General features: G+C 57.2%; 53 protein-coding genes, 1 pseudogene and 1 riboswitch (1 of these 55 only partly in view). Of the genes and pseudogenes, 23 read left to right on the top strand and 31 right to left on the bottom strand.

The window, feature by feature from the left end; translation table 11 throughout:
* Nucleotides 1-937 carry the 3' portion of a molybdenum ABC transporter ATP-binding protein ModC gene (gene modC, locus ACZAHD_RS01910; RefSeq protein WP_462455289.1) on the top strand. Its footprint begins 122 nt before the window's first position, so only the last 937 of its 1,059 coding nucleotides appear in the window; its start codon lies beyond the left edge, outside the window; its stop codon occupies nt 935-937.
* On the opposite strand, the gene ACZAHD_RS01905 is transcribed toward modC, so the two are convergent.
* Nucleotides 938-1,756: a pyridoxal phosphatase gene (locus ACZAHD_RS01905; RefSeq protein WP_462455288.1), complete on the bottom strand. Its 819-nt coding sequence runs from the start codon at nt 1,754-1,756 to the stop codon at nt 938-940.
* A gap of 173 nt (nt 1,757-1,929) precedes the next feature.
* On the opposite strand from ACZAHD_RS01905, the gene pgl reads away from it, so the two are divergent.
* Nucleotides 1,930-2,925, top strand: a complete 996-nt coding sequence (gene pgl / locus ACZAHD_RS01900) for a 6-phosphogluconolactonase (RefSeq protein WP_462455287.1) — start codon at nt 1,930-1,932, stop codon at nt 2,923-2,925.
* 119 nt (nt 2,926-3,044) lie between these two features.
* Here pgl and ACZAHD_RS01895 read toward each other — a convergent pair whose 3' ends face one another.
* The 8 genes from ACZAHD_RS01895 to ACZAHD_RS01860 form a co-directional block, all read right to left on the bottom strand.
* Complete coding sequence (locus ACZAHD_RS01895; RefSeq protein ID WP_462455286.1) at nt 3,045-3,674, bottom strand: NrsF family protein; 630 nt, start codon at nt 3,672-3,674, stop codon at nt 3,045-3,047.
* Nucleotides 3,667-4,218, bottom strand: coding sequence for a sigma-70 family RNA polymerase sigma factor (locus ACZAHD_RS01890; protein WP_462455285.1), 552 nt, complete (start codon nt 4,216-4,218; stop codon nt 3,667-3,669). Before ACZAHD_RS01890 ends, ACZAHD_RS01895 begins: the two co-directional genes overlap by 8 nt.
* 17 nt (nt 4,219-4,235) lie before the next feature.
* Nucleotides 4,236-5,474 carry a protein-disulfide reductase DsbD family protein gene (locus tag ACZAHD_RS01885; RefSeq protein WP_462455284.1) on the bottom strand — a complete coding sequence of 413 codons (1,239 nt, stop codon included), beginning with the start codon at nt 5,472-5,474 and terminating at the stop codon, nt 4,236-4,238.
* Between the two features lie 15 nt (nt 5,475-5,489).
* Nucleotides 5,490-6,062 (bottom strand): peroxiredoxin, encoded by a 573-nt coding sequence (locus ACZAHD_RS01880; RefSeq protein ID WP_462455283.1) that lies wholly within the window; start codon nt 6,060-6,062, stop codon nt 5,490-5,492.
* A gap of 169 nt (nt 6,063-6,231) precedes the next feature.
* The gene (locus tag ACZAHD_RS01875) at nt 6,232-7,035 is read right to left on the bottom strand and encodes an anti-sigma factor family protein (RefSeq protein ID WP_462455282.1); all 804 of its coding nucleotides are present in this window, start codon (nt 7,033-7,035) and stop codon (nt 6,232-6,234) included.
* Nucleotides 7,032-7,598 (bottom strand): RNA polymerase sigma factor, encoded by a 567-nt coding sequence (locus ACZAHD_RS01870; protein ID WP_462455303.1) that lies wholly within the window; start codon nt 7,596-7,598, stop codon nt 7,032-7,034. Before ACZAHD_RS01870 ends, ACZAHD_RS01875 begins: the two co-directional genes overlap by 4 nt.
* Nucleotides 7,570-8,121: a tetratricopeptide repeat protein gene (locus ACZAHD_RS01865; protein WP_462455281.1), complete on the bottom strand. Its 552-nt coding sequence runs from the start codon at nt 8,119-8,121 to the stop codon at nt 7,570-7,572. Before ACZAHD_RS01865 ends, ACZAHD_RS01870 begins: the two co-directional genes overlap by 29 nt.
* Before the next feature lie 283 nt (nt 8,122-8,404).
* Nucleotides 8,405-9,688: a putative acyl-CoA thioester hydrolase gene (locus ACZAHD_RS01860; RefSeq protein WP_462455280.1), complete on the bottom strand. Its 1,284-nt coding sequence runs from the start codon at nt 9,686-9,688 to the stop codon at nt 8,405-8,407.
* A gap of 327 nt (nt 9,689-10,015) precedes the next feature.
* On the opposite strand from ACZAHD_RS01860, the gene hutI reads away from it, so the two are divergent.
* The 5 genes and pseudogenes from hutI to ACZAHD_RS01835 all read left to right on the top strand — a co-directional run bounded on the left by hutI (nt 10,016) and on the right by ACZAHD_RS01835 (nt 16,996).
* Nucleotides 10,016-11,275 carry an imidazolonepropionase gene (hutI, locus tag ACZAHD_RS01855; RefSeq protein ID WP_462455279.1) on the top strand — a complete coding sequence of 420 codons (1,260 nt, stop codon included), beginning with the start codon at nt 10,016-10,018 and terminating at the stop codon, nt 11,273-11,275.
* A 141-nt stretch (nt 11,276-11,416) separates the two neighbouring features.
* A pseudogene (locus ACZAHD_RS01850) lies at nt 11,417-12,140 on the top strand (histidine utilization repressor).
* 142 nt (nt 12,141-12,282) lie between these two features.
* The gene (hutU, locus tag ACZAHD_RS01845) at nt 12,283-13,968 is read left to right on the top strand and encodes a urocanate hydratase (RefSeq protein ID WP_462455278.1); all 1,686 of its coding nucleotides are present in this window, start codon (nt 12,283-12,285) and stop codon (nt 13,966-13,968) included.
* Nucleotide 13,969: 1 nt separating this feature from the next.
* The gene (gene hutH / locus ACZAHD_RS01840) at nt 13,970-15,490 is read left to right on the top strand and encodes a histidine ammonia-lyase (protein ID WP_462455277.1); all 1,521 of its coding nucleotides are present in this window, start codon (nt 13,970-13,972) and stop codon (nt 15,488-15,490) included.
* Between the two features lie 99 nt (nt 15,491-15,589).
* Nucleotides 15,590-16,996 (top strand): amino acid permease, encoded by a 1,407-nt coding sequence (locus ACZAHD_RS01835; RefSeq protein ID WP_462455276.1) that lies wholly within the window; start codon nt 15,590-15,592, stop codon nt 16,994-16,996.
* Nucleotides 16,997-17,180: 184 nt separating this feature from the next.
* On the opposite strand, the gene ACZAHD_RS01830 is transcribed toward ACZAHD_RS01835, so the two are convergent.
* Complete coding sequence (locus ACZAHD_RS01830) at nt 17,181-17,657, bottom strand: kinase inhibitor (RefSeq protein ID WP_462455275.1); 477 nt, start codon at nt 17,655-17,657, stop codon at nt 17,181-17,183.
* Between the two features lie 75 nt (nt 17,658-17,732).
* Nucleotides 17,733-19,022, bottom strand: a complete 1,290-nt coding sequence (gene bioA / locus ACZAHD_RS01825; RefSeq protein ID WP_462455274.1) for an adenosylmethionine--8-amino-7-oxononanoate transaminase — start codon at nt 19,020-19,022, stop codon at nt 17,733-17,735.
* Between the two features lie 85 nt (nt 19,023-19,107).
* Between bioA and bioB the strand changes: the two genes are divergently transcribed.
* From bioB to bioD, 4 genes are read left to right on the top strand one after another with little or no spacing between them, the layout of a single operon-like run.
* On the top strand, nt 19,108-20,148 hold the full coding sequence (gene bioB / locus ACZAHD_RS01820; RefSeq protein ID WP_462455273.1) for a biotin synthase BioB: 1,041 nt from the start codon (nt 19,108-19,110) through the stop codon (nt 20,146-20,148).
* On the top strand, nt 20,145-21,302 hold the full coding sequence (gene bioF, locus ACZAHD_RS01815) for an 8-amino-7-oxononanoate synthase (protein WP_462455272.1): 1,158 nt from the start codon (nt 20,145-20,147) through the stop codon (nt 21,300-21,302). The genes bioB and bioF overlap by 4 nt, the downstream gene beginning before the upstream one ends.
* Nucleotides 21,286-22,041 (top strand): malonyl-ACP O-methyltransferase BioC, encoded by a 756-nt coding sequence (gene bioC / locus ACZAHD_RS01810; protein WP_462455271.1) that lies wholly within the window; start codon nt 21,286-21,288, stop codon nt 22,039-22,041. Before bioF ends, bioC begins: the two co-directional genes overlap by 17 nt.
* Nucleotides 22,034-22,756 (top strand): dethiobiotin synthase, encoded by a 723-nt coding sequence (gene bioD / locus ACZAHD_RS01805; RefSeq protein ID WP_462455270.1) that lies wholly within the window; start codon nt 22,034-22,036, stop codon nt 22,754-22,756. Before bioC ends, bioD begins: the two co-directional genes overlap by 8 nt.
* Here the strand turns inward: bioD and ACZAHD_RS01800 are convergent.
* A complete protein-coding gene (locus ACZAHD_RS01800) occupies nt 22,698-23,420 on the bottom strand; it encodes an ABC transporter ATP-binding protein (protein WP_462455269.1) in 723 nt (240 codons plus the stop codon). The two genes, bioD and ACZAHD_RS01800, sit on opposite strands and share 59 nt — an antisense overlap.
* 735 nt (nt 23,421-24,155) lie before the next feature.
* Between ACZAHD_RS01800 and uvrB the strand changes: the two genes are divergently transcribed.
* Nucleotides 24,156-26,177: an excinuclease ABC subunit UvrB gene (gene uvrB, locus ACZAHD_RS01795; RefSeq protein WP_462455268.1), complete on the top strand. Its 2,022-nt coding sequence runs from the start codon at nt 24,156-24,158 to the stop codon at nt 26,175-26,177.
* A 228-nt stretch (nt 26,178-26,405) separates the two neighbouring features.
* Here the strand turns inward: uvrB and pmrB are convergent, their stop codons facing one another.
* The 4 genes from pmrB to yvcK all read right to left on the bottom strand — a co-directional run bounded on the left by pmrB (nt 26,406) and on the right by yvcK (nt 30,840).
* A complete protein-coding gene (pmrB, locus tag ACZAHD_RS01790; RefSeq protein ID WP_462455267.1) occupies nt 26,406-27,497 on the bottom strand; it encodes a two-component system sensor histidine kinase PmrB in 1,092 nt (363 codons plus the stop codon).
* Between the two features lie 4 nt (nt 27,498-27,501).
* Nucleotides 27,502-28,173, bottom strand: coding sequence for a two-component system response regulator PmrA (gene pmrA, locus ACZAHD_RS01785; protein WP_462455266.1), 672 nt, complete (start codon nt 28,171-28,173; stop codon nt 27,502-27,504).
* A complete protein-coding gene (gene eptA, locus ACZAHD_RS01780; protein ID WP_462455265.1) occupies nt 28,170-29,816 on the bottom strand; it encodes a phosphoethanolamine transferase EptA in 1,647 nt (548 codons plus the stop codon). The genes pmrA and eptA overlap by 4 nt, the downstream gene beginning before the upstream one ends.
* 118 nt (nt 29,817-29,934) lie before the next feature.
* Entirely contained in the window at nt 29,935-30,840 is a 906-nt protein-coding gene (gene yvcK, locus ACZAHD_RS01775; RefSeq protein WP_462455264.1) for a uridine diphosphate-N-acetylglucosamine-binding protein YvcK, read from the bottom strand.
* Between the two features lie 208 nt (nt 30,841-31,048).
* A riboswitch (molybdenum cofactor riboswitch) is annotated at nt 31,049-31,187 on the top strand.
* On the opposite strand from yvcK, the gene moaA reads away from it, so the two are divergent.
* From moaA to ACZAHD_RS01745, 6 genes are all read left to right on the top strand, one after another.
* The gene (gene moaA / locus ACZAHD_RS01770) at nt 31,175-32,164 is read left to right on the top strand and encodes a GTP 3',8-cyclase MoaA (RefSeq protein WP_462455263.1); all 990 of its coding nucleotides are present in this window, start codon (nt 31,175-31,177) and stop codon (nt 32,162-32,164) included. (Overlaps the previous riboswitch by 13 nt.)
* A gap of 22 nt (nt 32,165-32,186) precedes the next feature.
* Nucleotides 32,187-32,699, top strand: coding sequence for a molybdenum cofactor biosynthesis protein B (moaB, locus tag ACZAHD_RS01765; protein WP_462455262.1), 513 nt, complete (start codon nt 32,187-32,189; stop codon nt 32,697-32,699).
* Between the two features lie 3 nt (nt 32,700-32,702).
* Nucleotides 32,703-33,191 (top strand): cyclic pyranopterin monophosphate synthase MoaC, encoded by a 489-nt coding sequence (moaC, locus tag ACZAHD_RS01760; protein WP_462455261.1) that lies wholly within the window; start codon nt 32,703-32,705, stop codon nt 33,189-33,191.
* The gene (moaD, locus tag ACZAHD_RS01755; RefSeq protein WP_462455260.1) at nt 33,184-33,432 is read left to right on the top strand and encodes a molybdopterin synthase sulfur carrier subunit; all 249 of its coding nucleotides are present in this window, start codon (nt 33,184-33,186) and stop codon (nt 33,430-33,432) included. The genes moaC and moaD overlap by 8 nt, the downstream gene beginning before the upstream one ends.
* A complete protein-coding gene (gene moaE / locus ACZAHD_RS01750; RefSeq protein ID WP_462455259.1) occupies nt 33,433-33,885 on the top strand; it encodes a molybdopterin synthase catalytic subunit MoaE in 453 nt (150 codons plus the stop codon).
* Between the two features lie 44 nt (nt 33,886-33,929).
* A complete protein-coding gene (locus ACZAHD_RS01745) occupies nt 33,930-34,634 on the top strand; it encodes a Bax inhibitor-1/YccA family protein (RefSeq protein WP_462455258.1) in 705 nt (234 codons plus the stop codon).
* Nucleotides 34,635-34,695: 61 nt separating this feature from the next.
* Here ACZAHD_RS01745 and ACZAHD_RS01740 read toward each other — a convergent pair whose 3' ends face one another.
* From ACZAHD_RS01740 to ACZAHD_RS01730, 3 genes are read right to left on the bottom strand one after another with little or no spacing between them, the layout of a single operon-like run.
* On the bottom strand, nt 34,696-35,661 hold the full coding sequence (locus ACZAHD_RS01740; protein ID WP_462455257.1) for a lysylphosphatidylglycerol synthase domain-containing protein: 966 nt from the start codon (nt 35,659-35,661) through the stop codon (nt 34,696-34,698).
* Complete coding sequence (clsB, locus tag ACZAHD_RS01735; RefSeq protein ID WP_462455256.1) at nt 35,661-36,905, bottom strand: cardiolipin synthase ClsB; 1,245 nt, start codon at nt 36,903-36,905, stop codon at nt 35,661-35,663. The genes ACZAHD_RS01740 and clsB overlap by 1 nt, the downstream gene beginning before the upstream one ends.
* The gene (locus ACZAHD_RS01730) at nt 36,902-37,663 is read right to left on the bottom strand and encodes an endonuclease/exonuclease/phosphatase family protein (RefSeq protein ID WP_462455255.1); all 762 of its coding nucleotides are present in this window, start codon (nt 37,661-37,663) and stop codon (nt 36,902-36,904) included. Before ACZAHD_RS01730 ends, clsB begins: the two co-directional genes overlap by 4 nt.
* A 131-nt stretch (nt 37,664-37,794) precedes the next feature.
* On the opposite strand from ACZAHD_RS01730, the gene ACZAHD_RS01725 reads away from it, so the two are divergent.
* On the top strand, nt 37,795-38,229 hold the full coding sequence (locus ACZAHD_RS01725) for a YbhQ family protein (protein WP_462455254.1): 435 nt from the start codon (nt 37,795-37,797) through the stop codon (nt 38,227-38,229).
* A gap of 59 nt (nt 38,230-38,288) precedes the next feature.
* Here the strand turns inward: ACZAHD_RS01725 and ACZAHD_RS01720 are convergent, their stop codons facing one another.
* From ACZAHD_RS01720 to cecR, 5 genes are all read right to left on the bottom strand, one after another.
* A complete protein-coding gene (locus tag ACZAHD_RS01720; protein WP_462455253.1) occupies nt 38,289-39,395 on the bottom strand; it encodes an ABC transporter permease in 1,107 nt (368 codons plus the stop codon).
* Between the two features lie 99 nt (nt 39,396-39,494).
* Nucleotides 39,495-40,628: an ABC transporter permease gene (locus tag ACZAHD_RS01715; RefSeq protein WP_462455252.1), complete on the bottom strand. Its 1,134-nt coding sequence runs from the start codon at nt 40,626-40,628 to the stop codon at nt 39,495-39,497.
* Nucleotides 40,618-42,357, bottom strand: coding sequence for an ATP-binding cassette domain-containing protein (locus ACZAHD_RS01710; protein ID WP_462455251.1), 1,740 nt, complete (start codon nt 42,355-42,357; stop codon nt 40,618-40,620). The genes ACZAHD_RS01715 and ACZAHD_RS01710 overlap by 11 nt, the downstream gene beginning before the upstream one ends.
* Nucleotides 42,350-43,345: a secretion protein HlyD gene (gene hlyD / locus ACZAHD_RS01705; protein WP_462455250.1), complete on the bottom strand. Its 996-nt coding sequence runs from the start codon at nt 43,343-43,345 to the stop codon at nt 42,350-42,352. The genes ACZAHD_RS01710 and hlyD overlap by 8 nt, the downstream gene beginning before the upstream one ends.
* The gene (cecR, locus tag ACZAHD_RS01700) at nt 43,342-44,019 is read right to left on the bottom strand and encodes a transcriptional regulator CecR (RefSeq protein WP_462455249.1); all 678 of its coding nucleotides are present in this window, start codon (nt 44,017-44,019) and stop codon (nt 43,342-43,344) included. Before cecR ends, hlyD begins: the two co-directional genes overlap by 4 nt.
* 279 nt (nt 44,020-44,298) lie before the next feature.
* Between cecR and rhlE the strand changes: the two genes are divergently transcribed.
* The 3 genes from rhlE to ybiB all read left to right on the top strand — a co-directional run bounded on the left by rhlE (nt 44,299) and on the right by ybiB (nt 49,067).
* The gene (rhlE, locus tag ACZAHD_RS01695; RefSeq protein WP_462455248.1) at nt 44,299-45,678 is read left to right on the top strand and encodes an ATP-dependent RNA helicase RhlE; all 1,380 of its coding nucleotides are present in this window, start codon (nt 44,299-44,301) and stop codon (nt 45,676-45,678) included.
* A gap of 233 nt (nt 45,679-45,911) precedes the next feature.
* Complete coding sequence (gene dinG, locus ACZAHD_RS01690; protein WP_462455247.1) at nt 45,912-48,056, top strand: ATP-dependent DNA helicase DinG; 2,145 nt, start codon at nt 45,912-45,914, stop codon at nt 48,054-48,056.
* A gap of 42 nt (nt 48,057-48,098) precedes the next feature.
* Nucleotides 48,099-49,067, top strand: a complete 969-nt coding sequence (gene ybiB, locus ACZAHD_RS01685) for a DNA-binding protein YbiB (RefSeq protein WP_462455246.1) — start codon at nt 48,099-48,101, stop codon at nt 49,065-49,067.
* 117 nt (nt 49,068-49,184) lie between these two features.
* On the opposite strand, the gene ybiJ is transcribed toward ybiB, so the two are convergent.
* From ybiJ to ACZAHD_RS01655, 6 genes are all read right to left on the bottom strand, one after another.
* Entirely contained in the window at nt 49,185-49,445 is a 261-nt protein-coding gene (ybiJ, locus tag ACZAHD_RS01680; RefSeq protein ID WP_462455245.1) for a DUF1471 family protein YbiJ, read from the bottom strand.
* A gap of 285 nt (nt 49,446-49,730) precedes the next feature.
* Nucleotides 49,731-49,997, bottom strand: a complete 267-nt coding sequence (locus ACZAHD_RS01675; protein WP_462455244.1) for a DksA/TraR family C4-type zinc finger protein — start codon at nt 49,995-49,997, stop codon at nt 49,731-49,733.
* 270 nt (nt 49,998-50,267) lie between these two features.
* Nucleotides 50,268-50,945: a PKHD-type hydroxylase YbiX gene (ybiX, locus tag ACZAHD_RS01670; RefSeq protein ID WP_462455243.1), complete on the bottom strand. Its 678-nt coding sequence runs from the start codon at nt 50,943-50,945 to the stop codon at nt 50,268-50,270.
* Nucleotides 50,946-50,990: 45 nt separating this feature from the next.
* Nucleotides 50,991-53,279, bottom strand: a complete 2,289-nt coding sequence (locus tag ACZAHD_RS01665; RefSeq protein WP_462455242.1) for a catecholate siderophore receptor Fiu — start codon at nt 53,277-53,279, stop codon at nt 50,991-50,993.
* Nucleotides 53,280-53,561: 282 nt separating this feature from the next.
* Nucleotides 53,562-53,828 (bottom strand): YdgH/BhsA/McbA-like domain containing protein, encoded by a 267-nt coding sequence (locus tag ACZAHD_RS01660; RefSeq protein WP_462455241.1) that lies wholly within the window; start codon nt 53,826-53,828, stop codon nt 53,562-53,564.
* A 154-nt stretch (nt 53,829-53,982) separates the two neighbouring features.
* Nucleotides 53,983-54,597: a flavin reductase family protein gene (locus ACZAHD_RS01655; RefSeq protein ID WP_462455240.1), complete on the bottom strand. Its 615-nt coding sequence runs from the start codon at nt 54,595-54,597 to the stop codon at nt 53,983-53,985.
* Nucleotides 54,598-54,692: 95 nt separating this feature from the next.
* Between ACZAHD_RS01655 and rlmF the strand changes: the two genes are divergently transcribed.
* Nucleotides 54,693-55,613, top strand: coding sequence for a 23S rRNA (adenine(1618)-N(6))-methyltransferase RlmF (rlmF, locus tag ACZAHD_RS01650; RefSeq protein WP_462455239.1), 921 nt, complete (start codon nt 54,693-54,695; stop codon nt 55,611-55,613).
* A 50-nt stretch (nt 55,614-55,663) separates the two neighbouring features.
* Here rlmF and ybiO read toward each other — a convergent pair.
* The coding region (gene ybiO / locus ACZAHD_RS01645; protein ID WP_462455238.1) for a mechanosensitive channel protein at nt 55,664-56,721 on the bottom strand (1,058 nt) is incomplete at its 5' end.

Here is a 56,721-nt window from a genome sequence, read left to right as displayed (position 1 = left end):
TAACGCCATCAGCGGCCTGACCCGGCCGCAGAAAGGGCGGATTGTGCTCAACGGCAGGGTCTTAAATGATACCGAAAAACGCATTTGCCTGGCCCCGGAAAAGCGGCGGGTGGGCTATGTGTTCCAGGACGCGCGCCTGTTTCCACACTATAAGGTACGCGGTAATCTGAAGTACGGCATGGCGAAAAGTATGGCGGGGCAGTTTGATAAGCTGGTGGCGCTACTCGGTATTGAGCCGCTGCTTGAGCGCCTGCCGGGTGGCCTGTCAGGTGGAGAAAAGCAGCGGGTGGCCATTGGCAGATCGCTTCTCACCGCACCTGAGCTTTTGCTGCTTGATGAACCGCTGGCCTCGCTGGATATTCCTCGTAAACGCGAGCTTCTGCCGTACCTGCAGCGACTGGCGCGTGAAATACATATTCCGATGCTCTACGTCAGCCACTCGCTTGATGAGATTCAACATCTGGCGGATAAAGTGCTGGTGCTGGAGGAGGGGAGCGTAAAAGCCTTTGGCGATCTGGAAGAGGTATGGAGCAGCAGCGTGATGCATCCGTGGCTGCCGCCGGATCAGCAGAGCACAATACTGAATCTGTCCGTTGCCGCCCAGCATCCCCGCTATGCCATGACCGCGCTGGCGCTGGGCATGCAGCAGATCTGGGTGAACTATCTCGACCGGCCAATCGGCGAGGCAACGCGAATTCGCATCCAGGCCTCCGACGTATCGCTGGTGCTCGAACAGCCGCAGCAGACCAGCATTCGCAATATTTTGCCGGCGCAGGTGGTGCAGTGCATTGAAACACACGGACAGATTGAAGTGCAGTTGAACCTCAGCGGCCGCACGCTGTGGGCGCGCATCAGTCCGTGGGCCAGAGATGACCTGGGGATTACGCCAGGCCAATGGCTGTATGCGCAGATTAAAAGCGTATCGATTGCCGCCTGATTACAGCAGGTTGCGGTTGATGAAGTCGGCAATACTGTTGCTTTCGTTTTCGCCAATGACCACGTTAGCGCGCGCTTTGACTTCCTCAACCGCATTGCCCATCGCCACGCCGGTTCCGGCGGCCTCCAGCATGCTGAGGTCATTATAGTTATCGCCAAAAGCCACCACGTCCTGCATGGACAGGCCCTGAGCTTCCACCCACTGTGTCAGGCGCTTGCCTTTACTGTTGCCCGCGCGGGCGATATCGACCTGATCGTGCCACGACCATTCGCACTCGAGCCCCAGCTTCTGTCCCACATCAAGGGCAAACTGCTGCAGCTTAGGAATATCTTCATCGGTAAGGGCGAACTTCCACACCGACTGGACGTCGCGGGCGGCCTGCGCCAGCGAATCGACCTGGGTGAATACCGGACGTTGTTCGACGGGCAGCGACTGTGCCCAGCGGGTGGTACGGATAACGTGCCCGGTCGGGCGTTCATAGAGCATGGCGTCATCAACATACATCAGGCCGTGGATATCGTGAGCAGTGAGCATATCGGTCAGGCTCAACGCTTTATCGATCGGCATCGGGTCGGACTGCAGAACCTTTTTTGCCTGATAATCATACAAATAAGTGCCATTACAACAAATTGCAGGTGTATCCAGAGCCAGTGCCTGATAAAAAGGATGGATAGCGACGTGATGTCGGCCAGTGACGACGATCACCTGGAACCCCGCCGCTCTGGCACGGGCCAGGGCTTCCAGCGACGCGGGCAGAATAGTTTTGTTGGAGGTGAGCAGGGTGCCGTCTAAATCCAGTGCAATCACGCGTGATGTCATGTGTTGTTTCCGGTTAATGATGAAAAAATTGCCTGGCATGATGGTACACCGCTATGCCAGCGGGGCAAATTTTTCAGCATCTACCGTTAAAAGAGTCTATACATTGCATCAGCCCAGTAGCTTGATGAATGAAATGTATACGTTTTCCCTGTGCAGTGAGGAAAGGAGCAGTCATGAAACAAACCGTTTATACCGCCAGCCCGGAAAGTCAGCAGATTCATGTCTGGAGTCTCGATCTTGAGGGTAACCTGAAGCTTGTTCAGGTTGTGGATGCCCCAGGTCAGGTTCAGCCGATGGTGGTGAGCCCGAATAAAGAGTATCTCTATGTTGGCGTACGTCCGGAGTTTCGCGTCCTGGCTTACCGCATTGCGCCCGATAACGGCGCGCTGACGTTCGCCGGCGAAGCGGCGCTGCCGGGCAGCCCGACGCATATTTCAACCGATCATCAGGGCCGTTTTGTCTTCAGCGCTTCCTATAACGCCGGCTGCGTGAGTGTCACTCCGCTGAACAATGGCCTGCCGGGTGAAACGGTCGCCGTTGTGGAAGGGCTGGAAGGCTGTCACTCGGCCAATATTTCTCCCGACAACCACACCCTGTGGGTCCCTGCGCTGAAACAGGATCGTATTTGCCTGTTTACCCTTAGCGAGGATGGATTCCTCGCCGCGCAAGAACCGGCGGAAGTGACCACCGTTGAAGGGGCTGGCCCGCGTCACATGGTGTTCCACCCGAATCAACAATACGGCTACTGCGTGAACGAGCTGAACAGTTCCGTTGATGTCTGGGAGCTAAAAGATCCGCATGGCAAAATCGAGTGCGTCCAGACGCTGGATATGATGCCTGACGATTTTACCGGCGTACGCTGGGCGGCGGATATTCATCTGACGCCGGATGGCCGTCATCTGTACGCCTGTGACCGCACTGCCAGCATCATCACCATTTTCAGCGTATCTGAAGATGGCAGCGTGCTGTCCGTTGAAGGGTATCAGCCGAGTGAGGCGCAGCCGCGCGGTTTCAACCTCGATCACAGCGGTAAATATCTGATAGCAGCGGGACAGAAATCACACCATATTGCGGTCTATGAGATCGCTGGTGAGCAGGGGCTGCTGAAAGAGAAAGGGCGCTATGCTGTTGGCCAGGGCCCAATGTGGGTGGTCGTTAACGCTTACTAAGTTGCTGAGATAAACAAACTTCGCTGCAGCGAAGTTTGTTTATCGGTTAGCGCAGCCTGAAGGGCTGGCAAGCAAAGTGCCATTAACCCGATAACGCTGCGCTGAGCGGCGGCGGATCGTTAATCCAGCGCCACCCAGCGTCTGCCAACCAGCACCGTCAGCGCCACTATGGTGCCTATCGCCGCCAGGTGCATGACAAAATCCATTATGTGTAGATGTACCGGATGACAAAACGCCAACAGGCTGACCGCCATGCTGGCAATCCCCAGCCCTGCCATCGCCAGGTTGCGCACCGGATGCAGCGTTCGGGTGCGGCGCAGGCTGGCAATCATCAGCGCCATCATTGGCGTGCTGACCACCAGCAAAAAGGTAAAGCAGGGCGTGCTGTCGTTCTCCGGCACCCGCAGTACCGGATAGGGAATGCTGCTGATACTCAGCCCCAGCCACATCAGCCCAATGGGCAGCAAGGCTTTCCAGCTAAGAGAACGCCGACCGGCAATACTCATCGTGAAAGCGCTACGAATCGCCAGCGCGCCGAGCACAAAAGCCAGCAGCAACTGCACCACCGCCAGGGGGGCACCAGGCTGCGACCAGTCGGTCGGGCTGCGTTGCACCAGGAAACTAGCAGCAACCGCGCACGGCAACGCCACCGCCAGCCAGGTCAGAACCCGCCTGCCGGTTGACGGCAGTCGTTTCACCGGCCGCATATCGCGCCCCAGCTTGTCAATTAACAGGTCATGATCAGTCATGATGAGCTCCAAAACGGCGCAGATTTTTCAGCGCCCGATGCAGCAGCGATTTCACTGCCGCGACACTCAGATTGTTATGCGCAGCGGCTTCCGTCAGGCTCATTTCGCGCAGATGGACGTGCTCCACAATGGCTCGTTGGCGGGAGGGGAGCTGGCGTAAATAGCCTGCCAGCTCCTCCCGACTATCCCGTTTTGGCGGATCCGGTGACGTTGCCGCTTCCGGCAGCGTCTCTTCGGGGATCTCCCACTGCTGATAACGGCCGCGACGGCGCAGCGCATCAATGGCCCGCGCGGAGATAATCGCCATCAGCCAGGGCAAAAAAGGGTAGGTCGGATCGTAGGTATGACGTACCCGATGCACCGTCAGCAGCACATCCTGAATGACATCTTCGACTAACGCGTCGTCGGTGATTCGCTTACGTATCTGCGAACGAATGACCGGCACCAGCGCTTTTAACAGCCGGGTATAGGCGAGCTGATCGCCCGCCTGCGCCTGCTCCATTAGCGCGGGCCAGCGTTCGCGCGCGCTATCGTTTATTTCCATAATCCGCCTTGTTGCGTTTACGCTTTTTTGCCGGTTGCCTGGTTCAGCGCGTTCACGACAATGCCCGGTGTCAGAACCTGCGGCAGCACTTTCGGCGGTCCGCCATCGGCAGGATAGACCACGTACAGCGGCAGACCGCCCTGACCAAATTGATTCAGCGCATCATCGACGTCCGGATTAAATTTAGTCGAGTCTGCCACCATATACAGCGTCCCGGTTTTTACCAGCGCATCTTTTACGGCCTGGGTTGAAAGCGATGTTTTTTCGTTAACCTGGCAGGTGATACACCAGGAGGCGGTGAAGTTAACAAAAATGGCTTTGCCGTGGCCGCGCTGCGCCTCAACGGCCTGCGGTGTCCATTTTTCCGCAGAGGTTCCGGTGGTTGCGACAGCCTGTGCGCCTGGCAGCGCGGAGTCAGCATCAATCAGTCCGGCCAGCGGGGCAATAACCGCGACGGCGAGCACACCGGTGACGGCGAACAGGCCCTTATGCCCTTTGCCCTGAAAGCGTCGTTGCTGGGCGATTCCGTAGATCCAGGCAGCAAAACTCAGCACCACGGAGACCGCCAGTAGCGTAGCCAGCGCGTTGCTGCCGGCCTGCTGCGCCAGCACCCATACCAGCCAGGCGTAAGCACCGAACATCGGAAAGGCCAGCGCACGTTTAAGAAGATCCATCCAGGCGCCAGGGCGAGGAAGGAGAGAAGCCAGCGCCGGAAACAGCGAGACGAGAGTGAACGGAGCGGAAAAGCCGAGTGCGAGGGCAAAAAACACGGCCAGCGCGGTAGCTGGCGGCTGCACTAGCGCATAGCCAATCGCGCTGGCCATAAACGGTGCTGCACACGGGGTTGCAACGACGATCGCCAGCGCGCCGGTCATCGCCGAGCGTAAAAAGGCGCCGCGGCCAATATCCAGTGCGCCGACGCGCTGCGCCGATAGCCCGACCTCGAATACTCCCAGCAGGTTAAGCGCGGCGGCGAGCATCACCAGCGAAAGCAGGGCAATGACCAGCGGCGATTGCAGCTGGAACCCCCAGCCGACAGCGGCGCCGCCAGCGCGGGCTGCCAGCAGAATACCAGCCAGCAGCAGCATGGTGACCAGCACACCAAGTAAAAAAGCCAGCCCTTCGCGACGGGCGCCCACGGGGTTATCCGTATGGCGAAGAAGTCCGAGCGCTTTCAGCGAGATGACCGGAAAAACGCAGGGCATAAAGTTAAGTATGATGCCGCCAATAAAGGCGGCCAGCATGGCGGTGAGCATCGCTGGCCTCTTTGCTTAGTGGGTTTGCGGGTGGGTGGCGTCGTACTGTTTGACGGCGGCCAGGGTTTTCTCAATATGAGTGTCCGGATTTCGGTCGGTGTGGCTGAGTAGAATCGTCCTGTCTGGCGCAATGACGTACGAAGTCCGGTCGGAGACGGTCTTGCCCTTCATCTCCATCAGCGTTTGATACTGCGCGGCCACTTTCGCCCCCGGATCCGCGGCGACGGCGAACTTATCGCGACACTCCAGTTTAGAAAAATCGCTGACCTGGTCGGTGTTACCGGCAGTGACGCCGATGACGGTGGCGCCCATTTTGTTAAATTCATCGGTGGCTTCGGCAAAATCGTGGGCCTCAATGGTGCAGCCTGCGGTAAATGCCGCCGGGAAGAAATAGAGCACCACTGGCCCCTTTTGCAACGCCTGCTGCAAAGAGAAGGTAATCGGTTTACCGGCTAAGGCACCCTGCAACTCGAAAACGGGGGCCTTCGCGCCGACGGGCAGTGCCGCTCCGACGTTAAAGGCGGTGGCGGACAGGCCAAGCGCGACGGTCAGGGTCAAAGAACGAGCAAGGTTTTTCATCAGTTTCATTATGAGCTCCAGCAATGTCAGGGCGTTCTGGTCAGGTGACTCTGCTATACAGTTCGCCGGAGTGAGAAAGAAAGTTTCGCCGGGTGAAAAATATTTAGCGGTCAGGCGCGATGGCCGGCGGCAATCCTCAACGAGGCGGAATAAAATATCGCCCCGAAGGGTGACGAGCCTAGGACAGTACGCTCTGCAATTCGCGGGCGTTAGCGTGCAATTGTGCATCAGGATTGCGGCCAATCAGCACGAACTGATATCCGTTAGCGTGCCACCAGGCGAGGTTCATGCCGTGCCGCCGTTCAGCGTTTATCCTCGTATCGTTTTGCTGGCGAGCCGGAGAGATGCACAGCGCCATCGGTCCATACGCCGCGTGAATCCAGGCGATCTGCGCAATGGTTGTGCGCTCGTAGCGCAGTATGCGCACCATTTTTAGCTCGGCGCCCGGCAGCGCCAACTGCTGCGGGTTGAGCGCTAAACCAATATCTTCGGCGGTGCGCGTCAGACCGCGCTGTAATATCGCCGGTGAACTGTCCATATCGAGCAGGGTTTCCGCGCTATAGAGCGACATGTAACGGGCTTCAAGGTCGCGAATGTTCTCGCTTTCATCAGTCTCGTTGGCCTCGGGGTGGGCCAGATAGCCTAAGCTGCTGCCGAGCAGTAAAAAAGTGAGCGAGGCGGCAATCATGGCACGGCGGCTAAAAGCCGGAGCGCGTGCAGGGCTGTCCGGTGCGGGCATTGCTGCCAGATGAGCATCAAGCTGGCTCTGCATGCGCGCGACGGGAGCCTGTTCCAGCAGCGGGGCAAACGCCTGCTGATAATTCTGCGGGATGTTCTTCAGTTCGGCGGTGCGTGCGGCCAACTGCCGATCCTCTCTGAAGGCGGCTTCAAAGCGGCGGGCGTCGGGATCGCTCATTTCGCCGTCCAGCCAGGCAATAATGGCCTCATCGCTATAAGGGGGAGTAAAAAAGGATGATTTCACGAGCGTTTCTCCCTCGCTAAAGAGGCGGCGCCTGACGTTTTTGCCAGCGTCGATCGTGCCGCCGCCAGCCGGCTCATCACCGTACCGATGGGGACCGATAGCGTGTCGGCCGCCTCCTGATAGGTAAAACCTTCAACATAAACTAAAAATACCGCGTTGCGCTGGGCTTCCGGCAGGGCGCTGACCTGGCGCATAAGCCGCCGATACTGGCGATGATCTTCATTCATTTCGTGGTCGTCGGCAGCGAGCTGCGGGTCGTTTTCGACGAAGCCTTGCCCGATTCGGACGCGGCGCGCCCGCAGTTCGGAAATCCAGATAGAGTGAAGAATAGTGAACAGCCATCGGTCGATGCGGGTACCCGGCGTAAACTGCGCGCTCCGTTCGAGCGCGCGAACGCAGGTTGACTGAACCAGTTCTTCGGCAATATCGCGATTGTGCGACAGAACCAGCCCGTAGCGCCAAAGACGGGCCAGATGTGCGGTAAGCTGTGAACGAACGTCGCTGGCTGTAATTTTTTTACCCTCGCGATGACTTTCAGGATTCCGGGTGTCCGTTAATTGCAGCCTGCAAATCGCGATACTCCTCGCAGCGTTGACCGCAAATCCCGGAAATCACTTTGAGCTGTTCCTGCGCCAGATCCCGGCGGCCTTTTACCATCCACGCTTCGCCAAGATACTCACGCGCTTTGGCGTAGTCGGGCTTCAGCGCCAGCGCACGCTGGTAATAACCAATCCCTTCATCCGTACGTCCGAGCTTACGGGTGGCATAGCCGCGGTAGTTCCAGGCTTCAGCAGTATTGCCATTTTTCAGCGAATCCAGCAGATTCAGCGCCGCCTGATATTGCCCTTTTTTCGCCAGATGATAGGCATAGTTGGTTTTATCCTGATCGCTAAGATTGCTGGTTTTATCCGGGACGCACTGTTTGCTGACGCTGTCATAAACCTGCCCGCTGGGGCAGTCCGGCGTTTTACTCTGGGTACTGTTATCACCCATGGCGAATGACGGCGATGCATAAAACAAACATAGCAGTGTGGGGACCATTAAGCGGCGCGAAGCCGGCAGAATCGATGAGATAAGGGTGTTCATTTTTCGTCTCCATAAGCCGCGATGCGGGTAACCCGGCGGCATCCCGTCTCAGGGTGAACCGCGCCGGAAGGGGGTTGTGTTCTGACAGTGAGTAAACGCATCAGCGGGGATTTTTATTCGCCGGAAAACGCTGTTTTTTTGCACGCGCAAGAAAAGCCGCCGCGGTAGCGATGAACTGAGGAGCGGGACGGAGAAAAAAGCAGAAGAGAAAGTGGTGAAAGAGAAAGTTGCTAAGAAAAAGAGCGCAAGAAAAAAGGGGAGACACGCTCCCCCTTGCTAAGATTTATTGCTTCGGTTCTGCGACAATCACACTGCCCACGCCGCGGTTATTGTATTCCCACATGCGGTTGAAGCTGCTGTCGTTGAGATTACGCTGCGGCACGCCTTTCGCGTCCACTGCGCCGGTGTTGCCGCTGAACGCGCGATTAGAAATTGCCGCGTCGGCCCACGGCTTCGCCACATTGAAGCCTTCGTTAATGACGCTGTCGCGGATAACAACCTGGCCATTGGTGTTGTTATCGATGTCCAGAGACCGGCCCAACTGAGCGACCCCGTTGCCGGAGGCGGTAAAGCGACTGTTCACTGCCAGGAAGCCGTAGGTGACGCTTTTTAACGTTGCCGGCGCAAAGACGTAGGCTTCTTTCTGCGTGCGCGAATTCACGACGCGGAAATCGGTGTTATCAAACACCACGGCACCGCGGCCGGAAACGATATCAACATCGCCTTCAATGTAACTGTTGCTCACCAGGGTGCGGGTCTGACGATCGTTTTGCAGACGGTTCTGCACGCCGCTGTTGGTGACGAAGAAGGTGTTCTGGCGACCCAGAATGTTGACGTTGTTAATCTGCACCTGGTCACCATCGCTGCGCAATGCAACGGCCTGGTGAGTCCCGGCATCCACGCTGTCGCCCAGGTTGTTGGCGATGGTCAGGTTCTGTAGCTGCAGGCCTGTGTTCTGTGACCAGAATACCGCTGAACACATCACGCCGACGGTGGCGGCGCGTTTGCTCTCGCAACTGTCAAACATATACCACGCCGGTTTACCTGGCATATATTTGCCGGCCGGGTTGACCAGGTGGCGCCAGGTGTTCACGTCCATTTCCGAGTCAATGGCCTGGCTGATTTTCACATCCAGCGGTTTCTCGCCGGTACCGTACAACGTCAGCGCTCCGGGGGCTGCAGGGACATACACAGTACCCGTATATTCGCCCGGCATAATCGCAATAAACTGACGACGACTGGAGTGGCGGGCGATAGCTGCATCAACTGCGGCCTGAATAGTGGTATGGGTCACGCCCTGGGCGCCCGCCGGGCCGACGACGAAGTCAGGCTGAGACGGTATGCTGATGGCCGCCGGGGCCCACGCCGAGGCATTGGGATCCAGGGACTGGAAATAGCTTGCCGGAGTGAAATTCTTCGCTTCATCAGCGGTTAACACAGGGCGAGAGGCGGTGCCCGGCGCAATCTGCGTCGAGGGCTGTTGATCGGCAGGGGTTGAGCTACAGGCGGATAATGTCACGCCAAAAGCCAGTGCCAGCGTCAGGCGAGAAACTGAGAATGTGTTCATGTTGCTCCGGGCAAGAATCAATTAACAAAAGACCTGTCATTCTTCTGGCTGCCTTTCTGTTGGCGTATTTGTTGATTTCCGCCGCAAAGCAACCCGAATGATTTGGGGAGGGCATTATACGAAAAACATGCAAGCGGCGTCATGCCGGCAAGGAATGAATTACGCGTATAACGTCCTTTAAAACCTGCTTTTTATACTAAGTTGAGTGAAACGGGAAGACGCTGTGTGAAAAAGTTAGCGTAAACGGGCCAGAAGGCCGGCGCCTCGTTCGCGTCTGGTCACAAAAAAATAACAATTCCCTCTGCTTTTATTGACATTGCGCGTGGAATGAAAATAAATGTCTATACAACCCATGACAAGCTGACTGGTATGACTGAAGCCACCTCCGATCGCGTTATCTGGCGAAATGCCCGCCTCGCCACTCTGAACCCTCATGATTCGCAACCTTACGGTCTGCGGGATCGTCATGCGCTGCTGGTGTGCAATGGTCGGATTGACGCCATTGTGCCTGAAAACGATGCCCCGGCCGGGCGGAGCATTGACCTTGGCGGCAGGCTGTTGACGCCGGGGCTGATTGATTGCCATACCCACCTGGTCTTCGGCGGCAGCCGGGCGCAGGAGTGGGAACAGCGTCTGAACGGTGTCTCCTACCAGACGATCAGCGCCAATGGCGGTGGCATTAACTCAACGGTGCGCGCCACCCGTGAAAGCAGCGAAACGCAACTGTTAGCGCTGGCCCAGCAGCGACTGGATCGTCTGCTTCGCGAAGGGGTGACCACGCTGGAAATTAAATCCGGCTACGGGCTGGATCTGGCAAACGAACGCAAAATGCTGCGGGTGGCGCGTCGTCTGGCGGAGAACAATGCGGTCGAGCTGTCGCCGACGCTGCTCTCCGCTCACGCCACGCCGCCGGAATATAAAAACGATCCGGACGCTTATATTACGCTGGTGTGTGAAACCCTGCTGCCGACGCTATGGGAAGAGGGGCTGTTTGAAAGTGTCGATGTTTTCTGCGAAAACGTTGGCTTCAGCCCGCAGCAGACCGAACGCGTGTTTCAGGCCGCACAGGCTCGCGGTATTCCGGTCAGAGGGCACGTTGAACAGCTCTCTTCGCTGGGTGGCGCGCAGCTGGTGAGCCGTTATCAGGGGCTCTCGGCCGATCATATCGAATATTTAACTGAAGAGGGGGTAGCGGCGATGAGCCGCAGCGCGACAGTAGCGGTGCTGCTGCCCGGCGCGTTCTATTTCCTCAATGAAACCCGTAAACCGCCGGTCGAGCTGTTGCGTCAGTATAAGGTGCCGATGGCGGTGGCGACGGACTACAACCCGGGTACCAGCCCGTTTGCCAGCCTGCATCTGGCGATGAACATGGCCTGCGTCAAGTTTGGTTTAACCCCGGAAGAGGCGTGGGCGGGCGTGACGCGACATGCCGCGCAGGCGCTGGGGCGGCAGAATAGTCACGGCCAGCTGGCGGCGGGGTTTGTTGCCGATTTTGCTATCTGGGATGCGGAACATCCGGTTGAAATGGTCTATGAACCGGGACGTAACCCGCTCTGGCATCGCGTTGTGCGAGGCGAAATGCAATGACATTGCGGCAACGGGCCTCCGCCGACAGCCGGGCGTGACGACAGCGCGGCCCGTCGGGCATAGCCGATCGCCCATTGGTGGTGTCGACGATTCAGTATATTCTGACTGTTGCCGCCCATTGAGCATAAGGAAAGCCAGGCTATGTTTTCACCGCGACCCCGAACCGCGCCTGCCCCGTTTTATGAAAAGGTGAAGCAGTCTCAGCGACAAAATTCAGCGCGGCGTCTGGCGTCCTCACGACCGTATTCCTTCAGAGATGGCGCTGGTGGCCCAGTTTGGTTTCAGTCGCATGACCATCAATCGGGCGCTACGTGAACTCACGGATGAAGGGTGACTGGTACGTTTGCAGGGCGTGGGCACCTTTGTGGCGGAGCCGAAAGGGCAGTCGGCGCTGTTCGACGTTCGTAGCATCGCCGACGAGATTACCTCCCGTCGACATCAGCACCGCTGCGAGGTCGTGCTGCTGGAAGAGACTGAAGCCGACCTTATCCAGTCGGCGGCATTGAATGTTGCCGAAGGGACGCGGATTTTTCACTCCTTGATGGTGCATTTTGAAAACGATATTGCGGTACAGATTGAAGACCGCTGCGTCAATGCGGCGGTGGTGCCGGCATATTTAGAGCAGGACTATACCGTCACCACGCCGCATGATTATCTGTCGCTGATTGCGCCGTTAACCGAAGGCGAACACATCGTCGAAGCGGTACAGGCCAGCGCCAAAGAGTGCGAGCTGCTGCATATCCCTGCCCACGATCCTTGCCTGCTGATTCGGCGCCGTACCTGGTCAACCACGCATATTGTCTCCCACGCCCGCCTTCTGTTCCCGGGTCGCCGCTACCGGCTGCAGGGCCATTTCACTTCCTGATGATCGCCGCGTCGGCAAAAGCGTGATTGCTGACGCAATATAATAAAATTGTATCATCTCTGTTAAAACCTGACTTGCGTACAGTTGTATAGACAAGTATATGTATCTACGTAAACAACGTTAATTGTCAGGAGAAACCCCGATGTCGCAAAGCAAATATCGCCAGCAAGACGTACGTGCACCGCGAGGTACGACGTTGCATGCTAAGAGCTGGTTGACCGAAGCACCGCTGCGTATGTTAATGAACAACCTCGATCCCGAGGTTGCCGAGAACCCACATGAGTTGGTGGTCTACGGCGGTATTGGACGCGCGGCGCGTAACTGGGAATGCTATGACGCTATCGTGAAGGCGCTGAAAAACCTGGAAAGCGATGAGACGCTGCTGGTGCAGTCCGGTAAACCGGTTGGCGTATTTAAAACCCACGAAAATTCACCACGCGTGCTGATTGCCAACTCCAACCTGGTTCCGCACTGGGCGACCTGGGAACATTTCAACGAGCTGGACGCAAAAGGTCTGGCGATGTACGGCCAGATGACTGCGGGCAGTTGGATCTATATCGGTAGTCAGGGCATCGTGCAGGGCACCTATGAAACGTTCGTGGAAGCCGGACGTCAGCACTATCAGGGCAGCCTGAAGGGGCGCTGGGTATTAACCGCTGGTCTGGGCGGTATGGGCGGCGCACAGCCGCTGGCGGCGACGCTGGCAGGCGCCTGCTCGCTGAACATCGAATGCCAGCAGAGCCGTATCGATTTCCGTCTGCGTACCCGCTACGTTGACGAGCAGGCAACCTCGCTGGATGACGCGCTGGCGCGGATCAAAAAATATACCGCGGAGGGCCGGGCTATTTCTATCGCGCTGTGCGGTAACGCCGCCGATATCGTGCCGGAGATGGTGAAACGCGGTGTGCGCCCGGATATGGTCACCGACCAGACCAGCGCCCACGATCCGCTGCATGGCTATCTGCCGAAAGGCTGGACCTGGGAAGAGTATCAGCAGAAAGCTGAATCGGACCCACAGGGCACCATTCTGGCGGCGAAACGCTCGATGGCCTATCACGTTCAGGCAATGCTGGCCTTCAACGAAATGGGCGTACCGACCTTCGACTACGGCAACAATATCCGCCAGATGGCGCAGGAGATGGGCGTCGACAACGCGTTCGACTTCCCTGGTTTTGTCCCGGCCTATATTCGCCCGCTGTTCTGCCGCGGTATCGGTCCGTTCCGCTGGGTTGCCCTCTCCGGCGATCCGCAGGATATCTACAAAACCGACGCTAAAGTGAAAGAGATCATCAAAGATGATAAGCATCTGCACCACTGGCTGGATATGGCGCGTGAGCGTATTAGCTTCCAGGGGCTGCCGGCACGTATTTGCTGGGTGGGACTGGAGTGGCGCCAGAAACTGGGGTTGGCTTTTAACGAAATGGTCCGCAGCGGTGAAGTGTCTGCGCCGATCGTCATTGGTCGTGACCACCTTGACTCCGGCTCGGTTGCCAGCCCGAACCGCGAAACCGAATCCATGCGCGACGGTTCCGATGCGGTATCCGACTGGCCGCTGCTGAACGCCTTGCTGAATACCGCCAGCGGCGCGACCTGGGTGTCACTGCATCACGGCGGTGGCGTCGGGATGGGCTTCTCGCAGCACTCCGGGATGGTTATCGTCTGTGACGGTACCGACGAAGCGGCCGCGCGTATTGCCCGCGTGCTGCATAACGATCCGGCAACCGGGGTGATGCGTCACGCCGACGCGGGTTACGATATCGCGATTGAGTGCGCGGCGGAACAAGGACTCAATCTTCCTATGGTGGCAGCAACACAGGGGCAACGCTGAAATGAAAAACTTAACTCTGATTCCAGGTCAGCTGAGTCTGGTGCAGCTACGCGAGGTGTTCCAGCAGCCGCTGACGATCACCCTTGACGAGCAGGCTTTTGCCGCCATTAACGAGAGCGTCGCCTGCGTCAACGCCATTCTGGCCGAAGGACGTACCGCTTACGGCATTAACACCGGTTTTGGCCTGCTGGCGTCAACACGGATCTCCACGGACGATCTGGAAAATCTGCAGCGTTCTCTGGTGCTGTCGCATGCGGCAGGCATTGGTGAACCGCTGGACGATGCCATGGCGCGTCTGATTATGGTGCTGAAGATTAACAGCCTTTCCCGCGGTTTCTCCGGGATTCGTCTGAGCGTCATTCAGGCGCTGATTCAACTGGTAAATAAAGGCGTCACGCCGTGGATCCCGGCGAAAGGTTCCGTCGGCGCATCCGGTGACCTGGCGCCGCTGGCGCACATGTCCCTGACGTTGCTGGGTGAGGGCAAAGCCCGCGTCGACGGCGAATGGATGCCAGCGCTGCAGGCGCTGCAAAAAGTGGGTCTGCAGCCGATTACACTGGCGGCGAAAGAGGGGCTGGCGCTGCTGAACGGTACTCAGGCATCGACGGCGTTTGCGCTTCGTGGCCTGTTTGACGCAGAAGATCTGTTTGCTTCCGCGGTCGTATGCGGCGCGCTCACAACCGAAGCGGCGCTGGGGTCGCGTCGTCCGTTTGACTCGCGTATTCACGAGGCTCGCGGCCAGCGCGGACAGATCGACGCCGCGGCGCTGTACCGCCATGTGCTGACCGACAGCAGCGAGATTTCTCAGTCGCATCACAACTGCACTAAAGTACAGGATCCGTACTCTCTTCGCTGTCAGCCACAGGTGATGGGCGCCTGTCTGACTCAGATTCGCCAGGCCGCCGAAGTCCTGCTGATTGAGGCTAACGCGGTGTCGGATAACCCGCTGGTCTTTGCCGCCGAGAATGAAGTTATCTCCGGCGGTAACTTCCACGCCGAACCGGTGGCGATGGCGGCGGATAATATTGCGCTGGCGATTGCTGAAATCGGTTCGCTGTCTGAACGTCGTATTGCGCTGATGATGGACAGCCATATGTCGCAGTTGCCGCCTTTCCTCGTGAAAAACGGCGGCGTCAATTCCGGCTTTATGATTGCTCAGGTGACCGCTGCGGCGTTAGCCAGCGAGAACAAAGCGCTGGCGCACCCGCACAGCGTTGACAGCCTGCCGACGTCGGCAAACCAGGAAGATCATGTCTCGATGGCGCCAGCAGCCGGTCGCCGCCTGTGGGCGATGGCGGAAAACACTCGCGGCGTGCTGGCGGTGGAGTGGCTGGCCGCCGTCCAGGGGCTGGATATGCGCGAAGGGCTGGCCAGCAGCCCACTGCTGGAAGAGGCGCGTCATCTGCTGCGCAAGCGGGTTTCGCATTACACCCAGGATCGCTTTTTCGCCCCGGATATCGATAACGCTATTGAACTTCTGGCGGCACGCCGCCTGACACGACTGCTCCCTGCCGTCATCTGACCCTCGTTGTTTTCTGTACCCGTGTCGGGGGGATAGCCTCCCCCCGGCCGCCCTACACGCATATTTGTCGTCATACAAAAATTATCAGGACACTTGCATATGCAACAACAACCACAATCGCCACAAAAGCCCCACCTGCTGCGCGGGCTGAATGCCCGACATATTCGCTTCATCGCGCTCGGTTCCGCCATCGGTACCGGGTTGTTTTATGGTTCTGCCGCCGCCATTAAGGCTGCGGGACCGGCGGTTCTGCTGGCCTATCTGATCGGCGGCGCGGCGGTATTTATCGTCATGCGCGTGCTGGGCGAAATGGCGGTACGCAACCCCGTTTCCGGCTCTTTTGGCAGCTATGCCCGTCAGTATCTTGGGCCGCTGGCCGGGTTTATTACCGGCTGGACCTATACCTTCGAGATGGTGATTGTCGCTCTGGCGGATGTCACCGCGTTTGGTATCTATATGGGGCTCTGGTACCCCGACGTACCGCGCTGGATTTGGGTACTGAGCATTATCTTCTTCATCGGCGCGATGAACTTGTGTCACGTGCGCATTTTCGGCGAGATGGAGTTCTGGCTGTCGTTGATTAAAGTGGTGGCGATTATTGCGATGATCGTTGCTGGCGGCAGCATCATCTTCTTCGGCTTTGGTCATACATTCCCGGCGACAGGGCTGGAAAACCTGTGGAGCCACGGCGGTTTCGCACCGAACGGCTGGCAGGGGATTATTGCTTCGTTGGGGATTGTGATGTTTGCCTTTGGTGGGGTTGAAATTATCGGCGTCACCGCGGCGGAAGCGCAGGATCCTAAGAAAGTGATTCCGCAGGCGATTAACACCATCCCGCTGCGCATCGTGCTGTTCTATGTCTGCACGCTGGCGGTCCTGATGGCCATTTTCCCATGGAATAGCTTTGGCGAGCAGGGCAGCCCGTTCGTACTCATTTTTAGCGGCCTGGGGATTCCGGCGGCGGCGACGATCCTTAACATCATCGTGATCAGCGCCAGTATTTCGGCTATCAACAGCGATATTTTTGGCGCCGGTCGCATGATGTATGGCATGGCAAAAGAGGGGATGGCGCCTGAAAGCTTCCAGCGAATTGCCAGCAATGGCGTACCGTGGATGACGGTTGTCGTGATGGGCGTGGCGCTGCTGTTGGCGGTGGTGTTGAACTATCTGATGCCGGAACAGGTCTTTGTGCTGATTGCTTCCCTGGCGGCATTTGCGACGGTATGGGTCTGGCTGATGATCCTGCTGGCTCATTTCGCCATGCGTCGCGGTTTGTCGGCAGAAGAGCGTCGCCAGATTGAGTTCCCCGTGCCATTCTGGCCGCTAGCGCCGCTGCTGACCCTGCTGTTTATGGGGCTGGTGATTGCGGTGCTGGGGATGGTGGAAGAGACGCGAATGGCGCTGATAGCCGGTCTGGTCTGGCTCGGGCTGCTGACGATTATCTGGTACGCGAAAGTCAAAAAAACCATGCGGATGCCGGTGGCTGAGTCGTCATCTTCGCGCTGAGTGCGTTCCCGGTGGCGCTGCGCTTACCGGGGCTACAAGGTGCGCTCAGGCAGCCCGGGTAAGGCGTAAGCCGCGACCCGGGAGGCTTCCCCGGTGGCGCTGCGCTTACCGGAGCTACGAGGTGCGCTCAGGTAGCCCGGGTAAGGCGTAAGCCGCGACCCGGGGAGGGAGTGACAAGAGAAGGTTAGATAAACAGGGCGGTGATGGATGCGCTGCCCAACGCATGAAAATGGACGTTAAAACCGACCATCGCGCCGCTTGCCCCCTCATCGACATCAATCTTGTCGACATCCAGCGCATGCACCGTAAAGATGTAGCGATGGCTTTCCCCTTTTGGCGGCGCTGCACCGCCGTAGCCGGGCAGGCCGAAATCGGTGCGGGTCTGGATTGCGCTGGCCGGCAGCGGGGCCAGACCGGAACCGGCGCCCTGCGGCAGTTCGCGCGTTTCCGCCGGCAGATTGGCGACCAGCCAGTGCCACCAGCCGGAGCCGGTGGGCGCGTCGGGATCGTAACAGGTCACCACAAAGCTTTTCGTCCCGTCAGGCACCTCACTCCACGCCAGATGCGGCGAGATATTCTCACCATCGTAGCCCATGCCGTTAAAAACATGGCGGTGAGGCAATGTCCCGCCATCCTGCAGATCGTCACTGATTAAGTTCATGCCGTCTCGTCTCCTCTGGGATAATCGACTGATTAACAAAGAAGTATAGTCCTGTTGACGGTCAGTTTCCGCTGCTTATTCGCGAAAAAATGTTTCGTTCATCACCGCCGTGTTAACCGCCTGGGTCAGGCGCGTCAGCTGCCGCGGGGTAATCACGTACGGCGGCATCAGGTAAATCAGGCGGCCGAACGGGCGAATCCATACGCCTTGTTCGACGAAGAAGCGCTGCAGCGCCGCCATATTGACCGGGCGGCACGTTTCCACCACGCCGATGGCGCCCAGCACGCGGACATCGGCGACCTGCGGAGATTCACGTGCCGGAGCCAGCTCGACGTTAAGCTGCGCTTCAATCGCGGCGACCTGGTCTTGCCATTCACCGCTTTCCAGCAGACGCAGGCTTTCTGCCGCCACCGCGCAGGCCAAAGGGTTGCCCATAAAGGTCGGGCCGTGCATAAAGCAGCCTGCTTCACCGTTACTGATGGTCTCTGCAATCGGCCGGGTGGTGAGGGTCGCCGACAGCGTCATGGTTCCGCCGGTCAGCGCTTTACCGAGACACAAAATATCCGGGGCGATACCCGCGTGTTCGCAGGCAAACAGCTTGCCGGTCCGGCCAAATCCGGTGGCAATCTCATCGGCAATCAGCAGAATGCCCTCACGGTCGCACATCTTGCGAATGCGCTTCAGCCATTCAGGATGATACATCCTCATGCCGCCTGCACCCTGCACTACCGGCTCGAGGATTACCGCCGCGATCTCATGCCGATGGGCCGCCATCAGGCGGGCAAACGGCACCATATCCCGTTCATCCCACGCGCCGCCAAAGCGGCTTTGCGGCGCCGGGGCGAACAGGTTATCCGGCAAATAGTCCTGCCATAGACTGTGCATGGAGTTATCCGGATCGCAGACCGACATCGCGCCAAAGGTATCGCCGTGGTAGCCGTTGCGGAAGGTGAGAAAACGCCGACGCGCTTCGCCTTTTGCCTGCCAGTACTGCAGGGCCATTTTCATGGCCACTTCGACCGCGACCGAGCCGGAGTCGGCGAGGAATACGCACTCCAACGCTTGCGGGGTCATCGCCACCAGCTGACGACATAGCGCCACCGCCGAAGGGTGGGTGATACCGCCAAACATCACGTGTGACATCTGGTCAATCTGCGCTTTCATCGCGGCGTTTAACCGCGGGTGATTGTAGCCGTGGATTGCCGCCCACCATGAAGACATTCCGTCAATCAGCCGTTCGCCACTGGCGAGAGACAGCTCGCAGCCGTGGGCGGCAACCACCGGATACACCGGCAGAGGAGAGGTCATGGAAGTGTAGGGGTGCCAAATGTGGTGCCGATCGAAGGCGAGATCGTCCGTTGTCATAAGTGACTTGTAAACCATTTTTAAAACATTTAAGTTTACGAGTATAAACCGAACCGACAATTAACAAAACCCTTTGGAGAGGCCAATGGCTCACCACGCACGCTGGACAATGTCGCAAGTTACTGAGTTGTTTAATAAACCATTGTTAGATCTGCTGTTCGAAGCGCAGCAGACGCACCGCCAGCACTTCGATCCGCGTCAGGTCCAGGTCAGCACGCTGCTGTCGATCAAAACCGGCGCCTGCCCGGAGGATTGTAAATATTGCCCGCAAAGCGCGCGCTACAAAACCGGTCTCGAATCGGAGCGTCTGATGGAAGTAGAGCAGGTGCTGGAGTCCGCGCGCCAGGCAAAAAATGCCGGTTCAACGCGCTTCTGCATGGGGGCCGCGTGGAAGAACCCTCACGATCGCGATATGCCGTATCTGGAGCAAATGGTCAAAGGCGTCAAAGCGCTGGGGCTCGAATCCTGCATGACGCTCGGTACCTTGACCGACACCCAGGCGCAGCGCCTCGCGGGAGCAGGGCTGGACTACTACAACCACAACCTCGATACCTCGCCGGAATTCTACGGCAATATTATTACCACCCGTACCTATCAGGAGCGCCTGGACACCCTCGACAAAGTGCGTGACGCGGGAATTAAGGTGTGTTCTGGCGGGATCGTCGGCTTAGGCGAAACCGAGAAAGATCGCGCCGGCTTGCTGCTGCAGCTGGCTAATCTGCCGACACCGCCGGAGAGCGTGCCCATCAACATGCTGGTTAAGGTGAAGGGCACGCCGCTGGCCGATAACGACGATGTCGATGCTTTTGATTTTATCCGCACCATTGCGGTGGCGCGCATCATGATGCCGACCTCGTATGTGCGTCTTTCCGCCGGCCGCGAGCAGATGAACGAACAGACTCAGGCGATGTGTTTTATGGCCGGGGCGAACTCGATTTTCTACGGCTGCAAACTGCTGACCACGCCGAACCCGGAAGAGGACAAAGACCTGCAGCTGTTCCGTAAGCTGGGGCTTAACCCGCAGCAGACGACGGTGCTGGAAGGGGATAACGAGCAGCAACAACGGTTGGAGCAGGCACTGCGAACCCCGGATACTGAGGAATATTACAACGCGGCGGCGATATGAGCTGGTCGCAACGAATCGACCAGGCGCTGAACGAGCGGTGGGAGGCGGCGGCATTTCGCCGCCGCCTGCCTGTGGCGCAGGGGGCCGGGCGTTGGCTTATTCGTGAGGATCGGCGCTGGCTGAATTTCTCCAGCAACGATTATCTTGGACTGAGCCAGCACCCGCAGATTATCGCTGCCTGGCAGCAGGGGGCGGCGCGTTACGGCGTAGGCTCCGGCGGCTCTGGTCACGTCAGCGGTTACAGTGAAGCACATCATGAACTGGAAGAGTGCCTGGCGGACTGGCTGGGATATCCGCGTGCGCTGCTGTTTATTTCCGGGTTTGCGGCCAACCAGGCGGTGATTGCTGCACTGCTCGCAAAGGACGATCGCATCGTCGCGGACCGGCTGAGTCACGCTTCGTTGCTTGAGGCGGCTAGCCTGAGCCCGGCGCAGCTCAGACGCTTTGCGCATAATAACCTGCAGCAGTTGAACACCCTGCTGACCAAACCGCTGGTGGGTCAGCAACTGGTGGTGACGGAAGGGGTCTTTAGCATGGATGGCGACAGTGCCCCGCTCAGCGCCATCTTCCGAACCTCCCGGGCAGCCGATGGCTGGCTGCTGGTGGATGATGCACACGGCATTGGCGTAGTGGGCGAAGAGGGGCGCGGTAGCTGCCATGCGCAGAACGTCCGGCCTGAGCTGCTGGTGGTGACCTTTGGTAAAGCTTTTGGCGTCAGCGGCGCGGCGGTTCTGTGCGACGAGGCGCTGGCGGACTATCTGCTGCAGTTTGCCCGACATCTGATTTACAGCACCGCCATGCCGCCGGCCCAGGCGGTTGCGCTGAGCGCCGCGTTGGCGGTGATCCGCAGCGATGACGGCCAGCAGCGGCGGGAAACACTGACCAGCCGCGTGGCGCAATTCCGCGACGGTATGGCAGGCTTTCCGGGGGAACTGAGCACCTCGACCAGCGCGATTCAGCCGCTGATCGTCGGCGACAATACGCGGGCGTTACGGCTGGCGACGCGCTTGCGCGAGCAGGGCTGTTGGGCAACGGCTATTCGTCCGCCCACGGTGCCAGCAGGCAGCGCTCGACTGCGCTTGACGCTGACCGCGGCCCATGAGCCGACCGATATCACCCGTCTGCTGGAGGTGCTGCATGGCGTCGGTGAATAAACAGGCGGTGGCCGCGGCCTTTGGTCGGGCAGCCAGCCACTATTCGCAACACGACGCGCTGCAGCGTTACAGTGCCGAACTGTTGCTGCGTCAGCTCCATGGCCGCACCTTTTCAGCGGTGCTGGACGCTGGCTGCGGACCCGGCAGCATGAGCCGCTACTGGCACAATGTCGGCAGTCATGTGACGGCGCTGGATCTGTCCGTTGAGATGTTGGCCCAGGCGCAGCGCAACGAATGCGCACATCGTTATCTGGAAGGAGATATTGAGTCGCTGCCGCTGGCCGATGCCTGCGTCGATCTGGCGTGGAGCAATCTGGCGGTTCAGTGGTGCGAGAGTCTGGCTGGCGCGCTCGATGAACTGTGTCGGGTGGTGCGTCCGGGCGGTCAGGTGGCGTTCACCACCTTGCTGGCCGACTCGCTTCCCGAGCTGAATCAGGCCTGGCGCGCCATCGATGCGCATCCCCATGCCAACCGTTTTCTCAGCGAGCAGGTGGTGCGCGAGGCGCTGGCCGGGCGGCGAGCCGTTGGCGCGGTTCACGCTGTCAGTCTGCCGTTTGCCGATGCCCTGAGCGCGATGCGCTCGCTCAAAGGGATTGGGGCAACGCATTTGCATCAGGGGCGCAGCGCGGCGCCGTTGAGCCGGGGAAAACTGCGTCAGCTGCAGCTTGCCTGGCCAAAACAGCAGGGCCAGTACCCGCTGACGTACCATCTTTTTACAGGAGTCATTGAGCGTGACTAAACGTTTTTTCGTTACCGGAACCGACACTGAAGTCGGTAAGACTGTCACTAGCTGCGCCTTGTTGCAGGCGGCAAGGCTGTCGGGCCTGAAGAGCGCGGGCTATAAACCGGTGGCTTCCGGGAGTGAGTTGACGGCGCACGGACTGCGTAACGATGATGCGCTGGCGCTCCAGCGCAATAGCGGTGTGGCGCTGAGCTATGCGCAGGTCAACCCCTTTACCTTCGCCGAACCGACTTCACCGCATATTGTGAGCGCGGAGGAAGGGCGGCCGATTACCGGCGATGCGCTCTCTGCCGGGCTGCATGAACTGGAGACGCTGGCGGAATGGGTGCTGGTTGAGGGGGCGGGGGGCTGGTTTACGCCGCTATCCGCAACGCTGAGTTTTGCCGATTGGGTACGCGACGAACAGCTGCCTGTCATTTTGGTGGTCGGTATTAAACTGGGCTGCATCAACCACGCGCTGCTGACGGCCCTGGCGGTACGTCAGGCCGGTCTGCCGCTGGTGGGCTGGATTGCAAACGATATCCAGCCGCCGGGTAAACGCCATGCAGAATATCTGGCGACCCTCAACGATCGGCTTGCAGCGCCGTTGCTGGGCGAGATCCCGTGGCTGGCGGACGCGTCTCAGCGCGAGGATCTCGGCCAGTATCTGGACCTCAGCGCGCTGGATCGGGCGTCATCCACTGTGCCAGCAGCGGTTCATCCAGCTGGATAACGCGGCCTTGCGCCACGTTGCGCCCGCGATGCAGCAGAAAAAAACGGTCCGCCACCCGGCGAATAAACGGCAGGTGCTGTTCCGCAAGCAGCACCGTTAAACCGATGTCGCGGTTCAGTCGCACCAGCAGGTCGCCAAGCTTATGCAGGAAGTGCTGTCCGCTGCCGCGCGACGGCTCATCAAGAATCAGCAGCCGCGGCTGGACAACCAGCGCACTCGCCAGCGCCAGCTGATACTGGTCCTCTTCCGACAACATGGCGCCTTTATGCTGACGTTGTGCGTAGAGATCCGGGAAAAAGTCGTAAATCTCCCCTTTTACGGCGATGCCCGGATTCCCGCCGGCGGCCAGCGCAATATGCAGATTTTCCTCCACGCTCAGTTGAGAAAAGATCCGCCTGTCCTGCGGGACATAGCTGATGCCAATAATCGAACGGGAATGGGCGGAAAGCGGCGTGATATCACATGGCGGCGAACCGGCCTCATGCCAGGTCATACTGCCGCTGGCGACCGGGAGATGTCCGGTAATGCAGTTCACCAGGGTGGTTTTCCCCATCCCCTGGAGTCCCATCACGCAGGTGCACTCTCCCGGTTGAAGTTCAAGGTCGACATTCCATAGCGTGTGCTGATTTCCGTAGTATTGATTGACTGCGCGTAGGCTCAACATAGACGTTTTCTCCTTTTTGGGGATTGCGGGCGATATGAAGATTCTGCAAATCTCTTGCCAGGAAAAAGATGTTTCGGTTTTTTCCCGTACGCGCAGGTGTTGCAGGGGGGGCGAAAGCGGATCAGCAAGACGGTTGCACTCTCCCGGTGCTTACGCCTATGAAAAATGGTGCAGAAAGCAACAAAAAGGCAGGCACCTTTAGCTGACAAATATCAAAAATAATTCGATAATTTTTTTTAGACGCTCGATTTTCACCGGTGGTCGATTTCTGCGGGGTGGCAGAAGCCATGGCCTGCAGACAGTTATCCACTATTCCTGTGGATAACCTTGTGTATTAGAGTTAGAGAACTTGCGGTAAGCTAGAGATTACGCGGCCTGCGGCTGAATTGGCGCGAAACCCATCTTTTGTTTAATATCATTAAATATCAATTAGTTGAATAAAAGCAATGGCTGTAAGGAAAGTGTCACCTGCTGCCACAAAAGATTCACCGCCTTGCTTGACAAATGTTAAATGACATTTTTTTTTGGGGATAACCCTACTGTCTGGCGAATTATTCTGCGGGATGGTCTGTTTTTACCCCAAAACGATGCGCGTGCAGGCGATTTCAGGAACAAACAGTAACAGGGTACTGTTTTTATATCCAGTATTGTTTGTTGGCAAAAGTGAGCGTGAAGGGTAGAATTAAACACCTGCGCATACCACCAGGCGCTTCATCCTTCTTCAGGGCCAGACATATGAGTAAAACGTTCACGTTGCATTCCGCATTCCGTCCTTCTGGCGACCAGCCGGAAGCTATCCGACGCCTGGAAGAAGGGCTGGAAGATGGTCTGGCACACCAAACGCTGCTGGGGGTGACCGGGTCGGGCAAGACGTTCACCATTGCGAACATTATCGCCGATCTGCAGCGTCCGACGATGGTGCTGGCGCCGAATAAGACCCTGGCGGCGCAGCTGTACGGCGAAATGAAAGAGTTTTTCCCGGACAATGCGGTGGAGTATTTTGTCTCCTACTACGATTACTATCAGCCTGAAGCCTATGTGCCGAGCTCGGACACCTTCATCGAAAAAGACGCGTCTGTGAACGAGCATATCGAGCAGATGCGTCTGTCGGCGACTAAAGCCCTGCTTGAGCGGCGCGATGTGGTGGTGGTGGCCTCGGTATCGGCTATCTACGGTCTGGGCGACCCGGATCTCTACCTGAAGATGATGCTGCACCTGACCACCGGCATGCTGATCGACCAGCGGGCGATTTTGCGCCGTCTGGCGGAGCTGCAATATACCCGTAACGATCAGGCCTTCCAGCGCGGTACCTTCCGTGTGCGCGGTGAAGTGATCGATGTCTTCCCGGCGGAATCCGACGATATTGCGCTGCGTATTGAGCTGTTCGATGAAGAGGTTGAGCGGCTGTCGCTGTTCGACCCGCTGACCGGTCAGGTTGAATCGACGATTCCGCGCTATACCATCTACCCGAAAACGCACTACGTGACGCCACGCGAGCGTATCGTTCAGGCGATGGAGGAGATTAAAGTCGAGCTGGCCGACAGGCGGAAGGCGCTGCTGAGCAACAACAAGTTGCTCGAAGAGCAGCGACTGTCCCAGCGGACGCAGTTTGACCTCGAAATGATGAACGAGCTGGGCTACTGCTCGGGCATCGAAAACTACTCGCGCTATCTTTCCGGTCGCGGACCGGGCGAACCGCCGCCGACGCTGTTTGATTACCTGCCGGCAGACGGTTTGCTGGTGATTGATGAATCCCACGTCACTATTCCGCAAATCGGTGGCATGTACCGCGGCGATCGGGCGCGTAAAGAGACATTGGTGGAGTATGGTTTCCGTCTGCCGTCGGCGCTGGATAACCGCCCGCTGAAGTTCGAAGAGTTTGAGGCGCTGGCGCCGCAGACCATTTATGTCTCGGCGACGCCGGGTCCTTATGAGCTGGATAAATCCGGCGATGAGGTGGTCGATCAGGTGGTTCGCCCGACCGGGCTGCTTGACCCGCTTATTGAAGTGCGTCCGGTGGCGACTCAGGTTGATGACCTGCTGTCGGAAATTCGCATCCGCGTCGCCATCAACGAGCGCGTGCTGGTCACCACCTTGACCAAACGGATGGCGGAGGATTTAACGGAGTATCTTGAAGAGCACGGCGAGCGCGTACGCTACCTGCACTCCGATATCGATACCGTGGAGCGCATGGAAATTATCCGCGACCTGCGGCTGGGCGAGTTCGATGTCCTGGTCGGCATCAACCTGCTGCGTGAAGGGCTGGATATGCCGGAAGTATCGCTGGTGGCGATTCTCGACGCCGATAAAGAGGGCTTCCTGCGTTCGGAACGTTCGCTGATTCAGACCATTGGCCGCGCCGCGCGTAACATCAACGGTAAAGCGATTCTATACGGCGATAAGATTACCGCTTCAATGGCGAAAGCCATCAGCGAGACCGAGCGTCGCCGTGAGAAACAGCAGCGCTATAATGAAGAGCACGGCATCACCCCGCAGGGACTGAATAAAAAAGTGGTCGATATTCTGCAACTGGGCAGCAATCTGGCGAAGACGAAAGCCAAGGGCCGCGGAAAATCACGCTCGCCGGTTGAGGCGGATACGCCTGACGTGGCGCTGACGCCAAAAGCGCTGCAGCAGAGAATTCACGAGCTGGAAGGGCAGATGATGCAACATGCGCAGAATCTGGAGTTCGAAGAGGCCGCGCAAATTCGTGACCAGCTGCATCAGCTCCGCGAGCTGTTTATCGCAGCATCCTGAGCCCGCAGGACGCGATGCGCCGCCGCACAGAGCCCGCAGTGTGACGGGACGCCGATTTTTTGTTAGCGCTTTCCGGCTGGCTTAATGTCTGCTTAATCTTGCCAGGCGACACTATCTTCATTCTGATGAGGATAGTGTCATGCAAAAATTAACCTTCCGTGAGTCTCTGACCATTGCCTGCGCTTTTGTTGTGGTTGTCGCTTTTGTCCGTCAGTGGGTGCTGACTTTCTAACGCGAAGGCTTAGGAAACAGAATCCAGCCCCGAACGCCGGGGCCCGGCTGCCGGTTATGTAAGAAGAACTGGGCATCGTGCAACTGAACGATGCGCGTCACAATGCTTAGTCCTAGGCCAATGCCCCCGTAGCGGCTGTCCATGCGGACAAACGCTTTACTCAGTTCGCCAATTTTCGCTTCATCAATTCCCGGACCTTCATCTTCTACGGCCATAATAGGCGTTGTGCCAGCCTGTATGGCGATTTTGACCTTCGATCCCGCCGGGCTATAGCGATGCGCGTTCTCTACCAGATTGCGCAGCACAACGCGCAGCAGCGTGACATCGCCGGAGACGATAACATCCTTGTCATCATCTCCCTCGGGGAAAGAGAGCGCCAGCGTCTGCTGGCGCTCTTCCAGCATATTCTCCAGCTCACCGCGAATCGGTTCGACCACGTCCTCTTTCAGCAGCACGCGCTGGTAGCTCCCGGCGGAAAATGATTGCCCGACGCGCGCCAGTTGCAGCAACTGTGAGATGCTGTTGGTCATCTGATCCAGACGCTGGATCAGCGGACCCACCTCCACGAGGTGCACTTTCGCCATCAGCTCCAGATGCAGACGTAGTCCCGCAAGCGGGGTGCGCAGCTCATGCGCGACGTCAGCGGTGAACAGACGCTCGCGATCGAGGGTTAAGTTAAGGCGAGAAACCAGCTGATTGATCGCCGCCGTCACCGCCGTCACTTCCGGAACGGACTCCGTCAGCGTAATCGGCTGCAGGTTATCCGGCGTTCGGCTCTCCAGCTCAGTTTGCAGGTTCGACAGCGGGCGGGTGATTTTTCTCACCGCCACCAGACTGATGTACAGCGCCAGGCCAACGATCAGCAGGCTGGGTATTAACAGGCTGGCGACCGCCTCGTGCACTTCGTGTTCAACGTGCTTCTGGTTGTTATGCCCTTCGAGGGCGCTCGCCACCAGCAGTTGAATCTGCTCTTTGCTTTCATGCCATAACCAGAACACGCTGATCAGCTGACAGACCACCAGAATAGAGCCGATCGTCAGCAGCAGGCGGTGACGCATGGTCCAGGTTTCTCTTGCGAACAGTGCCATAGCGTTATTCCGTACCTGAATAGTTCACCAGCATATAGCCAAATCCCCTCACGGTACGAATGCGGGCTTTGCCCACTTTTTCGCGCAGGTTATGGATATGAACCTCCAGCGTGTTGGTGGCGGGTTCATTGTCCCAGCTGTAGATATCGTTGTAGAGAATTTCACGGTGTACCGGACTGCCCGCTTTCATCATCAGGCGAGAGAGCAGGGCGTACTCTTTCGGCGTCAGGTCCAGCGCCTCGTTGCCCAGCCACACCAGGCGACGGGTGATGTTCAGCCGCAGGTTACCAACGGCCATTTCGTTGTCACCCTGGTTATTATGGCGGCGAAGCAGCGCGCGGATACGGGCGTTCAGCTCTTCCAACGCGAACGGTTTCACCAGATAGTCATCCGCGCCAGTGTCGAGACCGCTTATGCGGTCTTCAATGGTATCGCGGGCGGTCAGGATCAGCACCGGCTGGCTGAATTTTTCCCGGCGCATTCGCGTCAGGAAGTGCAGGCCATCTTCATCCGGCAGGCCGAGATCGAGTACGATCAGGCTGTAATGGTTGCTGGCGAGGGACAGCGCGGCCTCGTGAGCCGTGGCGACGCCATCACAGACGTATCCTTCGCTTTGCATTGCCAGGATCAGGCCTTGTAACAGGAGTACGTCGTCTTCAATGACTAAGATTTTCATCGGGCGGTCTCGCTTCTGCACGGCGTTAAAATATCATCGGCTGCCCGATACTCGTGGGTATCGACCCCGAGAAGTCCGAGCAAGGTAGAAAACAGATTATCTTGAGAATAAGGGTCTGTTTTAGCTCTTTGTTGCAGGCACTGGCTGGAAACGCCATAGCGCTGTTGGTAGTCCTGAGACAGCCAAATCAGCATCGGCACGTGCTTTTGCGTTTCTGGGGCAATTGACCACGGCAGCCCGTGTAAATAGACACCATCTTCACCCAGAGACTCACCGTGATCGGAGAGGTAAACCAGGCTGGTGGTGAATTTATCCTGCCTGGACTGCAGTAATTTTATCGCCTTATCAACCACATAATCGATATACAGAATCGTATTGTCGTAGGTGTTCGTCAGCTGCTGCTGGGTGCAGCTCTGGATTTCGTTGGTATCGCAGGTCGGAGTGAATTTTTTAAATTCAGCAGGGTAGCGATTGTAATACGTCGGGCCGTGGCTACCGATGGTGTGCAGCACAATAATCCCGTCCTGATGCAGATTGTCGATGTAGCTCTCCAGATTATGGAACAGCACTTCATCGTAACATTCACCTTCGATACACTGGCCGGTCAGGTTCAGGTCGGTCACGTTCTGATGCGGAACGCGATCGCAGGCGCCCTTACAGCCGCCGTCGTTGTCATTCCACAATACCCGAATGCCGGCGCGTTGCAGGATGTCGAGAACGCCTTCCTGATGGTGGGCCAGCTCTTCATCGTAGTGTGCACGTGGCATGTTGGAGAACATGCAGGGAACCGACACTGCGGTGGCCGTGCCGCACGAGGTGGTGTTCGTAAAGTAAATGACATCATCTTGTTTGAGTCGTGGATTGGTCTCGCGTTGGTAGCCGCCCAGCGAGAAATTCTGCGCGCGCGACGTCTCTCCCAGCACCAGGATGGTCAGGTTTTTGCGCGGGCCGCTGCGCATTTCAGGTTTTTGCACGGCATCTTCGCCAATTTTTACCAGTGGCAGGTTGTCCATCTTGTTGTGCGCGTACCACGAGTTGATGGCGACGATGCTGTTCGAGGGGCTCAGGGATTTCACCAGCTCTTTGTTATTGCGAAAGACCGAGGCGTAATCTTTATAAAACAGCGCTGCGACCAGAACGATCAGCAGGGTCGATACGAGGATATTCATCAGACGCACCGCGATGCTGCGCCACAGCGTTTTGGCTTTACTGATTTTTATCCACCAGGCTAAAGCGACCATCAGAACACCAGACAGTCCCAGCGTCATCACCATCTTTCCGGACATCAGAGCGAAGCTTTCCGCCGGCGTGGTATCCAGAATATTGGTAATCATCGCGCGGTCGATGACGACCCCGAAGGTCCAGATAAAATACTGGGCCGAGGCGCTCAGCAAAATAAACAGACTAATGACGAGGCGGTCGAACCTGAGGAAAGAGGCGAGCGTGGTGAGAATATTCATCACGCTGAAGGCAACCACCGGCATGCTGAGGAACACCAGCCAGTTGTGCAGGCCGTTTACCGGCAGCAGGGTGAACACCTGACGATAGAACGCGAGATTGAGCACCAGCCCGACATAGAGGGCAAAAATTATCAGGTAAACCGTACGGCTCATGACCGGCCGACGTAAAGTGAATAACGACATAGCAACAATCCTGGGACTAAGATAGTTGCCATGGTGCCACTTTTATTTTAAGACAACCTTAATATTTTAATATAAAGGTCTGGCGCCTCGTTAGCCGCATCTTCTCGTTACTCGCGAGTTAACCTAAGGCCTGGATTGCTTTTTCCAGCGCGTTACGTAACCGCGCCCGGTCATGGCGATAGGGGACATCGGCGGCATCCAGCGGTGTCTGAACGATCGCCCGGTTTTCCAGGCCGGTAGTCTCGGTTTTCGGCCCAACAACGATGGCATCAATCACCCGCTTGCCAACATAGCGCTCCAGAATCCCGACCCTGTCCGCCAGCGTCAGATTTGCCGCCGGACTGTGTTCTTTGCCGAGATTGTCGATAAAGACCATTGTCGCCGGCGTTCGACGCAGCGCCTGCGCCATCTCATCGAGCAGCAGAATTGGCAGCAGGCTGGTGTAGAAACTTCCCGGCCCTATCAGGATTAAATCGGCTTCTGCGATGGCCTCTACCGCTTCGCGGGTCGCGGGCACCGGCGGGGTGAGCATCAGCTCCTTCGGGACGCAAGGCAACTGGTCGATATTAACTTCGCCATATACTTCATGGCCTTCGTGGTCAATGGCCATCAGATCCACCGGTTGTTCCGACATCGGGATCAGGAATGCGTCCACTTTTAGCAGATTTCTGATTAAATTAATCGCCTCTAAAGGCCGCACGCTCAGGTGATCGAGAGCCTTCAACATCAGATTTCCGAGGTTATGCCCGGAAAGTTCACCATTACCGGCAAAACGGTACTCAAACATCGCTGAGGCAATACTGGGTTCGGCGATCAGCTGGTTAAGACAGTTGCGCATATCGCCCCAGGCAATACCGCCTTCGGAACGACGAATTCGCCCCGTAGAGCCGCCGTTATCGGTGGTCGTGACGATCCCGGTAAGACGTGAGCCGAGCGATGAGAGTGACGACATCACCCGGCCCAGACCGTGTCCCCCGCCAAGTGCCACAACGCGATCAAGATCGGCGAACGTACGAGTGCGCATACACATTCCTTATATCAATTAAACGGGCTCACAGTAACCGATCTACCCCTAAAAGACGATGCCCGGATCCTGACAAAATGACCGATATCAATGCAAAAGCCTGGTTTTTGCCTATTCTGTAACGAAAATGTGCGATTGCATCGATATATACATAATTATATAACGAAAGTGGAAATGGCGAAACTGTCGTTTCCGCGCTACTATCGGCATAACCAGTTAACACTCTAGCCTCTGTGCCTGTGTCGCAAGATATGGTGCTTTGGCCGTGACAGCTTCGCTTGTCGCCAGGGCGTGGGAAGAAATGACCGCGTCTCCCGTATTTGGAAAGGTGTATATGGCTTCACAGCTTACCGATGCATTTGCGCGTAAGTTTTATTACTTGCGCCTGTCGATTACCGATGTGTGTAACTTTCGTTGCACTTACTGCCTGCCAGAGGGTTACAAGCCCGGTGCGGTCACCAACAAAGGCTTTCTCAGCGTTGATGAAGTGCGTCGCGTTACGCGAGCGTTTTCTGCGCTCGGCACCGAGAAGGTGCGCCTGACCGGCGGAGAACCCTCCTTGCGCCGCGACTTTGTCGATATCATCGCCGCCGTACGTGAAAACCGCGCGATTCGCCAGATTGCGGTCACCACCAATGGCTATCGCCTGGCACGCGACGTCATCCAGTGGCGTGATGCCGGACTGACGGCGATTAACGTTAGCGTTGACAGCCTCGATGCGCGCCAGTTTCACGCTATAACCGGGCAGGATAAATTTTACCAGGTCATGGACGGCATTGATGCCGCCTTTGCGGCCGGTTTTGAGAAGGTGAAGGTCAATACAGTGCTGATGCGCGATGTGAACCATCATCAGCTCGATACTTTTCTCGCGTGGATCCAACCCCGACGCATTCAGTTGCGTTTCATTGAGCTTATGGAAACCGGCGAGGGCAGCGACCTGTTCCGACGCCGCCATATTTCCGGCATGGTGCTGCGCGACGAACTGCTGCGTCGCGGCTGGATTCACCAGATCAGCCAGCGCAGCGACGGCCCGGCCCAGGTCTTTTGCCACCCGGACTACGCCGGAGAAATCGGCTTAATCATGCCGTATGAGAAAGATTTCTGCGCCAGCTGCAACCGTCTTCGCGTTTCCTCCGTCGGTAAACTGCACCTGTGTCTGTTCGGCGATGGCGGCGTGGAACTGCGCGACCTGCTGGTCGAGGACCAGCAGCAGGCGGCGCTGGAAGCGCGCATCACCGAAGCATTAACCCATAAAAAACAAACCCATTTCCTGCATCAGGGCAACACCGGTATTACGCAAAACCTGTCGTATATTGGCGGATAATTCATTCTAAAGGAGCGAACAGATGAGTCAGGCCAGCGCTGAGTTTAACCCGACCCGTATTGCTATACTCACCGTTTCCAGTCGGCGTGGCGAAGAGGATGATACCTCCGGCCATTGGCTGCGCGATGCGGCGCAGGAAGCGGGCCACCGTATTGTCGATAAGGCAATTGTTAAAGAGAACCGCTATGATATCCGTGCCCGGGTCTCGGCGTGGATAGCCAGCGATGATGTACAGGTGGTGCTCATCACCGGTGGTACCGGGTTTACCGATGGCGATCAGGTGCCGGAAGCGCTGCGACCGCTGTTTGACCGTGAAGTCGAAGGGTTCGGCGAAGTTTTCCGCATGCTTTCCTTCGAGGAAATCGGCACATCGACGCTGCAATCCCGGGCCATTGCCGGCATGGCGAATCGCACGCTGATTTTTGTCATGCCGGGTTCAACCAAAGCCTGCCGTACCGCGTGGGAAAATATCATTGCTCCGCAGCTCGATGCCCGTACGCGCCCATGTAACTTTATCTCTCATCTTAAGAAATAAGCGATGTCACAACTCACCCATATTAACGCTGCCGGCGAGGCACACATGGTCGACGTTTCTGCCAAGGCCGAGACGGTACGCGAAGCCCGGGCTGAAGCCTATGTTGAAATGCACCCGGCGACGCTGGCCATGATCATCGACGGCAGCCACCATAAAGGCGATGTCTTCGCCACTGCCCGCATTGCCGGTATCCAGGCGGCAAAACGCACCTGGGAGCTGATCCCGCTGTGCCATCCGCTGATGTTGAGTAAAGTCGAGGTCAATTTACAGGCCCAGCCGGAACGCAATCGGGTACGCATCGAGTCGCTGTGCTGTCTGACCGGCAAAACCGGCGTGGAGATGGAGGCGCTGACCGCCGCCTCTGTGGCAGCGCTGACGATTTACGATATGTGCAAAGCGGTGCAAAAAGATATGGTGATTGGCCCGCTGCGTCTGCTGGCGAAAAGCGGTGGCAAATCCGGAGATTTCAAGGCGGAAGAGACGTATGATTAAGATTCTGTTTTTTGCTCAGGTGCGTGAGTTGGTTGGCACCGAATCCCTGGCCCTTGAGGTAGATTCGCTGTCGACGGTCGAGACCGTGCGGCGCCAGCTTGCCGGACGCAGCGAACGTTGGGCGCTGGCGCTGGAGGAGGGCAAGCTGCTGGCGGCGGTAAACCAGACGCTGACTCCCTTTGACCATCCTCTGGTATCCGGCGACGAAGTGGCGTTTTTTCCGCCGGTTACGGGAGGTTAAATGACGCAGACTCGCATTATCGTCAGCCACGACCGTTTTTGCGTTGGCGGCGAATATCCGTGGCTGGCCGAGCGCGATGAAGATGGCGCGGTGGTCACTTTTACTGGAAAAGTACGTAACCATAATCTCGGTGACAGCGTTCAGGCGCTGACCCTCGAACACTATCCGGGAATGACGGAGAAGTCGCTGACGGAAATCGTTGAGCTGGCGCGGGAGCGCTGGCCGCTCGGCCGGGTGACGGTGATTCACCGCATTGGCGAAATGTGGCCAGGCGAAGAGATTGTGTTCGTTGGCGTGACCAGCGCGCACCGCAGCTGTGCTTTTGCCGCCGGGGAATTCATTATGGATTACCTGAAAACCCGCGCGCCGTTCTGGAAACGGGAAGCGACAGCGGAAGGTGAACGCTGGGTGGATGCGCGCGATAGCGATCGCCAGGCGGCAGAGCGCTGGTAGTGTGGTACGCTTAATAAGAGAAACGTGTTAATCAGGAGACAGTCATGGACAGATTCCCTCGTTCAGATTCTATTGTTCAGGCGCGCAGCGGCCTGCAAACCTATATGGCTCAGGTGTACGGCTGGATGACGGTCGGGCTGCTGTTGACGGCATTTATTGCCTGGTTTGCCGCCAATACGCCAGCGGTAATGATGTTCGTCTTTTCCAGTAAAATTACCTTTTTTGGTTTGATTATCGCCCAGCTGGCACTGGTATTCGTGCTCTCAGGGATGGTGCAGCGCCTGAGCGCAGGGATGGCGACTACGTTGTTTATGCTCTATTCGGCGCTGACCGGATTGACGCTATCCAGCATCTTCCTCGTCTACACCTATTCGTCAATTGCCAGCACCTTTGTGGTCAGCGGCGGGATGTTTGGGATAATGAGCCTGTATGGCTATACCACTAAGCGCGATCTCAGCGGTTTTGGCAATATGCTGTTTATGGCCTTGATTGGCATCGTCCTGGCGTCACTGGTCAACTTCTGGCTGAAGAGCGAAGCGCTGATGTGGGCTATTACCTATATCGGGGTGATCGTGTTTGTCGGCCTGACCGCTTACGACACTCAGAAGCTGAAAAACATCGGCGAGCAGATCGATACCCGCGACACTTCAACGCTGCGTAAGTACTCCATTCTCGGCGCGTTGACGCTCTATCTGGACTTTATCAACCTGTTCCTGATGCTGCTGCGTATTTTCGGCAACCGCCGTTAACGCCGTTGGTGCCCGGGCTGCGTCTGGCCCGGGAACCGCGGATTATCCCCGGTCATCAATCTTATTCGCCCGCCAGCTTACGCTGATTCTTTTCGCGTAATGTTTTCGCCCGACTCTCCAGCAGCAGATAGCCGACGGTAGCGATAAGCAGCGGCAAAAAGTAATACAGCGCGCGCCAGGCCAGCAGGGCGGCAATAATCGCCCCGCGGCTAATCGACTCGGCGGAAAGCATGGCGATAAAAACGGCTTCCAGCACGCCGATCCCGGCAGGAATATGCACAATGGCGCCGGCAATACTGCTGATCAGAAGTACGCCCAGTACGAGGAAATAATCGACCTGTTGCGCCATCAGCAGCCAGATAATCGCGCCCATCACCATCCAGTTTGCCACCGAAAGTGCCATTTGTAGCAGAGCGAACCGCCATGAAGGCAGCACCAGCCGTTGGCCTTTAATCGTCAGATGGCGCCGGCGGGCGAACGCGCAGGCCCATAGATAAAGCGCGCTTATCGCCAGCAGTCCGCCTCCGATGAGCCGCAGCGTGCCCTGGCTGATATACCAGTGCGCCGGTAGTGCCACCAGATTGGCGGTGAAAATCACGCCGCCCAGCAGAATAAAGCCCAGCCAGTTGGTGGTGATGCTCAATGAGAAAATGCGGGTAATGGTTCCGCCGCTCAAACCGAGACGGGAATAGAGCCGGTAGCGCATACCGATACCGCCAACCCAGGTACTGAGGGTCAGATTAAAGGCGTAGCAGATAAACGACACCAGCATCACCTGCCGTTTCGCCAGTTTATGTCCGCACCAGGCACGTCCCAGCAAATCGTAGCAGCCATAAATCAGGTAGCTTGCTATTGTCAGCCCCACGGCGCTGAGCAGGGCGCTGCGATCATAGTGACGAATCACCATCCACACTGCCTGCCAGTCCACTTTTTGCGCATAAACCACCAGCAGGGCCGTTACGGCGAGAAGGAAAATGACGGTAAAGATCTTTTTCGCCATCCGCCTGCGAGGGTGTGATTTTGCCATCAGGGTTTCACCTCCTGATTCGTCGCATCCAGCCGATCCTGGGTTTCAATTTCTGGCTGCACCGGCGGGCGCACCCGCGCCAGATGCGGCGTATGGGCAGGCAGCCAGCCGATCCACGCCGGGAAGTGACGCAGAAAGTGGAATGCCAGTACGCTCTTAGCCAAATTCCACCAGCTGCGCTTTGGCAGCATCGATTTGTCCACCTGCTGACAGTCCTCGGCGATCAGTCCGTTGAGGTTATCGCGCAAAGCCTGGTTGAACTGGCGATCGTGGATAATCAGGTTAGCTTCCAGATTTAATGAGAGGCTGAGCGGGTCAAGATTGCTTGAGCCAACGGTGGCCCAGTGGTCGTCGGCGAGGGCTACTTTGCCGTGCAGCGGCCGGCGTCGATACTCAAAAACCTGTACACCCCCGTTGACCAGATAGCGATACAGCAGACGGGCGCCGACTTTAACGATTGGAATATCCGGCTCGCCTTGCACAATCAGCTTAACTCGCACGCCGCGGCGCGCGGCGTTGCGCATCGCATGCAGCAGCCGGTAGCCGGGGAAAAAGTAGGCGTTGGCAATGATCACTTCCCGGCGGGCATTAGCCAGCATCTTGAGATAATGACGTTCAATATCATCGCGATGTTCTTGATTATCCCGCCAGACAAACAGCGCCTGCGCTTCTCCGGGGCGGCGATTGATCTCCGGCTGGTGTCGACGCCGACGCCACCAGCGGCGCGTCTCTTCGCTGGCCGGGAGATTTTCCAGCTCAAATTGCAGGATATCCAGCACCACCGGCCCCTCCACCTGAACGGCATAATCCTGTTTTGCCTCCGGGCCGTAATCGGTCATGTGTTCGGCGGAGTAATTAATGCCCCCGACGAACGCGGTGGTCTCATCGATAACCACGATTTTGCGGTGCATGCGGCGAAACAGATTCGTTCGCATGCCGAACAGACGCGGGCGCGGATCGTAGTAACGAAAAATCACGCCGGCTGTGCTCAGTTCGTTCACGAAACGTTCGCTCAGGTCGGGAGAACCGTAGCCGTCGAGCAGCACTTCGACCCTTATCCCGCGGCGTGCGGCTTTTAGCAGCACGGCGTGTAGCTGCCAGCCGACATCATCTTCAAACCAGATAAACGTTTCGAGGATCACTTTTCGCTGCGCGCGACCGATGGCGGTAAACAGCGCCGGGTAATAGTTATCCCCGTTCTCCAGTAGTTGAATGCGGTTTCCTTCCTGCCAGCGGCATTTCATAGATGAATCTCCACGCTCAGCGGGGCATGATCAGAGAGGTGACGCCAGGGACGAAGTGGCAAAGCCGTCGGGTGGCTGGCATGCGCATTTTTCACGTAGATCCGGTCAAGGCGCAGGAGCGGAAAACGCGCCGGGAAGGTTCTCGCCGGGCGGCCATGGGCGCGGGTAAAGATCTCCTCCAGTCCGGCCTGCGACTTTAGCACCCGGTTGGCCTGCTGGCGCCAGTCGTTAAAATCGCCAGCCACTACCACCGGCTGCTGGGTGGGCAGGTCGTTGACCCGCCGGGCGAGCATCGCAAGCTGGGCCGATCGCTGCCGCGCACTCAGGCCGAGGTGAACACAAAACAGGTGCAGCGCCGCGGCGCTTTGCGGCGGAATAATCCGACAGTAGAGCAGACCGCGCTTTTCGCTGTCGCCAACGGAGATATCGACATTTTCATCATATTCAATAGGAAAGCGGGAGAGCACGGCATTGCCGTGATGACCCTCCGGGTAGACCGCGTTGCGTCCGTAGGCGTAATCGCTCCATAGGGTATCGGCAAGAAACTCATAGTGGCTGCGGTCCGGCCAGTTTTCGATATGCAGCGAATGAATCTCATGCGCTCCGATGACCTCCTGCAGACAGACGATGTCGGCACTGACGCTTCGGATGGCGTCGCGCAGTGCCGGCAACATGAAACGTCGATTAAACGTCGTAAAGCCTTTGTGAATGTTAATAGTCAGCACGTTTAACGAAGATCTGCACGTTTGCTCAGCCATATTTCTCCGGTCAATGTCACTTTCCTGAATGAAATAGTGTAGTAGGTGTCACAAAAAGATGCGGTGTTCCGGAATTTTCCGTAAAGTGCGGTACTCTGAGTTACAGATAAAGATCCTTCAGGAGAGAAGCCATGAAGTGGCAACAACGTGTACGCGTCGCAACTGGCCTCAGTTGCTGGCAGATTATGTTGCATCTACTGGTCGTGGCCGTACTGGTGATGGGTTGGATGAGTGGCGCGCTGGTTCGCGTCGGATTAGGGCTGTGCGTACTGTACGGCGTCACATTACTGTCGATGCTGTTTTTACAGCGTCACCACGAAGCACGCTGGCGTGATGTCGGTGACTTCCTTGAGGAACTCACCACCACCTGGTACTTTGGCGTAGCGGTTATTGTGCTGTGGTTGCTTTCGCGTGTCCTGCACAATAATCTGCTGCTGGCCGTCGCCGGGGTGGCGATTCTGGCAGGTCCGGCAGTGGTGTCACTGTTGGCGAAAGATAAAAGATACGCTAAATCGTTCGGGCTACAACAAGGTGGCAACGCAGCGAATCCCCAGAAACATAGATAACGATGTGACTGGGGGAGCGAGGAGAGCCAACGCAGTTGTGGCTTGAACGATAATGAGTATTACGCGATCTTTCTGCGGAACATCGCATACGCCGCTGAGCCGGTCGTGGCCGCTATGACCAGTAGCGGCCACAAACTTCCCCAGATAATCTCCAGACTCGCATCCTTCAAATAAATCTGCTTGGTGATATCAGTAAAGTGACGAATCGGGTTTATCCATGTCACGTCCTGCAGCCACTGCGGCATATTCTCAACCGGCGAGACGTAGCCGGAGAGCAGGATCGCCGGCATCATAAAGACGAAAACGCCGATAAAGGCCTGCTGCTGGGTTGAGCACAAAGATGAAATCAGCAGACCGAACCCCACCAGCGACAGACCGTAAATGACCATCGTAAAGTAAAACAGCAGCAGCGAACCGGCGAACGGGATTTGATACGCCCAGATGCCGATAGCCAGCACGATGCTCGCCTGCAGCGTGGCGACAATCAGCGCCGGGACCGCTTTACCGACGAAAATTTGCCAGGTGGCCAGCGGCGAAACCAGTAGCTGATCGAGCGTGCCTTGCTCCCGCTCGCGGGCCACCGAGAGCGAAGTGACGATCATCACGCCGATGGTGGTGATCATCGCGATCAGCGACGGAACCACAAACCATTTGTAATCGAGATTCGGGTTATACCAGTTGCGAACGATCAGCTCACTGTTGTTCGGCTTCGCTTTCCCTTCCAGCAGCTCTTGCTGATAGTTTTTGACGATCTGCTGGAGATAGTTGGCGGCGATTTGCGCGCTGTTCGAGTTACGACCGTCCAGTAAGAGCTGGAGCGGCGCGGGCTGGTTGGTGTCGAGATTGCGCGAGAAGTCCGCCGGAAAGCGGATGAGTAGCAGCGCTTTTTGCTCATCAATCGTCGGGCGGATCTCCTGCGGGCTCTTGAGGATCATCACATGGGTGAAGGCCTTTGCCCGGGCGAAACGCTGGGTCAGCTCCACCGCGTGACGGCCATTGTCTTCGTTGTAGATGGCGATGGTGGCATTGGTCACCTCCAGCGTCGCGGCGAAGGGAAACAGCAGCACCTGAATCAGCACCGGCATAATCAAAATGGCGCGCGTTTGCGGTTCGCGCAGCAGCGATTGCAGCTCTTTACGAATCAATGTCCATAAGCGATGAAACATAGTACTTTCCTCATGTCGGGTGGCGCGGCGCTTACCCGACCAACATGGCTCGCTGGCGTGGTAAGCTTAACGCCACCGGGCAAAATACCAGCGCCAGGATTAATCCAACCGACGTTTGGTTTTCAACCAGGTAAGGCCGATAAACATCACCGCCGAAACAATTAAAAACAGCGTGTTCACCAGTAGCACCACCGAAATATTACCGGCAAGGAACAGGCTTTGCAGCGTGCTGACGAAATAGCGGGCCGGGATGATGTAGGTCACCGCGCGGATCACCGCCGGCATACTGTCGATCTGGAAAATAAACCCGGAGAGCATGATTGAGGGCAGAAAAGCGGCGTTCAGCGCGACCTGCGCGGCGTTAAACTGGTTGCGGGTGATGGTCGAAATGAGCAGGCCCATCCCGAGAGTGCTGAGCAAAAACAGGCTGGTTATCAGGAACAGAATCACCAGCGAACCGCGAAACGGCACGCCGAGGATGAATACTGCCACCAGCATGCACAGCAGCATCGCCAGCATGCCGAGGAAATAGTAGGGAATCAGCTTACACAGCAGCAGCTCTGCGCGGGTGATTTCCGTCGACAGCAGCGCCTCCATGGTCCCGCGCTCCCATTCGCGGGCCACCACCAGCGAGGTCAGAATCGCGCCGACCACCGTCATAATGATGGTAATGGCGCCGGGAATAATAAAATGCTGGCTGATGGCTGCGGAGTTAAACCAGTAGCGCATCTGCACATCAATCAGCGGTTCGAAGGTCTCCCCGCGATCTTCCGCGCGCTGCTGCTGCCAGATTTGCCAGATACCTTCGACGTAGCCCTGGGCAAAGTTGGCGGTATTGGGTTCGCTGCCGTCAGTAATCAGTTGGATGGGCGCATCATCGCCGGGGCGCGCCATCTTCTGGTCGAAATCCACCGGGATGACCACCAGTCCACGGATGCGCCCGGCCTGCATCATCTCAATCAACAGCTGGCGATTGTCGCTGACGGTGGCGTCAATATAGGGTGAGCCGGTCATGGCATGGACGAAATCCAGAGCCTCTTCGCTTTGTTGTTCCAGCAGTATGCCGACTTTGAGTTTGCTGGAGTCGAGGTTGATCCCGTAGCCGAAGATAAACAGCAGCAGCAACGGAATGATTACCGCAATCAGCCAGCTGCTGGGGTCGCGGACGATCTGCCGCGTCTCTTTGACGCACAGGGCGCGCACGCGTCGCCATGACAGGATTTTAGCGCTCACCGGCATTCTCCTTATCCCAGTCGTGAATCAAGGTGATAAAGGCCTGCTCCATCGTGGGATCGGGCTGTTGATCATTTGCCGCCTGAGCTTTTAGCGCATCCGGCGTGCCGCTGGCGATCAGCTTGCCGTGATACACCAGACCAATGCGATCGCAATATTCGGCCTCATCCATAAAGTGGGTCGTCACCATCACCGTCACCCCTTTGTCCACCATGCTATTAATATGCAGCCAGAACTCGCGGCGGGTGATGGGGTCGACGCCTGACGTCGGCTCATCGAGAAACAGAATATCGGGTTCATGCATCAGCGAGCAGGCCAGCGCCAGACGCTGCTTGTAGCCCAACGGCAGCTCATCGGCCGCATGGCCGGCGATGTTTTTCAGACCAAATGCGTCGCTCATCCGGGCGATTTTTTCGTTCTGGACTCTACCCCGCAGGCCGTAAACGCCCGAGAAGAAGCTCAGGTTTTGCTCCACGGTCAGGTTGCCGTACAGTGAAAACTTCTGCGCCATGTAACCGAGACGCTGGCGCGCCTTCCCGGAGCTGACTTTCAGGTCCATTCCCAGTACCAGCGCTTTGCCGGAGGTTGGCACCAGCAGGCCGCACATCATTTTAAAGGTGGTGGATTTGCCGGCGCCGTTAGGGCCGAGCAGACCGAAAATTTCCCCTCGTTTGACGCTGAAATCGATGTGGTCGGTGGCGGCGAAGTCGCCGAATTTTTTGGTCAGGCTTTGTGCGGCAATCACCGTTTCATCGGCTGTACCCCCTACGCGATGGATAATTTCGCCCAGCGGCGATTCCGCGGTCGCGGCACCACCCAGCAGATCGATGAATGCGTCTTCAAAGCGCGGCGCGGTTTCGGTAATCTCCAGCGTCGGCATGCTAGCGTTGCGTTGCACCTCTTCAACGGTGGCCTCTTTTTTCAGGATCAGGCGGACCGATTTCCCCTGAATCACGCCATCGCTGATCTGCGGCAGCTTCAGCGCCCGTTGCAGAAGGCGACGGTTATTTTCCTCGCGGCTGGAGACGAGGAAACTGCGGCCGGCCATGGTTTGGGTCAATGCTTTCGGCTCACCCTGATAAAGCAGCTGGCCTTCATTCATTAGCAGGACGTCGCGGCACTGTTCTGCTTCATCAAGGTAGGAGGTGCTCCAGAGGATCAGCATCCCGTCGCCCGCCAGTTCATGCACCATTTGCCACAGTTCACGGCGGGAAATGGGGTCAACCCCGACGCCTGGTTCATCGAGCAGCAGGACTTTTGGCTCGCCCACCAGGGTGCAGGCGAGGCCCAGTTTCTGCTTCATCCCGCCGGAAAGCTTCCCCGCCAGGCGTTCGGTAAAGGGGCCGAGGGAGGTAAATTCCAGCAGGCGAGAGAAGGTTTTCCTGCGCGTCTCGCCGGTAACGCTGCGCAGGTCGGCATACAGCGTGAGGTTTTCCATGACCGTCAGGTCTTCGTACAGGCCAAATTTTTGCGGCATATAGCCGAGCACCGCGTGCAGCGCGCTGTCGTCGGCAATCGGGTCGAAACCGATCACTCTGGCGGCGCCGCCATCGGCCTTCAGTAGTCCGGCGAGCATGCGCATCAAGGTGGTTTTCCCGGCGCCGTCAGGGCCGACCAGACCGGTAACATAGCCAGCGTGGATGGTGCAGTTGAGCGGTGCTACGGCGGGGCGGTCCATGCCGGCGAAGCGGCGGGTTAGCCCGCTGAGCGTGATAACGTCCTCACTCATGTCCGTTCCCGTTGCTGAAGGTCACGGTCACCGGCATCCCCTGGCGCAGCGAATCATCCGCATCGGTGACAACAATACGCAGGCGATAGACGAGGTCGGTACGTAAATCTGGCGTCTCTACGGTCTTCGGCGTAAATTCGGCGCTCGGCGACACAAAGCCAATTTTGCCATGCCAGGGTTGATTCGGGCGACTATCGGTATAGAGCAGCACTTCTCGTCCGGGCACCGCCTGACCGAGATTTTTTTCATCAATGTAGGCACGGACCCATACCGGATGGGTCAGCGACAGCGTCATGACCGTGCCGCCGGCGCTGAGCATGCTGCCCGGTTCGACGGCGCGGGTCATCAGCGTGCCGTCGGAAGGGGCGGTAAGCGTGGTATCGTGCAGGTCGAGTCTGGCCTGCGCCAGGGCCGCCTGCGCCTGTTCAAGGCTGGCTTTGGCCTGGGCGATTTCCTGCGGGCGGTTGCCGGCACGATACTGGCGTAGCTTGTCCTGCGCGGACTTCAGCGTCGCCTGAGCCTGGTCGCGTGAGGAGCGGGCATTTTCCACATCGTTAACCGAGATGGCGCTGTTCTGACGCAGCCCCAACTGGCGCTGGTAGAAGTTCTGCGCATAATCGTATGCGGCCTGCGCTTGTTTGACGGCGGCGGCGGCCTGGGCTATCTCTTCCGCTCGGTAGCCGGCCATCATCAGGTCATACTGCGCCTGAGCGGTGGAGACATTCGCCTGAGCCTGCTGTAAAGCGTTTTCATACGGGGCGCGATCGAGCTGACCTAATATTTGCCCGGCCTGAATCTTATCGCCTTCATCAACGTTCAGCGAGGCCAGTCGCCCGCCGACGCGGAAGCTCATGTTCACGGTGCGAATATCGACGTTGCCATACAGGGTCAGTTCCCTCTGCTGGCTGCTTTGATACCACCACCAGCCGCCGCCGAATGCGGCAATCAGCAGCAGCACTAACAGAACGATGATGACGGGTTTTTTCATGATCCCAAGCTCCTTTGCAATAACCCTTGCAGAACGAAATCAATATGGCAGGCGATAACCTGATAAATTTGCTCAGTTTTTTCTTCGTCGAACTGCGTCCATCCGGTCCGCAGCAAAATGGTTTCCCGCCCCAGTCGGAAGGCGAGAATTTCGCCCAACAGCGCGTGGGTGTGCAGAATCATTGGTGTGTCATCGGCATCAAGGCCGGTAAATGCGGCGATCAGGCGGGTCAGATAGCGATGGAGCGGTGCGATCACCTGACAGTGGATTAGCTGGTAGGCCGGGGTAGGGGAAAGTTGCTCGCGGGAGATGAATTTGCTCAAATTGACCGTGTCATCCTGGGTCAACAGCAAAATCATATTCTGGCAGGCGCGCAGAATCAGTCCCCGAATCGCCGCTTTATCCGGCGAAGGGGTCGCCAGCAACGTTTCCGCCGCTTCGGCATGCGGACGAAAATTATGGCTGATAAAATCGGCAATCCACTGGGCGCAGGCGAGATAGAGATCGTCCTTGGAGCCAAAATAGTAGGGGATCGCCGCAATATTTTGCCCGGCCTGTGCGGCAATATCGCGGGTGGTTGCGTGCAGGCCGTATTCGCCGAACTGGGCGATGGCTGCGGCAATCAGCTGGCTTCTGGCTTGTTCGCCTTTGGTGGTTACCGGAGTTGTCGTCATCGCACTATAAAAATTAATCAATCGATTGATTAAGAATATGTCCAGTTCGTGTCACTGTCCAGCAGAGTGGCTACTCTCTTTCGTGTTTTCCGTATGACCTTTGCAAGCGCCCGTGGCGAGGATTGTCCGGCGCAGAGACTCTGAGGGGATATTTATGCGTTGCGTCACAAAACCTGCTAGACTGCGCCCCTTCATGGCATTGTGGTTTTTGCCATCTCTATTCGCAATAATCACCCCGAAAACTACGCCTGTCACGGGCCGGGGTGGTTTGGAGTTGTTATGTCTTTTGATTCCCTTGGCCTGAACCCTGAGATCCTGCGCGCTGTCGCCGAGCAGGGTTACCTTGAGCCAACCCCCATTCAGCAACAGGCTATTCCTGCGGTGTTGCAGGGACGCGATCTGATGGCAAGCGCCCAGACCGGCACCGGCAAAACGGCAGGTTTTACCCTGCCGCTCCTGCAGCATCTGATTCAGAAAGAGCCGCATGCGAAAGGCCGTCGTCCGGTGCGCGCGTTGATCCTCACGCCAACACGTGAACTGGCGGCACAGATCGGCGAAAACGTTCGCGATTACAGCAAGTACCTGAATATTCGTTCGCTGGTAGTCTTTGGCGGGGTGAGTATTAACCCGCAGATGATGAAACTGCGCAGCGGCGTCGATATTCTGGTGGCGACCCCTGGGCGCCTGCTGGATCTTGAACATCAGAATGCCGTCAGCCTGGACAAGGTTGAAATCCTGGTGCTTGATGAAGCCGACCGCATGCTCGATATGGGCTTTATTCATGATATTCGCCGCGTGCTGGCGAAGCTCCCGGCGAAGCGCCAGAACCTGCTGTTCTCTGCGACCTTCTCCGACGACATCAAAACGCTGGCGGAAAAGTTGCTACATAATCCGCTGGAAATCGAAGTGGCTCGCCGTAATACCGCTTCCGAGCAGATAACGCAGCACGTCCATTTCGTTGATAAGAAACGTAAGCGGGAACTGCTGTCGCAGATGATCGGTGAAGGTAACTGGCAGCAGGTGCTGGTCTTTACCCGCACCAAACATGGTGCCAACCACCTGGCTGAGCAACTGAACAAAGACGGCATCCGCAGTGCGGCTATTCATGGCAACAAGAGCCAGGGGGCGCGTACCCGCGCATTAGCCGACTTTAAATCCGGCGGTATTCGCGTGCTGGTGGCGACGGATATCGCCGCGCGTGGGCTGGATATCGAAGAGCTGCCGCACGTCGTCAACTACGAGCTGCCTAACGTACCGGAAGATTATGTTCATCGTATCGGCCGTACCGGTCGCGCAGCCGCCACCGGCGAAGCGCTGTCGCTGGTCTGCGTAGACGAGCATAAACTGCTGCATGATATCGAACGTCTGCTGAAAAAAGAGATTCCGCGTATTGCCATCGATGGCTATGCACCGGATCCGTCTATCAGAGCGGAACCGATTCAAAACGGCCGCCAGCAGCGTAGCGGTGGCGGCGGTCGTGGTCAGGGGCAAGGACGTAACGCCCAGGGGCAGGGTCGCAGCCAGCAGTCTGCGCCGCGTCGTAATGATGGCGAAGCGCCGAAAACCGGGGCGAAACCTTCGCGCCGCAGCGGCGAGGCGAAACCGGCTGGCGAGCAACAGCGCCGCCGTCGCCCGCGTAAACCTGCGGCCGCTGAGTAACCGCCTCCCGCCACATGGACATCATCCGGGCAACACGCTTTGCCCGGATGATGCAACGTCACTTGCACGCAGCGTACATGGTGTCTCTGGGTTCTTCCTGCGCGAGCCCGGTGATTCCCGGTCGGTAGATTGACAAATCCCGAGCATCATTCCACATTGCTCAGAAAGAAACTCCTCCTGCTAGGCAAAAAGTGTCACAATAGTGGCTGTTTATACAGTATTCAGGTTTTCTCATGGCTTTGACCGCTGCGCTGAAAGCGCAAATTGCCGCCTGGTATAAGGCGCTTCAGGAACAGATTCCGGATTTTATTCCCCGTCCGCCACAGCGGCAGATGATTGCCGATGTGGCAAAAACGTTTGCCGGGGAAGAAGGCCGACACCTGGCCATTGAGGCGCCCACTGGCGTCGGGAAGACGTTGTCATACCTGATTCCCGGCATCGCCATCGCCCGTGAGCAGCAGAAAACCCTGGTGGTGAGTACCGCCAACGTAGCGCTACAGGATCAGATCTACAGCAAAGATCTGCCGCTGCTGCGCAAAATTATTCCCGATCTGCGTTTTACCGCCGCGTTTGGTCGCGGGCGCTATGTTTGCCCGCGCAATCTTACGGCGCTGGCCAGCACTGAACCAACGCAGCAGGACCTGCTGGCGTTTCTCGATGACGATCTCACGCCGAATAATCAGGCTGAACAGAAGCTGTGCGCGACGCTGAAAACCGACCTCGACAGCTACCGCTGGGACGGTCTGCGCGATCACACCGATAAACCTGTCGATGATGCGCTATGGAGCCGCCTGAGCACCGACAAAGCCAGCTGCCTCAATCGCAACTGCCACTATTATCGCGAATGTCCGTTCTTTGTTGCCCGACGAGAAATCCAGGAGGCGGAAGTGGTGGTGGCGAACCATGCGCTGGTGATGGCGGCAATGGAGAGCGAAGCGGTGTTGCCGGAGCCGAAAAACCTACTGCTGGTGCTCGATGAAGGCCATCATTTACCGGACGTAGCCCGCGACGCGCTGGAAATGAGTGCGGAAATGACCGCCTCCTGGTACCGGCTACAGCTGGATCTGTTCACTAAGCTGGTGGCGACCTGTATGGAGCAGTTTCGGCCGAAAACTACGCCGCCGCTGGCCAATCCTGAGCGCCTGACCAGCCACTGTGAGGAGCTGTATGAACTGATCGCCTCGCTGAACGCTATCCTTAATCTCTATATGTCTGCCGGCCAGGAAGCCGAGCATCGTTTTCCGATGGGCGAGTTGCCGCAGGAGGTGATGGATATCTGCCAGCGCCTGGCGAAACTGACCGAGATGTTGCGCGGGCTGGCGGAGCTCTTTCTTAACGACCTCGGGGAAAAAACCGCTAGTCACGACGTGGTACGCCTGCATCGGGTTCTGCTGCAAATGAACCGTGCGCTGGGGATGTTTGAAAGCCAGAGCAAGCTGTGGCGGCTGGCGTCGCTGGCGCAGTCATCTGGTGCGCCGGTCACCAAATGGGTGACACGCGATATGCGCGATGGTCAGACGCATATCTGGTTTCACTGCGTCGGCATTCGCGTCAGCGAGCAGCTGGAAAGATTGCTGTGGCGTAGCGTGCCGCATATTGTCGTCACCTCCGCCACCTTGCGCTCATTAAACAGCTTTTCACGCCTGCAGGAGATGAGCGGGTTGAAAGAGAAAGCTGGCGACCGCTTCGTGGCGCTGGATTCCCCCTTTAACCATGTTGAGCAGGGCAAAATTGTTATCCCGCAGATGCGCTATGAGCCGCTTATCGATAACGAAGAGCAGCATATTGCTGAAATGGCGGCTTATTTCCGCGAGCAGGTTGAAAGTAAAAAGCACCTCGGGATGCTGGTGCTGTTCGCCAGCGGGCGGGCGATGCTGCGTTTCCTGGAACATGTCCCCGATCTGCGCCTGCTCTTGCTGGTTCAGGGCGATAAGCCGCGCTACCGGCTGGTAGAGCTGCACCGTAAGCGCGTCGAAGGAGGGGAGCGTAGCGTGCTGGTGGGGCTCCAGTCCTTTGCCGAAGGGCTGGATCTAAAAGGTGAGCTGCTCAGTCAGGTACATATTCATAAAATCGCTTTCCCGCCGATAGACAATCCGGTGGTGATTACCGAAGGCGAATGGTTGAAGAGCCTGAATCGTTATCCGTTTGAAGTGCAAAGTCTGCCCGGCGCCTCTTTTAACCTTATTCAGCAGGTCGGACGCTTGATTCGCAGCCATAGCTGCTGGGGTGAAGTGGTGATTTACGATAAGCGTTTATTGACCAAAAACTATGGTAAGCGTCTACTGAACGCATTGCCTGTTTTTCCCATAGAACAGCCTGCCGTTCCAGAAGTTATCGTCAAAACGAAAGCAAAACAGACGCGTCGTAAACGGCGTTAACGGTGCGATGTCGGCGATGTGAGCAGCTAACAGGAGTCTTCGATGGACTACAGCAAGATCATTAAAGAAGTCGGGCGCGGGAAAAATCACGCGCGTGACCTGGATGTGGATACTGCCCGTGCGCTTTACTCGCGGATGCTGGATGGCGAGGTGACTGAGCTGGAGCTGGGCGGGATTTTAATCGCTCTGCGTATTAAGGGCGAAGGCGAAGCGGAAATGAAAGGCTTCTATGAAGCCATGCAGCAGAAGACTCTGCGTCTGACGCCGCCTGTCGCCAGACCCATGCCGATTGTGATCCCCAGCTATAACGGTGCGCGTAAGCAGGCTAATTTGACCCCTCTGCTTGCGGTTTTACTGCATAAGCTCGGCTTTCCGGTAGTGGTGCATGGTATCAGCCACGATCCGACCCGGGTGTTGACGGAAACGATTTTTGAGCTGATGGGGATCCCCGCCACCCGGCATGCGGGTCAGGCGCAGGCTCGGCTCGACTGCCATGAGCCGGTGTATATTCCGGTCGGCGTACTCTGCCCACCGCTGGAAAATCAGCTTGCCCTGCGCTGGCGTATGGGCGTGCGCAACAGCGCACATACTCTGGCAAAACTGGCGACGCCATTTGCTGAAGATGCGGCGCTACGCTTATCGAGCGTTTCTCACCCGGAGTATGTAGGCAAAGTTGCAAAATTCTTTAACGGGATCGGCGGACGGGCGTTATTAATGCACGGGACGGAAGGTGAGGTGTATGCCAATCCGCTGCGTTGTCCGCAAATTAGCCTGATTGACGCTTCGGGGACGCAAGTGGTGCATGAACGCCAGAGCGAGCTGCCGGAGGAGGGGACTGTACTGCCGGAATCAAAAGATCCTCAGGTCACCGCCCGTTGGATTGAGCGCTGCATCGTGGGCAGTGAGCCGCTGCCGACATCGCTGAGAATTCAACTGGCCTGCTGCCTGGTGGCGACCGGTGAGGTTACGACCCTGGAGCAGGGGCTGAGCAGGGTGGCGGAACACTGGTAGTCGCCGGTTTCCCCTGAAAAGAAGCACATTCCAATAAAAAAAGCCCGTCCGGTGGCACGGACGGGCAAAACAAGGGTATTAAAGGGTCGTTCAGGGTTAATACAGGTCGTGTAGCGATTATTTATAGATAACCGCAGTACCGCTAATTTTGTTGTTGGAGTTAGCGGAGGTGATGCTGTAACCAGTCGCACCAGCGGCTGCCGCTTTTTCAGCCAGTTTGGCTTCCAGTCCATCCAGAGTCGTTGCGCCTTCCGCAGACACCACGCCAATTTTGTTCATACTTTCAGCCTGAGACGGGCTAACCGGTTGAGCGGCGAAAGCGCCGAAGGACAGAGTAGTAAGGGCAATAGCAGCGGCAGCATATTTAATGGTTTTCATAGTTAATCTCTCGCAGGTTATCTTGTTAAGGGGACGATGTTCCGTCGATGTGATAAGTATCACGCTTTTTTGTGAGAGATAAAATCGAAGGAAATTAACAGTCTTCATCGATTTTTTTGAATGATTATTAATTTACTGAATATTAATAAATTATTTCATGACAGGATGGCCGCCAGGACTTTCACGGGATGAAGAATTTTTTCAAGGCACATTTTGCTAATTTTTTGGCCAGAAAACGTGCGCGAAAAGATAATGACTTCTACGGTAATGAACGGTAAAGGAAGGTCAGCGTAGCTGGCTGTCCTTGGATCCACGGCGATTATATCCTGAAAAGTTATTGTTATGTAAATCTTTATCCTGTTGGCACTTCACGCAGTATCTGACCCCCGGGATCGCCTTCCTTCGTGCCTCGGGAATGGGCTCTCCACATTCATCACAAAATTTGTGGCTCTCTCCGCTGGGAAGGGCGTTTCTCGCCCGCGCGACCGCATCGTCAACGGTGCTGTCGATCTGATCCTGGACTGCGCCATCACTTGCCCAACCTGATGCCATGATGTACCTCCTCACTGTTGTTACTATCATTATATACCCAGAATAATTCGCGCTGCGGGAGAGCGACGATGCAGAGCGTCCCCCCAGGAACTGGCTCCGGTAAGTGACTGGGGTGAGTGACAAATCTGTCCGCAACAGATTTGCATGCTGCGCTGCGGTGGCCTGTATAGGTGAGGCCCACAGATGAGCCGAGTAACGAAGCCAACGTGCAGGCAACTCAAGCATGACGGGTAGAATGAAGATGGGGGCAAAAATGGTTCAGGCAAGGGATCAGATTTCCGACCAGTCCCGCAGCAGGTTATGGTACAGATTAAGCAGCGATAGCACCTCATCACTCTCGCCGTGGCGACTCTTCAGCGTCTGAATATTACGATCCAGCTCGAATAGCATGCCGCGCCGTTTGTCATCGCGGATCATCGACTGGATCCATAAGAAGGAGGCCACGCGTACGCCCTGGGTCACCGGCGTCACGCAGTGCAGACTGCTTGACGGGTAGAGCACCAGGTCGCCTGCTGGCAGCTTGACCGTATGCTGACCATAGGTGTCGTTCACCACCAGCTCACCGCCTTCATAACTCTCCGGCGCGCTCAGGAACAGGGTGGCAGAAAGGTCGGTACGCATCCATCCGCCCAGGGCCTGACTACGGACCGCACCGTCAACATGAAAACCGTAGGTTTCACTCTGCTGATAGCGGTTAAACAGCGGGCTGGAGAGCGTTTTGGGCAGGGCGGCAGCGAAGAACAACGAGCTGCGGTTGAGCGCCGTGAGAACCCTGTTCTGCAATTCGCCATACAGCGGGCTACGGGTATCGACCTGCTGATTTTTTTTCACCAGCGCGCCCTGATCGCCGGTCGTGGCTCGCCCGTCCACCCAGTCGGCCTGCTGCAGCTGCGCACGAAAATCGTCAACTTCCTGCGGGCTGAGAACGGCGGGAATATGGTACATCATAGTTGTTTCTCCTGATGAAACGGGGCGTTGCCGCCCCGTCATGGATTAGAAATGCACGTTGGCGGTCAGCAGGAAAGTACGCGGTTCGCCCGGGTGATAACGGTAGCCGCTCTTGTTGATTGAGGCGACATAATTGGTATCGAACAGGTTATAGACGTTCAACTGCAGATCGACGTTACGGTTGATACGATAGCCCACTTTCGCATCCGCCACCCAGTAGCCTTCGGTGTAGGACGGCGTACCGACGGCGCCGTCGCTGCCGCGATGCATGCTGCCGATGTAGCGAGCGCCCGCGCCAAGGGAGATGGCATCGGTTGCCTGGTATTGGCTCCAGAGGGTAAAGGCGTGCTCAGGCGTGTACGGCAGCGCGCTGGTGCCATCCTGGGCGATGTTTTTGCCTTCGCGGATGCTGGCGTGCTGCTGGGTATATCCGCCGATGACCTGCCAGTCCTGGGTGATATTACCGGCCAGCGACAGCTCATAACCCTCAACGCGTTTTTTACCGTACTGCGAATAGGTGCCGTCGTCGTTTTGCTCGACTTCGTTCTCAATATCGGTACGGAAAAGCGCTGCCGTCAGCAGCAGACGTTTATCCATCAATTCCCACTTGGTGCCGACTTCGCTGGTCTTGGCTTTTTGCGGTTTAAAATCGGTACGGTTGGCGCTATTTCCGCTGCCGCCCTGGGCCAGGGCAAAGTTATTGCCGCCCGGAGGTTGCTGAGAGATAGCGTAGTTGACGTAAATGTTGCCGCTGTCGGTCAGGTGATACAGTGCACCGGCTTTCCAGTTCACCAGATTGCCGCTGGTGGAGGTATCAACCGTGGTGACCGGACTGTTTTTCGCCACGCCGTTCGGGCAGGCCACCGCACCGCGACCGGTGCCGCCGCACAGGCTGGCGCTGTCATATTTGGTCTGGTAGTTATCCAGACGAATGCCGCCGTTGAGTTCGAAATCACGGGTAATCTGCAGGGTATCGAAGGCATAAACGCCGAAGGTATCCGTCTGCCCGTTGGCGTTAGCGCCGCTGCGGTCCAGACCACCAATAGAGATGCTGCTATCGGGGTGGTAAATATTGACCGCCGGAGGCGTAATCGGGTACACACCGTAGTTGGTCTGCGTTTCCCGGGTCAGTTCGAAACCGGCGCTGATGTCATGTCCGATCGAGCCGGTATAAAACTTTGAGGTCAGGTTGGTCTGGTTGGTCAGAATTTTATTGCCGACGTCTTTGGTGTTCGCCAGACGCGACCAGGTCCAGGAACCGACATCGTTCGGGTCCGGCCGGGCGATGTTGGTCGCGCCGCCCATCACTGCGGTCAGCAGATAATCCTGTTTCACGCGCGACCAGCGAGTGGTGTTGCGAAGGGTGGTGCTATCGCTCAGGTCATGCTCGAAGCGCATGGTCACTGTATCAGTGGTTGAATCGTCGTAGTCGGAATCCGTCCCGTAGAAGTTGCTGGTGGCGACCTTACCCGAGTGATTGAGTGCTGCAGTGCCTGGGGTTGGCGCGGAGTACCCCGGCAGACCGATGGTCGGAATACCTCCGTCTGGCGTGTTGTGCTGGGTCACATGCAGATAGTTCAGATACAGACGGTTCTCAGTACCGAGACCAAACGCGACCGATGGGGCGATGCCGTAACGCTCGTTTTTGACATTATCGCGGCCGGCATCGTGGGTTTTTTCACCCATCAGATTCAGACGAACGGCGCTGGTTTCGCCGACGGTTTCATTGATATCGAGCGTACCACGGCGGAACCAGGCGCTGCCGGCGCTGACGGAAGCATCAATACCGGAGTCCAGACGCGGCTGCTTGCTGATCATATTGATTGAGCCGCTCGGGGCGCTACGGCCGTAGTCAGAACCCGACGGGCCTTTAATCACCTCCACCTGTTCGGTGTTAAAGGTATCGCGGGTCACACTACCGATATCGCGGACGCCGTCGACATAGATACTGTTAGAGGTATCGGCCCCACGCATGTAAATGCTGTCGCCGGTCGACGAGCTGCCGTTCTCCCCGGCGTAGAAGGCCCCGACACCGGGAACGTTTTTCAACGCATCGGTCAGGTTAGTCACGCCCTGATCTTTCATCACCTGGTCGGAGACCACGGTGACCGTACGAGTGGTATCGGCGAGCGGTCGGGAAAATTTGGGGTCGGCGGATTGCGTCGGGGCGTAAAGAGAGGGCGCCTGTGCTTCCACCACCAGCGTTTCACCGCTATTTTGTTCCGTGCTGCCTGCGGCAAGCGCCAGACCTGTCGGCGACAGGCTCAGACACATGCCGGTAAAAATCGTCAGCGAGCTAAAACTGCTGAACGGTAAATTTTGTTTTTTGTCCATTTCAATAAGCAACTTATAGTTTTATTTTAAGCCATTACAACCGCAGACCCAGTGATGGCGGGTCCCGACCGCTGCAGGTGATTTGTTAAAATAACAATGCATTTGATAATGATTGTGATAATCATTATCAAATGGCGGCGAATTTTTATCACTCATTGCTAAAAAAATAAATACATTTCTTTACGTGAACTGCAATTTTTCTACATAAAGGGTTGGTGTCGGGACAGGCCGGGCCTTGAGGGCCGGAAACACGATGGGTTTCGACCCGTTCAGCGCTGTGGATTATTTATAGATAATGGCGGTACCGGACATTTTATTCGCGCTGCTGGCGGAGTTGATTCGCCAGGCTATCGCCTCTTTTTGATGTGCTTTTTCCGCCAGTTTCGCCTGCAGATCATCCAGATTGCTGGCGCCAGAAGCGGGGACGGTGCCAGCCGTGCGTAGCGGACCGCTCTCGACGGTAGATGGCAGGGGGGAGCTCCCGGCTTGGGCAATAAAAGAGGTGGAGGCAAGGGTGATTGCGGTGAGTAACAGCAGATTTCTTTTCATGAGCATATCCTCATTAACTGCATGGGACATACTTTAAGTTTAGGCTCTTACGGCAGGATAGACAGGGTAAAAAACTGAAGCCAGACAATATCTTTTTTCAATAAATGGCGGCCCGACCAGGCGCACGCCGTGGGGCGGGCAAGAACAAACCGGCTTAACGGGCGTCCGGGCGGATCAGGTCGAAACGCAGATTTTCATCGATAGTGTAATAGGCGCTCGGCCCGCCGGCACGAAGAATTGGCCTGGCCTTAGCGGTCTGATACACGCCATTTTCCAACAACGATTCATCGATATGTACCGCGACCACTTCACCCAGCACCAGCCAGCTGTCGACAGGCTCGCCATCGGCACGAGTCAGGCGAATACATTGAGAGAGCCGGCATTCGAAGTTGACCGGGCTTTCTGCGACCCGAGGGGCGGTGACGATACGGCTGGCGGCGGGAGTCAGCCCGGCGCGGGCAAATTCATCTTCGTCGCGAGGGATGCTGGCGGAGGTTTCGTTCATCGCTTCAGCCAGAGGGCGGGTGGCCAGATTCCAGACAAACTCTTTGGTTTCGACAATATTCTGTACACTGTCCTTCCAGCCGCTGCTGGCAAAACCGATAATCGGTGGCCGATAGTTAAAACAGTTAAAGAAGCTGTAGGGGGCAAGATTGCGATGGCCAGCGGCGTCCAGAGAGGCGATCCAGCCGATAGGACGTGGGCCGATAATCGCGTTAAGCGGGTCGTGCGGCAGGCCATGTCCCTGTGAGGGTTGATAGAAATACATAGAACACCCGTAAGCGAATAAGAGATATCCAGACTCCCTTATTTACCGCGCCGCCGTCAACGGGTATCTTACGCGGCTGTTCAAAGGAGATTGCCATGAAAGCCCAGAAACCGGGGTTACACCCGCGTAACCGTCATCATCAACGTTATGATTTGCCCGCGCTATGCCAGGCTCACCCTGAGCTGCAAGGCTTTATCACCCTTAATCCGGTGGGGGAGCAGACCATCGATTTTGCTAACCCGCTGGCGGTGAAGGCGCTGAATAAGGCACTGCTGGCGCACTTTTACGCGGTGAAACACTGGGATATTCCGGACGGCTTCTTATGCCCACCGGTGCCGGGCAGAGCGGATTATATCCACCACCTGGCCGACCTGCTGGCGCTGGATACCGGCACTATTCCTGAAAATGCCAGCATCCTGGACGTCGGCACCGGTGCAAACTTAATTTATCCGCTGATTGGTGCGCATGAGTACGGCTGGCGCTTTACCGGCAGCGAAGTTAGTCCGGAAGCAATCGCCAGCGCGCAGGCGATCGTTAACGGTAACCCGGGACTCAACCGCCAGATTCGTCTGCGTCGACAGAAAGAGCGCGGGGCTATCTTTAGCGGTATTATTCATAAAAACGAGTGTTTTGATGCGACGTTGTGCAACCCGCCGTTTCACGACTCCGCTGCCAGTGCGCAGGCCGGCGGTGAGCGCAAGCGTCGGAATCTGGGGTTGGGGGCGGACAGCGTGATGAACTTCGGCGGCCAGCAGCAGGAGCTGTGGTGCGAAGGCGGTGAAGTGGCGTTCATTACGCAGATGATCCGCGAAAGCCAGCAGTTTGGTCGCCAGGTGAAATGGTTCACCTCACTGGTATCACGCGGCGATAATCTGCCGCCGCTTTATCGTGCGCTGACCGAAGCCGGTGCGGCGAAGGTGGTGAAAAAAGAGATGGCCCAGGGGCAGAAGCAGAGTCGCTTTATCGCCTGGACCTTCATGGACGAGACTAAGCGTCGCCGTCCGCTGGCGCGGTAAGGATCTTCGTTCGGGAGGCCTGCCCGCGCGAAATGAGCCCTGCGCCGTGATTATAGCGTCGGTTCTGCGGGCGGTGGTGCGGCGGTGGGCGTTGGTGCCGGCAGAACCTGGTAGGTTTGTACCGGCGCCCGTACCCCGGCGAGGTCGAAGTGTTTCTTCACCTGCGTATCGAGAGCAAAGCGTACCGTCCACTGTTTCAGCGGCAGGGTGGTGAAGGTGACCCGCAGGGTAAATGCCGTATTGCTCAGGCCGACAAGCCCGGCAAATGATGGCTCGCCAATCACCAGTCCGCGAATCTCCTCCTGATCCATCACGTCGGCAACCGCATTTTTCAGTGCCTGACCGGCTTTATCCAGATCCTCCTGTCTGTCGACATCGTAGTTGGCAACCACTGAACCGATACCGCGTACGAAGTTCGCAAAGGTGGTAATCGAGGACCACGGGATAATATGGTACGCGCCGGTATCCTGACGCACGCCAACGGAACGGATCGACATCCGTTCCACCGTGCCGGTTAACGGCCCGATGGTCACCAGATCGCCGGTATTCATCCCGTTTTCAAACTGGATAAAAATGCCGGTGATAATATCTTTGACCAGCGTCTGGGCTCCGAACGAAATGGCCAGCCCCAGCGCACCGGCGCCAGCCAGCAGCGGTGCAATGTTTACCCCTACCTCGGAGAGCAGGATCATCGCCGTGATGGTGCTGATAATGACCGCCAGCGCGTTACGAAATAACGTCAGTAGCGTGCGGGCACGAGCCCCCGGTAGCGGACGGCCGTGAATGTCCGAGGCCAGGCGGTTTTCAATCAGGCTGGCGAGCAGCGTCCAACCGACGGCGGAGAAGAACAGAATCAGCGCGATGCGAATCAGCACATCCACCGTTTTTTGTCCGGCGCCGTTTTGCATCCAGTTCCAGAAATCAAACAGTCCCCACGCGCTCATCAGCAGCATAATCGCTACGCAGACCACTAAAATTCGTGCCACTTTGAGCGCGACGGAGATCCAGTCGTTCAGCCGTTTTTGCAATTCAGGATAGTTGCGCTGGGTCTGCGGCGACAGGGTGATGGCTTTTGCTATCCAGCGTGACAAGATACCGGAGAGCAGCG

Source organism: Raoultella sp. (assembly GCF_039594335.1).
Classification (GTDB): Bacteria; Pseudomonadota; Gammaproteobacteria; order Enterobacterales; family Enterobacteriaceae; genus Klebsiella.
The sequence above is the reverse complement of the archived record's forward strand: the minus strand, read 5'-3'. Positions and strand labels throughout refer to the sequence as shown.

Bases quoted from the DNA above. Each gene is read 5' to 3' on its own strand.
- ACZAHD_RS01905 (WP_462455288.1), bottom strand. From the start codon at position 1,756: ATGACATCACGCGTGATTGCACTGGATTTAGACGGCACCCTGCTCACC.
- pgl (WP_462455287.1), top strand. From the start codon at position 1,930: ATGAAACAAACCGTTTATACCGCCAGCCCGGAAAGTCAGCAGATTCAT.
- ACZAHD_RS01895 (WP_462455286.1), bottom strand. From the start codon at position 3,674: ATGACTGATCATGACCTGTTAATTGACAAGCTGGGGCGCGATATGCGG.
- ACZAHD_RS01890 (WP_462455285.1), bottom strand. From the start codon at position 4,218: ATGGAAATAAACGATAGCGCGCGCGAACGCTGGCCCGCGCTAATGGAG.
- ACZAHD_RS01885 (WP_462455284.1), bottom strand. From the start codon at position 5,474: ATGCTCACCGCCATGCTGGCCGCCTTTATTGGCGGCATCATACTTAAC.
- ACZAHD_RS01880 (WP_462455283.1), bottom strand. From the start codon at position 6,062: ATGAAACTGATGAAAAACCTTGCTCGTTCTTTGACCCTGACCGTCGCG.
- ACZAHD_RS01865 (WP_462455281.1), bottom strand. From the start codon at position 8,121: ATGAACACCCTTATCTCATCGATTCTGCCGGCTTCGCGCCGCTTAATG.
- ACZAHD_RS01860 (WP_462455280.1), bottom strand. From the start codon at position 9,688: ATGAACACATTCTCAGTTTCTCGCCTGACGCTGGCACTGGCTTTTGGC.
- hutI (WP_462455279.1), top strand. From the start codon at position 10,016: ATGAAAATAAATGTCTATACAACCCATGACAAGCTGACTGGTATGACT.
- hutU (WP_462455278.1), top strand. From the start codon at position 12,283: ATGTCGCAAAGCAAATATCGCCAGCAAGACGTACGTGCACCGCGAGGT.
- hutH (WP_462455277.1), top strand. From the start codon at position 13,970: ATGAAAAACTTAACTCTGATTCCAGGTCAGCTGAGTCTGGTGCAGCTA.
- ACZAHD_RS01835 (WP_462455276.1), top strand. From the start codon at position 15,590: ATGCAACAACAACCACAATCGCCACAAAAGCCCCACCTGCTGCGCGGG.
- ACZAHD_RS01830 (WP_462455275.1), bottom strand. From the start codon at position 17,657: ATGAACTTAATCAGTGACGATCTGCAGGATGGCGGGACATTGCCTCAC.
- bioA (WP_462455274.1), bottom strand. From the start codon at position 19,022: ATGACAACGGACGATCTCGCCTTCGATCGGCACCACATTTGGCACCCC.
- bioB (WP_462455273.1), top strand. From the start codon at position 19,108: ATGGCTCACCACGCACGCTGGACAATGTCGCAAGTTACTGAGTTGTTT.
- bioF (WP_462455272.1), top strand. From the start codon at position 20,145: ATGAGCTGGTCGCAACGAATCGACCAGGCGCTGAACGAGCGGTGGGAG.
- bioC (WP_462455271.1), top strand. From the start codon at position 21,286: ATGGCGTCGGTGAATAAACAGGCGGTGGCCGCGGCCTTTGGTCGGGCA.
- ACZAHD_RS01800 (WP_462455269.1), bottom strand. From the start codon at position 23,420: ATGTTGAGCCTACGCGCAGTCAATCAATACTACGGAAATCAGCACACG.
- uvrB (WP_462455268.1), top strand. From the start codon at position 24,156: ATGAGTAAAACGTTCACGTTGCATTCCGCATTCCGTCCTTCTGGCGAC.
- pmrB (WP_462455267.1), bottom strand. From the start codon at position 27,497: ATGGCACTGTTCGCAAGAGAAACCTGGACCATGCGTCACCGCCTGCTG.
- pmrA (WP_462455266.1), bottom strand. From the start codon at position 28,173: ATGAAAATCTTAGTCATTGAAGACGACGTACTCCTGTTACAAGGCCTG.
- eptA (WP_462455265.1), bottom strand. From the start codon at position 29,816: ATGTCGTTATTCACTTTACGTCGGCCGGTCATGAGCCGTACGGTTTAC.
- yvcK (WP_462455264.1), bottom strand. From the start codon at position 30,840: ATGCGCACTCGTACGTTCGCCGATCTTGATCGCGTTGTGGCACTTGGC.
- moaA (WP_462455263.1), top strand. From the start codon at position 31,175: ATGGCTTCACAGCTTACCGATGCATTTGCGCGTAAGTTTTATTACTTG.
- moaB (WP_462455262.1), top strand. From the start codon at position 32,187: ATGAGTCAGGCCAGCGCTGAGTTTAACCCGACCCGTATTGCTATACTC.
- moaC (WP_462455261.1), top strand. From the start codon at position 32,703: ATGTCACAACTCACCCATATTAACGCTGCCGGCGAGGCACACATGGTC.
- moaD (WP_462455260.1), top strand. From the start codon at position 33,184: ATGATTAAGATTCTGTTTTTTGCTCAGGTGCGTGAGTTGGTTGGCACC.
- moaE (WP_462455259.1), top strand. From the start codon at position 33,433: ATGACGCAGACTCGCATTATCGTCAGCCACGACCGTTTTTGCGTTGGC.
- ACZAHD_RS01745 (WP_462455258.1), top strand. From the start codon at position 33,930: ATGGACAGATTCCCTCGTTCAGATTCTATTGTTCAGGCGCGCAGCGGC.
- ACZAHD_RS01740 (WP_462455257.1), bottom strand. From the start codon at position 35,661: ATGGCAAAATCACACCCTCGCAGGCGGATGGCGAAAAAGATCTTTACC.
- clsB (WP_462455256.1), bottom strand. From the start codon at position 36,905: ATGAAATGCCGCTGGCAGGAAGGAAACCGCATTCAACTACTGGAGAAC.
- ACZAHD_RS01730 (WP_462455255.1), bottom strand. From the start codon at position 37,663: ATGGCTGAGCAAACGTGCAGATCTTCGTTAAACGTGCTGACTATTAAC.
- ACZAHD_RS01725 (WP_462455254.1), top strand. From the start codon at position 37,795: ATGAAGTGGCAACAACGTGTACGCGTCGCAACTGGCCTCAGTTGCTGG.
- ACZAHD_RS01720 (WP_462455253.1), bottom strand. From the start codon at position 39,395: ATGTTTCATCGCTTATGGACATTGATTCGTAAAGAGCTGCAATCGCTG.
- ACZAHD_RS01710 (WP_462455251.1), bottom strand. From the start codon at position 42,357: ATGAGTGAGGACGTTATCACGCTCAGCGGGCTAACCCGCCGCTTCGCC.
- hlyD (WP_462455250.1), bottom strand. From the start codon at position 43,345: ATGAAAAAACCCGTCATCATCGTTCTGTTAGTGCTGCTGCTGATTGCC.
- cecR (WP_462455249.1), bottom strand. From the start codon at position 44,019: ATGACGACAACTCCGGTAACCACCAAAGGCGAACAAGCCAGAAGCCAG.
- rhlE (WP_462455248.1), top strand. From the start codon at position 44,299: ATGTCTTTTGATTCCCTTGGCCTGAACCCTGAGATCCTGCGCGCTGTC.
- dinG (WP_462455247.1), top strand. From the start codon at position 45,912: ATGGCTTTGACCGCTGCGCTGAAAGCGCAAATTGCCGCCTGGTATAAG.
- ybiB (WP_462455246.1), top strand. From the start codon at position 48,099: ATGGACTACAGCAAGATCATTAAAGAAGTCGGGCGCGGGAAAAATCAC.
- ybiJ (WP_462455245.1), bottom strand. From the start codon at position 49,445: ATGAAAACCATTAAATATGCTGCCGCTGCTATTGCCCTTACTACTCTG.
- ACZAHD_RS01675 (WP_462455244.1), bottom strand. From the start codon at position 49,997: ATGGCATCAGGTTGGGCAAGTGATGGCGCAGTCCAGGATCAGATCGAC.
- ybiX (WP_462455243.1), bottom strand. From the start codon at position 50,945: ATGATGTACCATATTCCCGCCGTTCTCAGCCCGCAGGAAGTTGACGAT.
- ACZAHD_RS01665 (WP_462455242.1), bottom strand. From the start codon at position 53,279: ATGGACAAAAAACAAAATTTACCGTTCAGCAGTTTTAGCTCGCTGACG.
- ACZAHD_RS01660 (WP_462455241.1), bottom strand. From the start codon at position 53,828: ATGAAAAGAAATCTGCTGTTACTCACCGCAATCACCCTTGCCTCCACC.
- ACZAHD_RS01655 (WP_462455240.1), bottom strand. From the start codon at position 54,597: ATGTATTTCTATCAACCCTCACAGGGACATGGCCTGCCGCACGACCCG.
- rlmF (WP_462455239.1), top strand. From the start codon at position 54,693: ATGAAAGCCCAGAAACCGGGGTTACACCCGCGTAACCGTCATCATCAA.